This is a genomic window from Salibacterium qingdaonense, assembly GCF_900114715.1.
Classification (GTDB): Bacteria; Bacillota; Bacilli; order Bacillales; family Marinococcaceae; genus Salibacterium; species Salibacterium qingdaonense.
This window is the reverse complement of the sequence record NZ_FOTY01000005.1, coordinates 115,344-168,645: the sequence shown is the minus strand read 5'-3', so window position 1 is coordinate 168,645 and position 53,302 is coordinate 115,344. Positions and strand designations below refer to the sequence as shown.

Sequence of the window (53,302 nt, the reverse complement as noted above, 5' to 3'; positions counted from 1 at the left end):
AAGCGTTTAGATGTCACAGAACTAATAAGGGGCCGAACCAAGCATCATGGCAGATGAATAAAAAAAGGGGGAATTCACCTTATTCTTCATTCGAAACATCGAAAACGCGCATCACTGTTCTTTGACAATGAAATAGAAGCCAAATAGTGTAGTAGCTATCCAAGCTTCAATGAATCGTTGAATCCATTTCATTAAACAAAGTTTATTGATGAAATGAAATTTTTCCTATTGTTTTTCCTATTGTATGTAAAGGTGAAGCGATTCATCTTTGGCTGAAAATTGGATGAACATATGGCTGAAATTTCAGTTGACAATTACACCATTAAGTCAGTAGTAGGTGGGCTTGCTCGTTTCGCCGGGATGATCGGGCGAGGGATAGCGGCTGTTGTCCGCTTTGGATTACGCCTCGGTAAGTTATTTACGCCGATGGGGTGGCTGATCACCCTTGCTATTGATGTAGGATCAACCATTGTGAATAACTGGGATAAAATCACCGCCAGCGCCGGTGAGGCCGATACAGCAATCGGCGGATTCTTCCGAGGTATGTGGACGGCCGCAAAACTCTACATCAACAAAACCATCGGGCGTATCAACTGGCTTATCGGAGCAATAAATAAGATACCGCTGATCGATATACCGGATATCCCCAAAATGAATATCAGCAGCCCTTCCGGCGGTTCATCCGGGGTATTGTCGCAGGATTCAGGCGGCATGACGGATACAACCACACAATTGGTCGGAAAAAGAATGGCTACCGGGGGTCTTGTCACAGATACCACACAAGCGGTTGTTGGTGAAGGTGCTGATGATGAAGCCGTCGTGCCATTGAATGAACGTGTATATAAACGGATTGGTGAAGGCATAAATGGCGCATCTGCGTCAGGGGGAACCTACAACCAACAGTCCTCGGCTCAAACTGTCCAGTACATGCCTCATGTAGAAGTCAAAGCGTATGGACGTGCTACAGATTATGATAAACGCACATTTAAGCAGTGGGTGTTTGAAACGCTTGATGAACACTATGAGAACATGCGTATCATCAATCCGATGCCGATAGAGAGGTGATAAGATGCCAGCAACTCTTGGAACAGTGCGGCTTGATACCGTGGAACAGGATGAACCGGAACGAGAAGCTGAGATAACGGAATACGCCGTAGAGAAACGTGCTGATATGACTGACCATGTGCGCATGAAGCCGCAGACGATAGATATATCCGGTGTGATCGTCGGGCCGGATGCCGCGTCTCGCATGGTGCAGCTGGAAAAGTATCAGAGCTCCGGCGAAATGATTCCATACCGGCATCGAATCAAGCGGCAGCAGGTACTAATTCAACAGTTCAACAGCACCCACGGCACGAAAGTGGGGAACGGCTTGCAGTTTGATATTACCCTCCGGGAAGTCACACTGGCTGAATCCAGCAGCGTGGATCTGTTGTCGGTTGATGTGAGCTCGCAGGTCAAAGATATCGACAATCTAGGTAGACAGCAGACACAGGAGGGATCCTAATGGCGTACCTTCCTTTTTTTCGTGACCAGGTCCCGTTTTCGTATGAAATCGAACTGGCTGGAGCAACATTCGAGCTGGAATATCACTACAACAGCAAGCATGACTTCTACACCGTAGATTTAAGAAGGAATGGAGAGACGCTTGCTGCAGGTCAGAAAATCGTATATGGAAAGCCACTTTTTGAGGACTACGTGAATGAGGATTTCCCGGAAGTAACGATTATTCCCCGTGATCCGTCCGGCAATGATACAGAAGCGAACCGGGAAACGCTGGGGCAAACGGTGTTTTTGATGATTGAGGACGGTGAAGGTGATGCCTAAATACAGCTTTATGCGGAAAACAGAACTGATTGTAAAGGATCGCAGGTTCCATTCGGATGACTTTGCGATCTTTTTTGAGGTTCCGTTTAACGATGGGGAAGAAGCCGAGGTTGCGGAAATCGAGATATACAACCTGTCGGAAAGCACCTTGAATAACATGAGCAAGGGTGATTCCGTTATTCTGAATGCCGGCTATGAAGGAGATGTCGGCGCGATTCTGCTGGGCGTGCTCCAAAAGAAGAACACAGAGTGGGACGGTACCGATAAGCTCACGACGCTCAAATGCACCGATGCCAGCGAGGCGTGGACCAGGCAAACAATCTCTAAGTCGTATAAGAAAGGCATCAGCGGCTCTTATATCTTGCAAGACCTCGCAAATGAATTAGGGGTGGAAATCGGAGCTATATCGCTGCCAAATGACAAGGTATATGCCAGAGGGCGCAGCGTTAGTGGAACTATCACGTATGTTATGCAGAAGGTTGCAATAGATTGCGGCGCTACAGTACGTGTCACGAGAGGAAAAGTTTTTATTCGTGATCCGAGATATGGTGATGAAACATCATTTCTCCTGTCTCCCGAACATGGCCTTGTGGGGACACCGGAACGTTTTGAAGAAGAAAATGATGATGAGGAAACCGTGAAAGGCTGGAATACGAAATGCCTGCTCAATCATCGACTTTCTGAAGGGCTTCATGTACGCGTAGCGTCCAGCACAGCAAATGGCCGGTACCGGATTCGGAAAGGCACACACAAAGCAACAGACTCTGATTTTGTCACGGAAATGGAGGTGGTCTAATGCGTGGAGATTCCTATTTAAAACAGTTTATATCATCTCACCTGCTGGATCTTCATACAGCCATGCCTTGCCGAGTGGAGAGTTTTGCGGCCGGGAAGGCTGAACTGCAGCCGTTGTTCAAGCGCAAAGAGAAGGGGAAGGAAGCTGAAAGTTACCCTCCCATTTTAGAAGCGCACGCACTCTCCCAGCGATTCATCATCAAAGATAAGTACGTGTCGTCGGTTAGTTCAGAGCACGCTCTGTCGTACACCGAAGAAGAGATTGAACGAGAGGTCACACCGGTATATAAAAAAGGGGACATCGTGTATGTCGTCTTTGCAGAGCGCGCCCTGGATAACGTGATATCAGGCAGTGAAGCCGATCCGGAATTCAGCCGGCATCATGCTTTGGAGGACGCTGTGATTGTGGGGCTGATCCAATGAAGGCGTTGAAGATCGACGGAAAAACCGGTGATCTCGTGATGGAGAACGGTGATTTTGTCTGGATTGAAGAGGATGAGGAACTGCTGCAGGATATACGATCCGTACTAAAAACAGCGCTGGATGAATGGTTTCTTGATCCTTCCTTTGGAACAGAGTACGAAGCGATACAAGGGAAGGGCGTCACGGACGATGATGTCACCCAAACGCTTTATGACGCGCTTGAGCAAGTCGAACGAGTGACCACAGTAACAGACATAGAGATTGAGCGGGACGGCGAGCGACAGCTTTCCGTCTTTTTTCGTTGCTATGCGGGAGAAGAAGAAGTAACCGGGACGGAGGTGATGAACCTATGAGTATGCTTGATAAGAATGGTTTCAAGAGGAAGCGATATGCGGATATCGTGGCGTCATTGGAGAACCGCGCGAAGGAGAAGATGGGCGAGAGCACAAACCTGTCACCGAAACAATTCCTCGGTATTTTTCTCCGCGTCATTGCGTGGATTCTGTCTCTTTTCGCGCAAGATCTTGAAGACACGTACAATGCTGCATTCGTTGAAACTTCAGAAGGCATTGCATTGAATCGAAATGCCAAAAGGCAGAGCGCCCGAAGAATGCAACCCCTCCGATCAACTGGATCCATTGAGATAACCGGAGAGGAAGACACAGTTGTTGATTCCGGCTTTGTGGTTGAAACGAGCCGTAGCATACGGTTTCGGACTACAGAAAGCGTAACTATTTCATCGGGCGGTACAGTGACAGCAGACATTGAAGCTGCGGAAAGAGGGCAGCAGGGCAACGTTAATGCCGGCGATATCACAGAAATCGTGAATCCATCCCCAGGCATCGACAGTGTAACCAACCCGGAAGCTACGTCTGGCGGGCGTGATAGGGAAAGCGACGAGGAACTCCGGGAACGACTGGACCGCACTCGATCAGAAGAAAACCGGCTTGTTTTCAACCTGCTTGATGTTACGGGCGTTCGGGACGTCTATTTGGACTCAAATGAGACCAACACTACGTCCGACGGCATTCCACCCAAAAGTATTGAACCGGTCGTCTGGGGCGGCGCGGAACAGGACGTTGTAGAGACGATCATGCGTTACAAGTCAGGCGGCATCCAGTCGTTTGGTGATACTCAGGTGACTGTGCAGGACAGCAAGGGCAGGGATCAAGCGATTGGCTATTCCCGACCGAATATAGTCGATGTCTACGTTAATATAACACTGAGTGGAAGTGCAGATCAGGACGCTATCCGGGCAAATATCATTGAATACATTGGCGGTCAGGACGCAGACGGCACGGAATATGATGGTCTTGGCATCAAAGAAGATGTGATCGCCTTCCAGGCACTCATGTCAGCCGGCAGAGACAGCAGCGCAGAAGATATCACGATCGAGCTCTCGACAGATGGATCCACGTACTCGTATGACAACATCACGATCAATCAGCGTGAGTACGCGCGCACGGACGCGGACAAGGTGGTGTTTCAATGACAATAGCTGACAAGATGCTTTCATGGATTACGGACCGGTACAGCAAGCGTCCGGACTCCAACATCGCCAAGCTGATGGCTGTCGTTGGAGAGGAAATACAGGAGAAACTGTTCGATACCCGCGATTCTATTGTCTATTATCAAGATATCGATAATGCCGAGGGTAAGGTTCTTGATCGCTACGGGCAGGATGTAGGCCAGCAACGGAATGGCATGGATGACCAGTCGTACCGGTACATGATCAAGACGAAAGACAGCGCCAATTTCTCCAATGGCGATATTGAGACCATCAATGAGATCATGGAAAACTTGCTCGGTGACGCGTATAAAGGACTTGCTGAATGCTGGCGGTACGAGAAATACGACAACGAACCGGCAGCGCTCGTCCTTCTATACGAAACGGATATCTTTACGCCGCAGCTGAAGTTTGACGGCACCGCCAAATTCGATGGAACGTATCTGTTTTCCGGAAACAAAGGCGGTCAGTTTGCGACAGCTGCCATAGATAATGTTCGAACATCAATCCGCCGTATCGTGCAGAACGGAATTCGGATATATTTCGGTGTGCCGATTGAAGCGGCATACCAGGACATCATTGCATACAACACCTTGATCGTTCCGAGAATATCCAAGGCTTATACTCTGCCGATCAATTATGAAGCCGGTTTTCACGTACAAAGGGATACGCAAATTACCAAAGCGCTCAAGTTTGACGGGAGCGCTTCTTTTAATGGCGTACATCAATTTGATGGGGAGCGAGCGCCCACGGAGTACGGTCTCCAGATGAGGATTAATGGAGAGGAGGTTGAAGCATGAATGTGAATACCAAACCAACCTATCATGTCGAGATCAAAGAAAGGAAGGTGACGCAGCATGGCGGTAAAGAAAGCCGTAACAATCACCCGAAGAACGAAAAGCGCTGAAGCCTCTGCCGGCGTTGATACATTGACTGCAATCGCTCAAGTCGGCTGGGGAGACGGCGGACACGATTCAAGCACCGGTGATGTGAATGATCCGGATCCGGACGGAACACAGGCAGCAGGTGAGTTCCTGGTCAAAGACATTGAGAATGTAACGGTTAACGGAACCAACGCCGTGATTGAAGTGGTACTTTCAGCAGACGAAGGAAACGGCCGGAATATATCATCGGTTGCTCTCTATGACGAGGACGCGGACCCTGTGGTATTCGTGAACTTTTCACCGAAGGGTAAGGATTCAGACACCATCATTGAGATCGATCTTACCGAAGAACATTAAAGGAGGGATAGCATGGCAGAACACCCTATTAAGGATCCGAAAGCATATAACCAACAGTTGAGAGAGATTGAGACAACGGACGACGTTCATCCCAGTGTAATGAACCCGTTATTTTATCAGCTCATTAACAATGACGCTTACCTAAAAGAACAACTCGGTGACTTGGCCAACCTCTCAACGGAGCAGAAAACAAACCTGGTTGCCTCCATAAACGAGCTTCTGAATAAAATAGGCACCCTGGATAATCTGAACACCGATGAAAAGTCAGATCTGGTTGCTTCCATCAATGAAGTACTGCAGAAATTTAGTACGCATAGTTCCGAAGATGTGACAAACGATAACCCACCGCACGGATTGAAAAAGAACAACTACAGCGCCACAGCAGAACCTACTGCAACAGATGATTCCAGCGCAGGGTATAACGTAGGTAGCATTTGGCATATGGACGACGGAAGTACAAAAATGACATCATACGTTTGCTTGGATGATACAAACGGAAGCGCAATATGGCACGAATATGCGGTAGATCAATCCAAATATCTTGACGATACATCCGGTTCTCCCGGTTCTCGTACTATTTCAGATGGTGATAAAGACGCAGGATACTACGGCGCTGTACCATCATCTGATTTTATTTCTGGCGAGCAGTTGGCAAGCGAGGTTGGTCTTACAGCAGGAACGTCACAATTTTCTAATACAGAGTGGCTCAAATTTTCGATCGCGGGGGCTCCGGCCTTTAGTCCGCAAAAGCCGATTAGGTTTGATTTGAGTTGGGATGATCTAGATAATGCCGGTGCGGTTTTTGGAAACAAAACCGTAACAATCAACGGACTGGAGTATGCCGTGAGGTTGTGGCGCGGTGCCGAAAATGACCCGTGCAATTACCAAGATGTAGACAGAGATGCTATCGGATCTGAATGGAACAAACTGATGTTACCGATCAGCGACAAAGCGCCAGATAACTTTAGTTACTCAGAATATGCGAGTGAACCTACCGAAAATTGGAGTCCTAATTTTACCGACGAAGATTTAATCACGGTGAATGAATACGGAGACGGATCGCGGAGTTGGTGTCAAGAAACAATAAGTGACGATACTGGCTCCCGCGTCGGCCGCGGATACGAGGGAGTGTCATACTTCCAGGCGTATTCGTCTTCCGGTTCGAATACGAGCGCCGGTTGGCGCCCTGTCCTTGAACTAGTTCAATAGAAAGGAGGAAAATACGATGTTACAACGGGTTGGAAGTAAATACCGTCTCTATCCTCACGAAGTAACGTACACCAAAAACGGCGAAGAATATACGAAATGGGCGTTACCTGACAAGCAGTGGTGGACGGAAACGGCCGAAAAACACGATCGTATCAACATCGTAGAATTTACGGAAGTTGAAGTTACGGCGGATATGCAGAAGCGATTTAAAGAAATTGAGCGTATGCCGGAAGGATTCGGGAGTGTGTATCAGCGGTACGTATTGGACGGGACGCTGCCTGATAACTTTCCGATTAACCATCCGTTCCGGCAAGTTATAGCGAAAAACGAAGATGAATCGCAAGGGCAGTCGTTGATTGACGCTGAAATCGAGAACATGTCGCAAGGACAGCAGATGACGGAAATGGATTTAAGAATATCCGAATTGGAGGCGAAGTAAATGTTTGAACGGCTGAAAGACTGGTATAACAAGAATTGGTGCCGAAAAGACCAGTTACAAAGATACGTAGAATTAGGCGCAATAACATCGCAAGATTATGAAAAAATCACCGGCGAAGCGTATCCAACTAGTGCATAGCGTGGCTTATGCGCATTAAATCAAACGCCTTAACTGGCGTTATTTTTATAACAAAAGGAGAGGATTATTTATGTTTAGCAAAATCAAATGGAACCTGAAGCAACTGCTCCCGTTTAAATATCATACAGTACACCGGACCATGTCCGGCCAGAAAAAAGTGACCATATGGCGCATGTGGATGGGGCGCGTCTTCAATTCCGAACAGTATACCGTCAAATAAGCAGCACCCAAAGGGGTGCATTTTTTATGCCGGAAGGAGAGATTAAATGATTAAAGAAAATGATGCGGAACGCCGAAAAGTCAACGCGGACGTTTGGCATAACGCAGGATATATCGGCAATGATGTTAAGGTCGTGCTCCTCGATTCCGGCGGCGATGCAAGGGATAACATGGAAGATTGGTACCACGAGCCTGTCGAGGACTACGACGAGCACGGGCACAGCACCAATGTTGGCTTCGTCTGCCGGGAGTTTGCGCCTGGTGTGCAAATATATGTAATGGAAAACAATGACGAAGGGCACCAGTGGGTACTGGATCACTTGGACGACATCGATCTCATCAACGTCAGCATGGCGGGGTATTCCGGGAGCACGGTCCCGTCTTACGTCGAACGGTACAAAGAACTTGATATACCTCTGATTTGTGGATCAGGAAATGACGGGTATGATGCCCAAGTCAGCTACCCTGCTGCGTATGATTTCACGATTGCAATAGGGGCGTTACACCTTGGAAATGGCGGAGCCGGCGCGTACTACGCCAATCAAGGGGAAGCCTTGGACGCCGTGACGTACAGCAATATCTACGTACAGCGAGACGACGGGCATACATTTGGTGTGACGGGAACAAGCTTCTCAGCACCGATGGCAACAGGCATGCTGGCGTGCTGGATGCAGTGGAGAAAAGAAAATGGACTCGGACGCCCGACACGAGAGGAAACGCGGCAGTTTGTACATGAAAATTGCAGAGATATTCAAGATGAAGGCTTTGACTGGGAGACCGGCCATGGCCTTTTTTGTTTGCCGGCAGAGATTCCGCAGATCGAAGAACCGCAGCCGGAGCCAAAACCGGAAGAAGATGTGAAAGGAGAGGAGGACGAAGAAATGGAGCAGACCTTCAAAGACGTGAGAAAAGGATTCTGGGCATTCCAAGCGATTGGATACCTTGAAAAACACGGATACATTGGCGGCTATTCTGACGGTACGTTCCGTCCAAACGAGGGTATGGAACGAGGACAGTTTGCTGCTGTAGTGTATCCAATGGTCAAAGAGATTGAGAGGTTGAAAGAAGAAGTCAAAACGCTCAGGCAGCAGATAAATTAATAAAACATTTCCAGTGAAAGAGGTGATATAAATGAATATCATGCGCAGAATTTTTCAAAAAAGCCGCCCGAAGAAGGCGGCTCAAACAATAACATTTGATGTGACTATTCATGTACCTCAAAATTATTCTCACGAGGAACTATCGCGCACGATATTATCTGGTCTACAAAAACAAGCATTTGCGGCAAAGTCGCAATAGGATTTAAAAAGGTGTCTTTGTAAATTTCAACGTTTACCAGATTCAATGTACCATCGTCGTTAGTTATTTCGATGTGTTGGTTCTCAGGATCCTTCAAAAAGTCATTTTTCATTTTCACCAAGTAAGAAAGATCTATTCTCATTGCATCGGGATTATCTGGGCTATCAACCATAAAACCATCTTTATCGGTGATATCTTCAATGTCTCCCTTGAGAAAACCAAACGGTGTCATCAATAGAACCTGGAAGTCGTTATCGTCACCAATTTCTTTTAGTTGGTTGATCACTATTTCCAGTTGATTTACCGTGATAAATTTTGCAGACAAATTCATACTTTCACCTCCTTTCCAAACTAATGAATTTCGACAAAAAATATCCTGAGTCCTTCTGGAACATTGAATTGAAACAAATGTTCTCATATTGCCTTCTCAAATCCGGAATGGTATTGTACAATATGAAGCAGGTAGGCCGGACTGATCATCTGGCCGTCAACGCACCGTTGGGCGTGCCTGCTTCTTTTTGATGCAGTTGCCCATAAAGCGAAATATCCTTCCAACGGGGGAATCGAAAGTGAATACTGTAACTGCAGGGGAGCAGATGCTCTCCGACATCGTCGCGTACATCTCGGAACTGGTGCCGGTTAATGTCGAGGAAACGAAGTCGCGGTTGTCACAGATCGTCAGCAAGTACCATGTGACAAAGGTTGAAGAGTACGACAAGCACCCGGACCTGCAGGAAAAGATGGACATGTTCCTTGCAACGAAGAAGCTGGAAGGCTGCAGTCATCACACGCTGGACGGGTACCGTAGACAGCTGAGAATGTTTGCTGATCAGGTGAAGAGAAGGGCCGAGGACATTACTGCTGCAGACATTAGGGCATATCTAGCCAGCTTTGAAGATGCAGCAAGTGCCACAATCAGCACGAAATTATCTGTGCTGCAGTCCTTTTTCAGTTGGTTGACGGGGGAGGAACTCATACCGAGGGACCCGACAATGAAAGTGAAGGCACCTAAGAAGGAAAAACGAGCACCGAAAGCACTCACCATAGAAGAACTCGAAATGCTCCGGGAAAGCTGTGACACGTACCGCCGGCGAGCCATGATAGAAGTATTGTACGCCACGGGGTGCCGGCTCGGAGAAGTGCAGCCGTTGAACCGGTCACAGGTCAACATACAGGATCAGTCAGCGCTTGTGTATGGAAAAGGCGGGAAGGAACGCACCGTCTACTTCTCACCAAAGGCCATATACTACCTCAGAAAATACCTGATGAATCGAACAGACGATGATGAAGCGCTGTTTGTGAGCGAACGAAAACCGCACGGGCGGCTGTCCAGACGTGGGATACAGCAAGAGCTTGCAAAGGTGGCCAGGGCAGCAGGACTTGAAAACAAAGTCAGCCCGCACGTTTTAAGGCATACCATGGCTACACTCACAATTAACAATGGGGCTGAACTTGGGGCCGTACAAGAAATGTTAGGCCACGCCTCGTCTACTACTACATTGCGATATGCCGTTTATTCACAAGATCGAATTAAGCAGCACCATAAGCGTCATCTGGTGCAATAAATAAAGGTTGTAAGGAGTCTCCAATTTTGGAGGCTCCTTTTTAATATCAAAAAGGAGTGATCATATGAAAAAAGTCATTGAAAAGCTGTTTAAAGGCGACAAGGAAAAGACGCAGGTATTCCGGAGTATCTTCACTATATTAGCAGGCATTGCAGCTGCAATAAAGCAGGTTCTGGAAGCCACGTTCGGCCTTGCGATTCCATCAGAAACAGTAGACGCATGGGTTGATCTAGCTTCCTGGGCGGTTATTCTGTTTGCCATGTATCGGAATAACTACTTTGGCGAAAAAGGTCTTAGTCAGCTTAAGCTGCTAATTAATAGCGGACTCGAGTAAACACCTGAGAGGGTGTCTTTTTTATGCAGAATTCACAAGGGGGTCAGGTGTCTATGCTCCTAGATACAAAGAAAGGGGTGTTGGCGAAGGAGTGAGTGAGGAAATGAATCTTTTAGAAAACACTCTGCAAAACTTATCTAGCGAAGTAGAAGAAATCAAAAAGAAGGACGAAGTCCGAGATGAAAAGATTTTCAAGTTGGAAAAGAATGACGCTTTGCAAGACCGGTCCATTCAAAATTTGGAGGTAAGCATCGGGAAAATTGAAGAAAATACAACGTGGCTCCGGCGCACCATTACAAAGGCTCTCTTCACAGGAGGCGTCACCTTTGTTCTTGGGATTGTGTCAAGCCTTTTAGTATGGGCGTTTACATTATAAAGGAGATGGTCATATGCCAATGATCGCACTGGATATCGGGCACGGATCCGATACCTTTCAACGTACAGGCGGTAAAGGTGTAACGAAGAATGGAAAGGTCTACGAAGAACACGAATTTAATTCTGATGTGGCCATGCGGCTCCAACCTATTTTGGAACGGCATGGCTTTTCTGTGTGGCTTCCCCAGCCACCGAATTCGAAAGAGGTGGGCTTGGCTACTCGGACAGATGCTGCAAACAGACGCGGCGTGGATTTGTACTGGTCTGATCACGCCAATGCAGGCGGTAGTTCGGGAGTGTGTGCTTTCTACTGGGGTACTTCAGAAGAGGGGAGAAAGCTCGCTGAATTGTTTGCAAAACGTATGGAAGAAGCAGGTTTTGAAACGCACGGAAATGGTACACACGCCGGTGAGCGTGGGAGCTGGACCAACCTGCATGTCACACGGGAAACTAACATGACAGCCGTACTTACAGAGAACGGGTTTATGGATGATCCCGGTGACTTTGAGGGTATTTTTGGTGAGGACAAGGAATCGTACCGGCAGCGTGTAGCAGAGACGCATGCCAAGATTCTCTGTGAATACTTTGATATACCGTACAAAGACGTGAAATCTGAAACTGATAAGGGAGATGAGATCATGAAACCCACAGGAGTTTTAAACGGTACGTTTGGCGATTATCTCAAGAACGCGGCTGACAGAGGCATCATCGAACAGTCCACGGCAAAGGAATATGAAGACGGCGAAATGACGATATCGAACGCCATTGCTTTGGTGGCATTGATCGAGAGTGAAAAACCAGGAACCGATGTGGCCGAAGTACATCAGCCGGCTTGGGAAAAAGCGCAGGAACAGGGTGTATTCAATGGAGAGCGCCCGAACGATCCGATCACTCGAGTAGAAACGGCCACTGTGCTTAAGAGGACGGGGGCATTCGAATGAATAGGTACATCTATTCCTATCGCATTGTGTCCACTGGGGAACAAAGTAGGTATGGTGTTGCAGCAGGTAGTCAGGAAGATGCCGACACCCGAATCCGTGAGGCGATTGCGGACATCGAGTTTACGGAGACGGAGGACGTGCAGGGTATAGCATTGGACCGGGTTATTAGTGAAGAGGATAATTACTACGAGTGCGAGGGCTGCACCTAATAAAAAAGAGCAGGGGCTTTCCCTGCTCGGTTACATATGCTATCCTTACAACAACAAAACATCCATCATCTTACTTTACGGTCGGATTGAAACTTAGAGTTTGAGAAGGATAGCATCTTACCTATAAGGGTTATAAAAAACTAAAGGATTAATAATAATGAAGTAAGGGGAATACATGGAAATATCTAAAAAAAGATGATACTATAGTTTTATAAATAGAAATGTTCATTTGCATGTATTATTCTTAGGAGAGGATTTTGCAATGCTAATTCAAACAACAACCTTTAATGCTTTTTTCCCGAAGGAGCAGGGTATGCGTCGTAATTTTATAAATATTGAAGATGGGTTGAAAGACCATTTTCAAACCCCGTTGCATTTATTGCCTATACCAGATGATGCTCCACCAGACATACCACGTGCTCAAACGGAATCTCATGAAGGTCACTCAAAACTAAATATTTCTTTAGACCGTTTATCATTGCAAACTAAATACGATCATAGATTTCAAAGTGATTGGTATAAGTGCAAAGAATACCTTGAAAATCGAATATTTCCTTTAATCAATTTAATGAAAGGTTATATCGATAATAATTATTCTTTTTCGGGATTGACTACAGAAATATTTATTCATGATCTTGATGAAGAACCAGTGAAACATTTGTTTGAGAATTTTATAAAGATCGGAAGCAATACAAACCCTTTTGATGTTAATCTAAAGTTAACTTACGTTCTTAGAGAAAGATTTTACATAAATATATCTTTTTCAAATGTTAGACTTTACGAAAAAACGACTAACAGAGAAAAAGAGTTGCCTGCCTATTTACAACAAAAAGATGATGTTTTATCTGTGTTGATTGATATTAACGATCGATACGCTCATAACTTCCAAAAGGATTATCATTCTGATGTTGATGTAATGGATGAGATTTTTACAATTACAAATGATATTTTGACAGGCAAATTAGATCAAATCATATATGAAGGGAGAGTCGAGTTATGAGTGAAAATACACTAAAAGTAGGGCCTGCTGCTACTATGACTGTTGCCGCTGCTATTTTGACTTCTCCTATTTCAAATACAGGAATGGCTTTTGAAGATGAGCAAGATTACAGTATACAAAGCGTTGCATTTGATAATTTTAAAAGCGAAACTTTCAGTAATACAAATGAAAATAATCATGAACGGATGGAAAACATTAACCTTCAACAATTTGCAAATAATATATTTAGCGAATCACGTGAATTCACTGAAAAAGAAGAAGAAATGCATACAAAAATGTTAAACTCAATATCTATAGTAAAAGGAAAAAGATTTAATTTATGAACAAATCCTCAATTGATGAATTTGTTGGAATGGTTAAGGAATTGTTTCCATCTATCGATCCTTATGCTGAAAGTAAGACCAGGGAAGCTGTTAAACACATTCAAGATGACACTAGAGAAAAACTAGAAACTTGTACAAGGACTAATGTTTTTAACTTCTTAGCACAAGGAGATATTTTTTCTGAGATACCATTCACCTTCGTTGACGAAGAAGGGAATGATAGACAATTTAATTCGAAAGCACTTTTGCTTTCAAATACTTGTGATGCTGAAAGAGAGCGACTTTTAGTATTTGTGCCCGTAATCCCAATTGAGACATTTAAAAAAGAAGGTTTTGATGAACAAAATCTTATTAATAACAAATATACTAAGTTGTTTTATCTTCCTTCCTTATCTTTTCAAAGTTATGTGGTAGATTTTAATATAGTCAATTGTGTTTCAAGGCAGTTAATAAACAAACTAATTGAAAGCAATAAGTTAAAAAAAGATGTTACTTTAAATTTAATAGGATATTATTTGTTTCTAGCAAAATTAACTGTCCACTTTATGAGGCCAGAAGATCCTTCTGTAAATAATGATAGAATTTATTTAGAGGTTTAATAGTCGCAGCGAAATTCAGTATGAGCCAGGTTTAAATCCCTGGCTTTTTAATTGCAAACAAGATTGCAAACGACCGATATAAACACATGCGGAGTATTATGAATGAATAGCCTTGTACAAAGCCGTTTGTCCATGTTTGCAATCTTCCTTATGAATGCGTGCGAGCGCCTGCGAAGGGAAAAGGAATCCATGGTAAGGATGAGGTCACCGGTTCGAATCCGGTAGGAAGCTCCATGAGTAAAGCTGATACAGAGCAGGTTCCAACGATTTTGGTTCCTGCTCTTTTTGTATGGATGAGGTCAGTTGCAAACCACGGCTGTTGATTATGCAAATATAGGAAGCGTTTCGTTGGACTCCGCCTTTCCTGCCCGCTTTCACCCTCCGGGCACAAGAGCGACATCTGCTCGAACTCCCTTCGGTCGTTCTCCCAGTGTCTCCTTAGCCGCAGGGCGTCGCCTCAGCTACATACCGGGAGGAAAATCGGCTAAGTCCGGCACGTCCTGCCGGGCGCCGATCTGACTCACCTCGTATGAGCCTCCGGTGATCTTCGGCTGACGCTTCTCCCGCTGGAGTCGGGCAGACGGCTCCGTCCAACGAAAAAGAAGGGGGATACATGCTTTGATCACAGATGCACTCTCCTCATAGAATCCTTTCCCATTCCTTTATATGGTGAATCAACAAGCGTGGTTGCAAACATTCATTTTAAGATCGACCCGATTTTATCTGTGGCTTCTTCTTGAATTCAATGTTATGAATGATCAATATATAATATGTAGATTATGAAAGAATTTTCTGATAATAAGAGTATTCTGTTCCATAATAAAAGTGTTTTTGTGATATAATGTAATTCCAGATATCCGTGATGAAAAGGATATCCCTATTCTTGTTTCGCTGATCATGGCTGAACCGGATATTTTGATAACCGGGGATAAAGATTTTCACACTGATGAAATAAAGGAGTATATTTCAGTTTATACACTATCTGATTTTCTTCGAGATTTTACATAGCAAACTGGTACTATCTTCTCTTCATTACATGTGCGCAGCCTGTCTTTTTTGCAGAAAAAACGAACAAGCGTTCTTTGTAATTTGATTTGAAACATTCGATTCTTTCGGCGCTGTCGATAAATGTTTTGCCTTGATTTTCAGGAATGTTTATCGTTTGCGCTGCTATTTGGGTATTTTTTTATCTCTATGTTGATTTACCTAACATTAAAAGCGGCCAAAATGCGAGTGTACATTTACAATTCAAAGTGATGATAGTTCTATAAAAGGAACAAAAGAAGGTGAAGGAATGAAGGTAAAACGGATTGTTGCCAATGTGGAGATACAGGATACTGTTGAAGCCAAGTACTTCTACGGGGAGCTGCTCGGACTTGATCAGTTGATGGATATGGGATTTATCGCAACGTACGGTTCGCATGAGAAAATGGATACGCAGATTAATTTTCTGTCCGAAGGCGGTTCAGGAACACCGGTGCCTGACCTTTCTATTGAGGTGGACAATCTTGACGAGGCGGTTACCCGCATGAAGGAGGCCGGCATTCCGGTGGAATACGGACCGGTCGAGGAGCCATGGGGCGTACGGCGTTTTTTGTAAAAGATCCATTCGGCAGGCTCGTTAATATTCTTATCCATCTTTAAACCATGATAAAGGTTTAGGGTATTGTCAGGAAAATAATAAATGAAAAAGGTGGCACACATATGAAAGTGTTTTTCCGAACATTATATTCGATAGTTTTGTTTGGGGCTGGTGTCCTGCATTTTGTACACGAGCGGGGATTCCGCCGGATTGTGCCGAAGATCCTGCCTTTCCGGCGGGGTATTGTACTCCTCACCGGTGTGATGGAAATGGTATTTTCCTTATTGCTCTGGGTGAGAAAAGGGCAGCGTATGACAGGAAAGCTCCTGGCTTTCTTCATGATTGCTGTTTTTCCTGCGAATGTATATATGGCTGTGAAAAAAATATCATTCTCACCGGATAGACAGATCAGCCCCTGGCTGCTGTGGCTGCGTCTGCCGCTGCAGATTCCACTGATTATTGGTGCGTTAACGCTGGGGAGAAAAGAAAACGGATAGAATGTCACCATTTAAAGGAATATGGACACGAGGAAAAATGGCTTAAGCGATTCGCAGTAACAAAAGCCTTCTTTCCTTTATACGAAAGAGGTGGAAGAGGAGAGATGCTTTACAATACATAATCTTCGTCGCTGCAGCACAAAAAGCCCTGTTCCATGCCACATATGGCGTGGGACAGGGCTTTGTCAATATAAATGTGTATAATCATCATTGATTGAGATTAACAACAGCGGTGTTGCTGCCAAAGAATCCTTCTTGTAATTCTGCCTGTAGATCTGAAGCTTCAGCGAGTTCAGGAACGACTTCAAAGACTACCTTGCCGCTTGTGCTGGAGCCGGGGTTTACTTCTTCTAAAAAGAAACTGGTGGAGTCATTTTGTGTTGAGTTCGCTGACGTCGTAGCTTCTGAAGAAGGTTCATATGTGGATCCGCCACTCAATAATTTTATATAGTTGCTGTCTACTGTAACTGCTTCATTTCCGTTATTAGTAAATTCAACATCTAAAATGATAAATGTCTCTTCCGTTGTTGTGCTGAGCATATCCGGTCCAACTTCCTGTGCCGTTTCCATACTGTTTATAGTATAAGAAACCTGCCCCACTTCAACAGTATCACCGATGGAATGTGTTGGCGTTTCTTCGTTACTGCTTCCGGATGAACTTTCACTGGATTCATCACCACTGCTGGTTGAAGATTCCTCGGAATCTGATGTTCCGTTGTCATCTGAAGTCTGCGTGGAATCGCCGCTGGTAAAAATAGCAATAATAACTATTAGTACAACTAATCCCCCAATTGCAGCCAGACAACCAATCCCAAATTTTTTCATAATAGACCCCCATTTCAATAAAATACATGCACATTTTACCTACTAAAATTCCATGAGTCTACAATTTTGGTTGATTTATTTCCTTTTTCCAGCCTCTATATTAAAGGAAGTACTAGTTAAAAAGAATGCCCTGCTCTTATAAGAGCAGGGCAGATGATTTTTGTTATTTTTTCTTTTTGATTCCGCCTCGTGTACTCCAGTAGGAGACAAGCATGGGGCCGGAGATGTTGTGCCAGATCGAGAAAATGGCGCTTGGCAGGGCGGCGAGCGGGCTGAAGTGGGCTGTCGCGAGTGTCGCGCCGAGTCCGGAGTTCTGCATGCCTGTTTCAATGGAGACAGCCCGGCGTTTTGTTTCATCAAGACCTGTCCATTTTGCGGCCAGGTAGCCAAGAGCAAGTCCGATGCCGTTATGCACAATGACAGCTGCAAATACAGCGATACCAGAGCTTGCAATGCTCGTCTTGTTTCCGGCGACGACAGCAGCTACGATTAGAATAATGGCTGTAATGGAAACGAGCGGCAGAACAGACTGTCCCTTTTCTGTAAAGCCAGGGAAAAAACTCGCAGTAAGCAGGCCGAGGGCAATGGGAATAATAACGACCTGTATGATGGAAAGGAACATGTCACCGGCGCCTACCGGAAGCCACTGGTTGGCAAGCAGGTAGACAATCAGCGGTGTCAAAAGCGGCGCGAGCATCGTGGATACCGACGTCATTGCAACGGAAACGGGCACATCTCCATTGGATAAGTAAACCATGACGTTGGAGGCGGTACCGCCGGGGCAGGCGCCTACGAGCACTAAGCCTGCTGCAAGTTCCGGAGGGAGTCCCATGACGGTTGCGATGGCAAACGCGGCGAGCGGCATAATGAGAAATTGAGCAAGCAGGCCGATAATCACAGGGATGGGCTGCTTTGCAACAATACGGAAATCACTAAGTTTCATCGTCATACCCATACCGAACATGATAAGGCCCAGCAGCACTGTAATATAGGACCCCAGCCAGACAAATGCATTCGGTGCCAAATAGGCTGCGACGGATACAAGAATAACAATAAGAGCAAAATACCGGCTCATAAACGAGCTGATATGTCGGACGGTGTTCATGGAAAGACTCCTTTTTTTGTAATAATCAGTACCTTTTATATGCTAAGCTATGTCTTTTGGTTTGTGAAGAGGAACCAGCCTATGAAAGAAAAAAGATTATGATACAATAACTATCATCTTCTGTGAAGATTTCTTTGTTATCATAGGCATGAACGTGATTCGAAACATATAGGCAATCACGGCTGCAAGGCTGTGTGATAATACATAAAAGAAAGGATAACAACATGGCACATTTTACAGTGAATCAAGAGGATGCATTCCATGATACACTTCCGTTGTTTTCGCTTACTGTAGAGGATTCCCATGCAGCGGCGGTGCATGGTGATTCGGACACACAGACGGCGGTGCAGCATGTTCTTTGCATCCATAACGGTCTATCTGTTTTTGATCACCAGGAAGGATTCTACACCCGCCTCACGGTCGAAGATAATGTTTCATTTTATCATAAATGGTATGGGTGCCGGGTGCCGCTGCCGGAGATTCTCGTGCAGTTCGACCTGCAGAGCTGTGCCGGACAGACATTGCAGCAGTGCTCGGTATCTGACATGCGCCGGATCTATTTTGCGAAATGTTATATGAGCGGGGGACGGGCGATGGTATTTCGTGAGCCTGTACACGGCGTAGATATCAAAACTATGAATACGTTTCTCAACATGCTTCACAAGTTAAAGGAAGAGGCCGTTCCTGTTCTTGTACTGGTATCCAATATGGAGCACGCCATACTCCTTGGAGATGCGGCGTACAAGCTGAATCCAAACGGGCTGCAGGAGGTGGAGACGCAGGAGGAAACGTCTTCTGAACCAGAACATACCGGTGCTCCTGCTGCAGCCAATCTGTTTAAAATCCCGGCAAAGGTGGGAGACAAAGTGATACTCTTTGACCCGCCGGAGATTGACTACATAGAAAGCCGGGACGGCAAAGCGGTGATTGTTATCAATGAAGAATCCTATACGATGGATTCCACACTGGCGGAAGCCGAGAAAAAGCTGGAGGTATATGGATTCTACCGCTGCCACCGTTCCTATATTGTAAATCTCCAGAAAGTACGCGAAATCATTACATGGTCGAAAAACGCTTACTCGTTAAGAATGGATAATAAAATGCAGTCCACTATTCCTCTTTCCCGCACAAAACTTCAGGACATCCAGGATAAATTCAGCCTCCGGTAAGTACCATTTGGATAAAAGAGGCGGGACGGCTGGTTTTCTCCTGCCGTTTTTCATCCTGCATCCGGTACATTTCACGCTTCCGGCGGTACCATTCACTGCTGTCATGCTGCTTCCTTCCGGTCAAACGCTTAGAATGAAAGCAGTTGGCCAAAGGAGGTTATTTTATGAATCATGCGGTAGATGTAAAAGGACTGCGGAAAGTATTTGGCAGGAGTACAGCCGTTCACCATGTCGATTTTCAGGTGAAACAGGGAGAGATTTTCGGACTTCTCGGTCCGAGTGGGTCCGGTAAAACAACGATAGTAAAAATGTTGACCGGTGAATTATCACCAACCGAAGGTGATGTAACAGTCCTCGGCAGAAGTTCCGAGAGGCTGGGGACTTCCGATTTCAAAACCAAAATCGGCATATTGTCGGATAACAGCGCGTTGTATGAGCGGTTAACCGTTTTCGACAATCTGAAATTATTTTGTAAGTTGTACGACACCCCCGTTCATCAAATCGACGTCATACTGCGCGATATGGATCTGCATGAAGAAGGGGACAAAACCGTTGCCAAGCTTTCCAAAGGAATGAAGCAGCGGGTTCTGCTGGCTAAGGCTCTCATCCATAAACCGGAACTGGTATTTCTGGACGAACCGACGTCTGCGCTGGACCCTGCCAGCATGGCGCGTATTCACCGGGGGCTGCAGAAACTGAATGAAGCTGGAACAACGATTGTTTTGACGACGCACAATATGGAGGAAGCGACGGAATTATGTGATCGTGTGGCGTTTTTGCATCAAGGAGAATTTCAGGAAATAGACAGTCCTGCGGCGCTTCGCTACGCCTATTCCACCCATACTTTTCACGTCGAAACGTTTTCGGGTGAGCAGCTGGTTATTGAGAATGAACCGGAAAATGCCGAGCGCATGAAGCAGTTGATTGAAGACGGCCGCATTAAAACGATGCAGACCGATCATCCCACGCTCGGGCAGATCTTTCTAAAAGTGACGGGAAAGGAACTGGTATAATGCGTATTCAACGAATAAGTGCGATTTTTGAAAAAGATCTGAAAGATTTCATGAAAAATATGATGGTCGCTCTGCTTCCGGTAACTCCGGTTTTGATGACATTGTTTTTCAACCAGTCCGGTAATGGGGGACTTCCCGTTATCATGCATTATCTCATTGTCGGTATTACATTTTCAGTCGTGACGTCAGGTTCTATTATGACCATATTGGCGGAAGAAAACGAGAAACATACGTTGCGGGGATTGATACAATCACCGGCCACATTATGGGACATTATTATAGGGAAAAGTCTGGTTACCGGGCTTGTGACCGTCTTGTCTCTTGCTGTTTCGCTGTTTATTGTCGGCATAGAACCGTTCTTGAACTTTAAAATAATCATGGGGATTATTCTGTTGTTTCTGTTCTTTCTGCTGCTTGGTATTGGTGTTGGTTTATTTGCAAAATCTGTGGCCTCCACTTCTGCTTATTTGATGATAGTGATGATTCTGTTTGGTTTTACACCGATGATTACGCTGCTCGGTATAGGAGAGGGATCGGTCATCATGAACATTATTGATATGTTCCCGCTTATGCAGGTGATCGAAATGCACAGCGCAGGCACATGGGCCCCGCTTGGTGTCCTCACGCTGTGGACGGCGGCCTCGGGAATGTTCACGTTCGTATGCTTCCAAAAAGTCATGACCGACGACTAAATGAATCTATTTCAGGCTGGAATGTCAAAAAGAAAGCAGGAAACACTATACAAAGAGACCGGGACAAAAGATACCGATGCGCAGGAAAACATGAAAGTCTTGAGTCGCTGTTTAGGAGCCACATAGCAGCGAAGCCAAAATGCTTCGACTCTTGCTCAGGGCCCGCGTCCGCACGTGACATACTTCCACAGGATAATAACGTTTACGGAGGCGTTGGTTACCTTATGACTATTCATCCCACATTTCACGCAGCGACGAGGGCTTTTTACTGCATCAGTCCGTTCGTTTCCCCCGATGAACGCAGTCTCGATCCGTTCATGATGACGTTTACCAGGGCTGGAAAACCTCTAAAGTGCCTTATGAATCATTCATAGTGACGTTTATGGGGGCACCGAATACTATAAAGTGCCTCAGGCAATGTCCCCAACGACGTTTACGGGGGATCGTAACCCCCTGAAGTGCCTTAGAACCCATTCCCAACGACGTTCGTCCTCCCAACCTGGACAAAACAAACAAATATACCGGCTGGCACCGTGATCCCATCGCAGAGCAGGTCAGGTGCGGTTTAGATTCCGGCAAACGGGCAACGAAAAATGCCGAACGATTTCCTGAAATCGTTCGGCATTTTTCTATCATATAAACGTTTTGTCCCAGTCTCTTTATTATGCTTTTCCTTTCCAGAGGTTCCAGGGATGTTCCTCCGGCGGGTTGGAATGCACTTTAATTTCTTCTTTTTTCGTTGGATGTTCGACAGCGAGGGTTTGGGACCACAGCGCAATCTGCTGGCCGGGCTTATTAACGCTGCTGCCGTATTTCTGGTCGCCGTACAGCGGACAGCCGCGGGAGGCGAACTGAACGCGTATCTGGTGCGGCCGTCCTGTGTGAAGCTGAATGGAAACGAGGCTTACATCTTTTGCGGTTCCTTCAGTTTCGTATTCCAGCACCGCCTTCTGCGCCTTGTCCCGGCCGGGATCTGTAACGCTCACTTCATTGTTCCGGCGGTCTTTGACCAGATAATCCTCCAGCCTGTCCTCAGGCTTTGGGGGTTGTCCCCGCAGCACAGCCAGGTAATGTTTCTCCATGGCACCGCGCCGGATGCTGTCGGAAAGCCGGGAAGCCGCTTTGGAAGTTTTGGCAAACACCATGACTCCTCCGACAGGACGGTCCAGCCGGTGCACCAGCCCGAGGTATACGTTTCCCGGCTTCTGATGCCGGACTTTTATATCTTCTTTCAAAAACGTCAGCAGATCCTTATCCCCGGAACGATCCTCCTGAACAGGCACGTTCACCGGTTTTTCTACAAAAAGTAAATGATTGTCTTCATAAAGAATCGGAACCTTCATCGTCATTAAAACCCCTTCAGTGTGTACACTCCCTTTTATGATAACACAGCTCCCGGAAATGTACCTGACTGCACCATATAACAAAAGTGTTTGTCTTTTATTATCACATGAGTATAAAAAGATAAGGAAATAATATCTCCACGGGTTTGTAAAGCTTTTTTAAAGATACGGAAAAAGACTTGTCTATTTGCAGACCTGACCATACAATGAAAGCATACGAAGCTGTATGCTATATGCAGCTGATTTTGGGGGAGGTTTTTGTCCATGTTTCACTCGAAGAGGGGTCGAAGAACAAGTCTGTCTTCTTTAGCACTCGCCGCAGCAGCACTGATTGCAGCGCCGCAGATGGAAGTGTCGGCGGCAGCGGGCTACAGTGATGTGGAAGAGAGCGGCACGCATTTCGAAGCGATTCAATCGCTGACAGAACAGGGAATCATTCAGGGGTATGAAGATGGCACATTCAGGCAGTGGCAGGATGTGAAAAGGCAGCATACCGCAGTGATGCTTGCTGAGGCTGCCGATGTACCGGTTCCGGAAGACGTGGAACAGATACTTAATCAGTACGAAGATGTCGACATAGATCACATGTATGCCGAAGAAATTGCAGCTGTAACACAAGCCGGGATTTTCAGCGGAAATGAAGAAGGGGAATTCCATCCTTCTGCGTCCATCACCCGCCAGCAGACCGCTTCGGTTCTCGTGCCTGCGCTGAGTCTTCGTGAGCTGGACGGTGAATCGGACGAGGTGGATGTGAACCTGGACAATGTACACGCGTCCCATGACGAGAATGTTCAGACACTGGCTGATCTGGAGCTTACGACACAACTGGATGATTTCCGTCCGGGAGAATCTGTATCACGCGGAGCATTCTCGACATTTGTCCACCGTGCCCAGGATCTGAAAGAACAGGAGAGCGGAGGCAGCGTTGGTGAAGGTTCGGAAGAGGGTGCAGTAAGCTCCGAATTGACGATCATGCACACGAATGACATCCACGCCCATCTCGACGTGATGCCGAAACTGGCGACTGCCGTGGAAAATTACCGCGTGGAGCATCCTGACTCTCTCCTGCTTGATGCAGGCGATATGTTCTCCGGTACGCTCTATTTCAATGAATTCCAGGGACAGGCCGGACTCGAACTGATGAATCTCATGAACTATGACATGGCGACCTTTGGAAATCATGAGTTTGATTTAGGCTCGAGCTCGGAAGGACACCAGGCGCTTTCGGAATTCGTCAGCGGTGCTGCATTTCCGTTTGTCAGCTCCAACCTGGACTTTTCCCAGGATGCCAATATGAGCGGGTTGTTTCATGATGAGATGACCGAAGAGCCGGAAGATGGTCAGATTTACAACAGCATTGTGAAAGAAGTGAACGGGGAGAAGATAGGCGTATTCGGATTGACGACGTCCGAAACAGCGGATATTTCAAGCCCTGCGGATGTGTCGTTTGAAGACTACATTGAATCATCGCAGGAAGCTGTTAATCAGTTTGAAGATGCGGGTGTTAACAAGGTCATCGCGTTGACCCACATCGGATATGATGACAATCCGGAATACGACAACGACCTGCAGCTTGCCGAGCAGGTGGACGGGATTGATGTCATCGTCGGAAGCCACACGCACACCGAACTGTCGGAGCCCGATGTTGTAGGGGAAGACAGCGGCGAGCCGACTGTCATCGTACAGGCTTCTCAATACGGTGAATTTCTTGGAACGCTTCAGGTCGGATTCAACGATTCTGGTGTAGTCACTGAGCACCAGGGAGAATTAATTGAAATCGGGGAGCAGGCTGAAAATGAAGAAGCAGCCGCTGCTCTGGCGCCGTATGCGGCCCAAATTGACGAAGTGCAGAATGAAGAAAGCGGCGGAGTTGCCGCAGAAGCTCTTCCGAACCCGCGTCTGGAGAACGGGGATGACACCAGTGTGAGAAACAGTGAAACGAAACTGGGGAACCTCATTACTGACGCCATGCTTGCCAAAGCCAAAGAGTACAATGAAGAAACAACTGCCGCTCTCCAAAACGGCGGCGGTATCCGTACATCTATCGATCAGGGGCCGATCACTAATGGAGAGATCATCTCCGTACTGCCGTTTGGAAACACACTCGCGACGATGGAGATCACAGGAGCGGAACTGAAACAGGCTCTTGAACACAGCGTCAGCCAGGTTCCTGCGGAGAATGGAGGTTTCCTGCACGTGAGCGGAATGACGTACACGTACGACAGCTCCAATGAAGCCGGGAACCGTATCCAGACGGTTGAAATAAAGCAGGATGGAGATTTCACACCGGTTGAAGACGACCAGCAGTATGTCGTTGCTACCAACGCGTTTACCGCGAAAGGTGGGGACGGATATGATGTCTTTGCCGATCTTTACGATGAAGGACGCGTGACAGATCTTGGCCTCAGCGACTGGCAGAATCTGCGGGATCATGTTGCCGAATTAGGTACCGTCGATCCTGAAATCGAAGAACGCATCGTGGATGTAAACAATAACTAGGTAACCAAAGAAAGGCCGGGTGCAGCAACGTCTGCACCCGGCCTTTCTTCGTCATCCAGGTTAAGAAAGATCTTATAAATCATCCAATAAAAACACGCTGCCGTCTGCTGCAGGTGATAATGGTTTCACTGTCTGTATGGTCGAACCTGTATCCATCTGCATAGGATTCACCGTGGACAAAGATAATGCTCTGAAAGCGATGCGTATGTATGTTGATATCAACGGAAGCTGTTCCTGCCGGGTTGAGTCCTTCCTCATCGTGCTCTGTCACGTGGGGCGGAAGCCATTCCATGCTTAATGTATAAATCGTTTGATTCAACACATTAACCGATCGGAGGATGTCGTGTGTCAGCAGGTGATACTGCCCGAGGCCGAGCGTCGTTTTCGCATACTCGATCACAGATTCTATTCGTTCATCCAAAGCAGCCACTCCTCTGTCAGATGGGAAATACCCGTCTCTTTATTGAAAATTTTACCACAATTTCATCTGTATAAAAAGATACAGGAAGAAGGTCAAAAGGTCGAACGTTTATTCTTATTTTGCTTGAAATAAAACAATTGTTCGTATATAATGTAAAAAAAGGGGACAGGAGGCATCGATATGAACAGCGTTTTGATGAGAGCGGCAGAAACAAAAGACCCGGTCCAGGTGATTTACGAGCGGAAAGACGGCACTATGACGCAGCGCACTGTGACAGTGTACCAGCTGAACCGGAGAAATGTGCTGGTCTGGTGTCATGAGCGGAATGCGGTACGGTCGCTGAAAACGTGCAATATCCTGTCTGTGATGCCGTTATCTATGCGCCGCCACGCGCAGCCTGCGGGATAAGTACGCTGTTTAACCATATACTTTCTGATGATTCACGGGACGTCTCCGGCGTTTTGAAACGCCGGTTGGAAAGAAGGTCGCTTTTATACGGCTCTATGTTCATTAACACTTCTTTTTCTCCTCGGCCTCCTCTTACCAGTGCGGCTCCTCTCTATGGTTGATAGTACCCTGCTTGTCTGTAACCTGCGTGCCCACAAGATCTCTCTTTTCTACAGCAGATGTTCGCGCAAGAAAGGGCGGACGATCCTGTTACACCTCTGAATAGGAGGGAAAGCTGATGCATATAACTGGACGCTTTGGGCATTTCCTTTTTATGATAGGTAATGGAAGGTTTAAACAACTACCTGAAGGAGGATTCGAATATGGCAGCACAGGAAGGTACGATGCGCTCCATTCGTCTTGAGAAAGAAGGAAGCGCGGATAATCTGTATACAGTGACAGAACCGATTCCCTCCGCCCAGCGCGGAGAAGTGGTCGTTAGAGTCAAAGCGTCCTCTCTGAACTTCCGGGATCTCGCGATGCTGAAGGAAGAGTACCCGGGCGGCATGAAGCCGGACCTCATTCCGTTGTCTGACGGCGCTGGGGAAATCGTGGAAGTCGGCGAAGGCGTACGGCGTTTTCAGGTCGGCGACCGGGTTGCAGGAAACTTCACGAAAGAATGGTTCAGCGGGCGCCGCCCGACCTATACCGAGCCATACGGATCCCACAGCGACGGCTGGCTGACAGAATATAAAGTGATGAATCCGGAGCTCCTCGTTGAAGTTCCTGATCATTTAACGTTTGAGCAGGCCGCGACCCTCCCATGTGCGGGTGTAACGGCATGGAACGCTCTGCACGGGCCGAGTCCATTGATGGCCGGGGATACAATTCTCACACTTGGAAGCGGGGGCGTGTCTGTGTACGCGCTGCAGCTTGCCAAACAACTGGGTATCAACGTTATTTCAACGACTTCCAGCAACGAGAAAGCAAGGAAACTAAAAGAGCTCGGTGCGGATGAGGTTATTAATTACAACGAGACCCCGAACTGGGGAGAAAAAGCAAAAGAACTGACCGGCAGTGTCGGTGTGAACCGCGTGGTGGAAGTTGTCGGGCCTGCCACCATTCAGCAGTCCCTCAAAGCGGTCGCACCCGGTGATGAGCTCTCCCTGATCGGAGTACTCAGCCGTACAGGGGATAAAATTGATTACTTCGATCTCTTCGGCTCCGCCTCCACCCGCACAATCGGCGTGGGAAGCCGTCAGGATTTTGAAAACATGAACCAGGTAATCAACGACAAAAACATGGTACCCGTCGTCGACAGCGTGTTCCCAATGGAGCAGGCAGCCGAGGCATACCGGTACCTGGACAGCCAGAAATTCTTCGGCAAAATCGCCATCTCTCATGACTGATTGATAAGAAGTCCTGAGATACTATCATGCAACGCGGGATAAAAGCTCCCGGCTGTTCCAGCGGACAGCGGGGAGCTTTTCTATATGTTTCTTTATAAGACGCGAAACTGTCCACGGTCGGTTCATCATACAAAGCACAGACGTCTTTCCCGTCGTCCAGGCACTATGAACGATGCGCCCGTGTTACAATAAAGAGAAATGTCACGAAAAGAAAGGAACATACCTATGCCAAAACCGATTATCATGGATTGCGATCCCGGTCATGATGATGCGATTGCGATTTTCCTTGCAGCCGGGTCGCCGGAAGTGGATATTCAGGCGATTACGACAGTGTCCGGGAACGCGCTGATTGGGCATACGACAAGAAATGCCCTGATTATCGCGGAAAAGGCGGGGCTTGATCACGTTCCGGTAGCAGAGGGTGCCGGCGAACCTCTCGTACGAACCGCGGTAACCGCGCCGCATATCCACGGGGAAAGCGGACTGGAAGGACCGGATCTGCCGGAACCGGAGAAAACAGTGGACACCCGGCACGCGGTGGATATGACCGCAGAGATGCTTTTTCAAGCGGACGAACCGATTACGCTTGTCCCGACCGGACCGCTGACAAACATTGCCTGGCTCCTGAAACGTTATCCTGCGGTGAAGAAGAATATTGCAGGTATTGTACTGATGGGCGGGGGTTCTTACGGGAACTGGTCGCCCGCGGCGGAATTTAATATTTACGCCGACCCTGAAGCGGCCCGTATTGTCTTCGAAAGTGGTCTGCCGATTACGATGGCAGGACTTGATCTTACCCATCAGGCGCTTGCGGGGCAGGAAGAGAAAGAATTTCTCCGCGAAGCGGGTACGAATGCTGCAGCCTTCACCGCAGAGCTTCTCGATTATTTCGCCGGTACATATCACAGTCTTTTCGGCTTTTCTGCGGCGCCGATACATGACGCGTGTGCGGTGGCCTTCAGTATTGATGAGAATGTCTTTACCACCGAGCATCTTCCGGTTACTGTAGAAACGCACGGCACCTATACGACAGGCATGACGGTTATTGATGCGCTGCAGACGACCGGAAAAGCACCAAATGTCCATGTCGCGCGGGAACTGAACCAGGACATGTTCTGGACCATGTTAAAAAATGCACTGCAGCGCCTGCCTTGATTACAGGTGAACACAAAAAAGGAGACCGCCGGCTTTCCGGTGGTCTCCTTTTTGGAGAGACATCCTCTGATTCATCAAACGTTTGTTTAAAAAAGTGTGTTGGTTAAGAGTAAGGAAACGCCCGTTTTGTGTGCTGGACGGAAATCCATTTCTTCGTAGTGAAAGCATCCAGGCTTTCGTCTCCGTTTAACCGGCCGATACCAGACATTTTTTCACCGCCGAATGCAACAATCGGCTCGTCGTTAATGGTACCGTCGTTGATATGGATCATGCCTGTTTCCATGCGCTTTGCCAGTTCTGCACCTCGTTCAATGTCCTCGGTATGAATAGCACCGCTTAAACCATAATCCGAGGCATTGGCAATATCGAGTGCCTCTTCATCGGTCCGGAAGGTAAGCACACTGACGGCCGGCCCGAACAATTCTTCGCGGGCTGCTTTCATATCCGGAGTGACCTCTGTCAGGATGGTCGGGGAGACGAGGCTGCCATTGGCTTCGCCTTTTAACAGAGGAACAGCTCCTTCTTCGATCCCATTGTCAATAATATTCATCAGCGTGTCTGCCTGTTTTTTGTTAATAAGCGGTCCGATGATAGTGTCATCCTCACGAGGATCGCCGACTTTAAGGGAAGCTACTGTTTCTTTGTATTTTTCCAGAAAGGTTTCCTTGATGGATTCATGGACGAGAATCCGGTTGGCGGACATGCAGATCTGGCCCTGATGGGTGAAGCGGCTGAACACAGCGGCACTGACGGCATAATCGATATCGGCGTCATCAAGGACAATCAGCGCACTGTTTCCTCCTAATTCAAGGGAGGCTTTTTTTAGATAACGTCCGGCGAGCTCCCCGATTTTCTTCCCGACAGCCGTTGACCCTGTAAAGGATATCACTTTGTTTAACGGATGGGAGACGAACAAGTCTCCGATTTCACTGAGATCCAGCAGAACGGCATTCACCAGTCCTTTAGGAAATCCTGCTTCTTCAAACAGCTGAACAATCATGGTACCGCCGGTAACTGAAGTGTCTTCATGCGGTTTGATGACCACACCGTTTCCAGCTCCGACAGCTGTTACAACGGATTTCATGGATAGAAAGAATGGGAAATTGAATGGGCTGATCACTCCGACCACGCCGACCGGCATCCGGTATACACGGTTTTCCTTTCCGTCTACCGGGGAAGGAAGAATCTGCCCGTTCATCCGCAGCGGGTAGGTCGCCGCTTCTTTAATCATATCTTTCACGAGGCCAATCTCAAATCCGGCTTTTAACCGGGTGCCGCCGAGCTCATCTATGATTAACTCTGTGATCTCCGCTTCCCTTTTTTCCAGCAGCACTGCCAGTTCCAGCAGCATGTCTCTTCTTTTGTACGGGTTGAGTCCGTTCCATTCTTTCTGCACTTGATCAGCGCTCTCATAGGCAGCATGAAGGTCATTAGGTGATGCGGATGAAGCTGTTCCAAGAAGCTCACCGGAGTATGGGTTGTGGTTTTGGATGTAAAGGGTGCCGTTTCCGTCACGCCAGTTCCCGCCGATTGCCTGTGTATGTAAGTCATTGAATGTGTAAGACATGGTTTAGTCTCCTTTTCCTTGATGAATATGGTTCGATGCCATCTCTTGTAATTTCTGCGCTTCGTGATACACGTGCTGCACCGTTTCCGACATATCGTCCATGGCTTTGGCCTGCTCCGTCGATTGTTCATTGACGTTTTTCACCATGTGCTGCAATGATGCTATTTTTTCACTTAATTCATTCGTTGTTCTCTGGATGTCGGCAGCAAACTGTTTCGTCTGGCTCCCCATGTTCTGAACTTCTTTGGAAACCACGGCGAATCCTTTGCCGTATTCCCCGGCTCGTGCTGCTTCAATGGAAGCATTCAGTCCGAGAATATGACTTTTTTCTGAGATGCTGGTCACCTGCTCGGAAAACGATTCGATCTTGCTGACTTTGTTTCCCATCTCTTCGAAAGCTTCTGTGGTTTGGTTTAGATTGCCGGATAATTCATCAATGGAGGACGTAATTTCTTCAATGGAAGCACTCATGTTCTCAAACATATCGGTCAGATCACGGCTCACATCTGCGAGCAGCTGGTTTTTTTCTATGCTGGTTCCAAGGCCGACACCGCCAATGACATTTCGGTTTTCATCGCGGAGTGGAATGGCATTGGCTGCTACCGGCACGCCAAACACCTCTTTTGGCACATTCATGCTTTGGGCCTTGTTTTCAAAAATAGCTTTTGAGATAATGTCGCCTTCCTGTAAGGGATCTCCTACTTTCACGGGAAGCTTGAATGTTTCGCCGGGTATGTTTAGTACGAGTTCTTCTGTATTGTAGATCCCAACGGTTACATCCTCCTGGGACAACTGGTTTAAAAACGGAGCCACTTTTACAAAGGCGTCCAGAATGCTGATGTCTGTATCGGTGCTGGTATGTGTTGTCGTGTTTTTTCCTCCTTACTAAATGAAAAGCCAATGTTAATATCGGCATCTTTGTTATAAAGTGTAAGGAAATATGAAGGATATGGATAGTTGGAATAGAGTGGAAAGGTTTACACACCCTGCAGCGGGGGAATGACTATTTCTAGATGCAAAAAGGAAAGGAGAAAGTTTGATGGAACAAAACGAGCTCAAAAATAAAATCCTGCATATTATTGATGAATACAAAACAGGCGTGCTTGCCACGGTAGAGAAGGGGCGCCCGCATTCAAGGTACATGACGTTTTATCATGATGATATTACGCTGTATACACCGACAAGCAAAGATACGCATAAGGCCGAGGAAATTGAGGAAAACCCGCATGTGCATATTCTGCTTTGATATGAAGGAGAAGGACTGGATGATTTGTACGTCGAGGTATCTGGGAAAGCTGTCATCCGGGAAGACAAAGCCACTAAGCAGCAATTCTGGCATGAAAGCATGGACCGCTGGTTTGACGGAATCGACGATCCTGCATTCATTATGCTGGAAATCCAGCCTGAAGGCATGAGGCTCATGAATAAAGCAGGAGAACCTCCGCAGGAATTGAAAATAGGGTAATATGACAAACCGGTTGACTTTTTACATTCAACCGGTTTTTTTAGTATAAAAATACATTCAAACCTGCCATGACACAAAAAGTTATTCATATAATCATCTTTATAACCAGTTGTGAAGTTTATTCAATAAAACATGCTTTTTCAACATGAGCCAGCTTTACTTCTGGTAATTTCCTGTCTCTGTTCCTCTATATGATAAAATCAACTGGTTGTTATAAAGCTAAAAATTTTCTTTGTCAATATTTCTTTCATCCGCGCGGTCACAAATAATATAAACGACTACAGTCAGAACATATTGAAGCCCTTCCTTCGTCATGCCTCTATTGACACTCCTTTAAAATAAAAAACATTCAACATTTTGTTTCCAGAAAGTACATTTTTATTGGAACATTGTTTATATTTGGGGGATTAATAGTTTTTGCCACCGCGTTAAAGTATTACAACTTGACAATTTTTATAGAGTTTATTAAAGTGATTCATGAACATGTTCATAAAAAGAACACGTTCATGAAATGGTTGGATTCAATTAAATAACAAAGAGTAAGTAGTATTCACCGGTATTATGTATAAATCTGCAAAGGGGGATTCGCTGATTTGATTGAACTCAAAGGTGTTGGAAAAGTTTATGAAGATGGTTTTCAAGCATTAAACAATATCGATTTGGCTTTTGAAAATGGAAAAATCAATGTATTGATAGGGCCGAGTGGCTGTGGAAAAACAACAACTATGAAACTCCTTAACAGACTCGTGGATTACACAGATGGTGAAATTCTGCTGGATGGCAGGAATTTAAAAGAAATTGATCCTATTGAGCTGAGGCGGCAGATGGGGTATGTCATTCAGAACATAGGATTATTTCCACATATGACTATTTATAATAACGTAGCTGCAGTACCAAAATTACTTAAATGGCCTAAAGAAAAAATTAAAAAGAGTGTCATGGAATTGTTGCAGCTTGTTAATCTAGACCCCGATACTTACATGAATCGCTTTCCATCTGAACTCAGTGGGGGTCAGCAGCAGCGAATAGGTGTGATCCGGGCTCTTGCTGCAGACTCATCTATTATTTTAATGGATGAACCATTCAGTGCATTGGATCCTATCAGTCGGGAACAACTGCAAGATGAACTAATAAGTCTGCAAAGTGAAATTAATAAGACTATTATTTTTGTTACGCATGATATGGACGAGGCACTCAAAATAGCGGACCAGATTATTTTAATGAAAAACGGTCATATTATTCAAAAAGACTCACCAAATAATATCATTGCCAATCCAGCAGATGAATTTGTAAAAGATTTTATTGGTAAAAAGCGTTTAACACCCAAACAAAAACTACCGTCTTTAGATAACTTTATCTCAAAATCATTCGTATCAATACAAAGTGATAGTTCGACGGCCGAAGCTATTAAGCAAATGACTGCTTATAAGTTGACTAATATCCCGGTTGTAACCCAAGACGATATGTATTTGGGCTCTATAAACCTTTATGGTGCTTTGGATAACCAGGAAGAAACCATCGAAAATTTGGTTGAATCGGATACCTACACTATTGAGAGTACCACAGAGACGGTGGAAGTAATAAATGAATTAAACAGCATCAATACAACTATTCCTGTGGTTGACGGAAACGGGAAGCTAGTGGGAACACTTGATCCGTATCAGCTTCTTTATGAATGGCGTGTTACGTCGGAGTACGAATGTGGTGAGCAATAAATGATATTTTTCCAAGGATATATGAAATATTGGCGTGAAGATTATTCGTCTATTCTGGCTTATATGTATGAGCATATGATCATTTCTCTGACAGTTATTGCTTTATCAATTACGTTTTCGATACCATTAGCTGTTTACTTGACGAAAATAAAAAGTGACCTAATAAAGACCATTACATTTAATATAGCCAATATTTTTCAAACCATACCTACGATCGCTTTATTGGCGCTTGTTATTCCCTTATTTGGTATCGGATTTGTTCCGGCTGTTGTCGCCTTGTTTTTATATTCATTATTACCGCTGCTTCGAAACACATATGCCGGTATGAATTCGATTGATCCAGGTATAATCGAAGCTGCCAAAGGAATGGGGTATGGAACAATCCAACGTTTATTTAAAATTGAATTACCTGTAGCACTACCTTATATAATGTCCGGTATTAGGGTGACGTCTGTGTACATTATTAGTTGGACAACCTTAGCGGCATTAATCGGTGCCGGAGGGTTGGGTGATCTTGTACTGGCCGGTATTGGCTATAACGATTCTATGATGATTTTTACTGGAACATTTTTAGCGATTATTATAGCAATTTCACTAGATCTTGTTATAAATAAAATTGAAAAAATATTCTCTTATTCCTAATATTCCGAAACTAAATTGGCATTAAGAAGATTGTCTTTCGTCTTATTTTCTTTTTGGGATAATTTTAAAATAACAGATGCTGCTAAAGAACTTTTAAGGGAAAAGGAATGCTGAACTACAGGGGAAGGGGATTTCCATGAATTTTATAACTGAGTTGGCTGTGTATATGGCTGAAAACTCTAATGAGTTGTTGGCGTTAACTATTGAACATATCCTGATGGTTGCTTGCGGTATTGCTCTTTCTCTTGTTATTGGGATACCGCTTGGCATCTTGGCTGCAAGGTTTCAAAAATTGGCCCCGGTTATTATATCGATTACAAATGTTATACAGCTTGTTCCCAGTTTGGCGATGTTGGCTATACTTATGCTGTATCTTGGTTTTGGTTTTAAAACGATTGCTATTGGTTTGTTTCTCTATTCCCTGCTGCCAATCGTTAAAAATACATACGTTGGAATAAAGGAGGTGGATGACGGTATTAAAGAAGCAGGTATAGGTATAGGTATGTCGCCTTTACAACTGCTTGCCAAGATACAATTTCCTTTGTCCATTCCTTACTTAATGGCGGGACTCCGTCTGGCTGCGGTTATCGCTGTTTCTGTAGCGGCAATAGGCCCTTACATCGGAGCTGGCGGACTTGGTAAGGAAATTATATCCGGGATCAGCTTACAGGATGATATAAAAATATACGCCGGCGCCATTCCGGCTACACTCATAGCTATTATTGCTGATTTAGCACTAGGGTTAGTAGAGCGTAAAACAAAAAAGCGGCTAGCCTAACTCTATCAGTTTATGTGTTGCCATTTAGTTAATGAAATATAAAAAGATGATTGGAATGATGAGAAGATGGCTGCAGCAGACGAAAAGAAAAAAATTCAAAATGCTAGAATGTGGCGATATTTTTTGAATGCGGCTGCGGATTTAATCGAAGAAAAGGGCATGAGTAATATTAAAATAAGAGAAATTGCTGATCGCGCGGGGTACACAAGCTCAACTGTTTATAATTATTTTCAAAATTTATCTCATTTGAAGTTTTTTGCGGCGATGCGTTATACTACTGCCTATTTTCAGGATCTGCCAAATTATATGAAGAAAGGTGAAAACACCATAGACGAATGGCTGTACGGGTGGGAATGTTTTTGTCGTCATTCATTTCAGTATCTAGAGGTGTATTCTCTTTTGTACATTGAAAATCTTGGTGTCATTCCGGAAAAAATGAACCAGATGTATTATGAGGTTTATGCCAATGAGCTCATTAATCTGTCAGAAGAGGTGCAATCTATTATTACGCACCACAATATTGCTACACGAAGTACATTATTCATTCAAAAAACCATCGAGGAAGGTTTTATTGACGAAGCAGATCTTGATTATATTGCAAATTTAACGATGCTTATTTGGACAGGAATGATGACAAACCTCCTCAATCTAAGAAAAAATGTCACAAAAGAAGAAGCAGCCAAAAATACGATGCATTATATAAGCAGAAGTATTATAGACGTTGTCATTCCCGAGAAAAAACATTTAATCACATATGAATACGGACGTGGTTAAACAAAAATATTAAAATCAGAAACTCTTACAATATATTATGAGGAGTTGAAGCTATTATGGTGTTTAACGTAGCTGATTCAGTTAATAGAAAAATTAAAAAGGATTTCCCCAGAGAAATCGAAAAACTCGACAACGTATGGATTCCGTTATCAGACGGCAGCTTTCTTGCTGCAACAATTTGGCTGCCAGTCGATGCAAAAACGAATCCGGTTCCGGCTGTTTTGGAATATCTGCCTTACCGAAAGGATGATTTTACTGCCATACGTGATTCTATACGTCACCCCTACTTTGCTGGTCATGGGTATGCAAGCATTCGAGTAGATATTCGAGGCACTGGTAATTCAGATGGCTATCTGCCTGATGAATATTTAAAACAGGAACATGATGATGCCTTGGAGGTATTTGACTGGATCGGCCGCCAGGCATGGGCCACTGGAGATGTCGGTATGATAGGAAAATCGTGGGGAGGTTTTAATGGTCTGCAGATTGCGGGTCGTCAACATCCGTCTTTGAAAGCAGTGATCTCCCTGTGTTCAACGGACGACCGTTATGCTGATGATGTACATTACCGTGGAGGCAATATATTGGCTTCAGACATACTCTGGTGGGCATCAACGATGTTTGCTTACAGTGCCAGACCTCAAGATCCGAATGTTGTAGGAGAAGGTTGGAAAGAAAACTGGCTGCAGCGATTAAATACAACACCTTATGTACATGAATGGCTGCGCCATCAGACACGGGATGACTACTGGAAACATGGTTCTATATGTGAAGATTACTCCAAGGTAGACATTCCAGTCTTTGCAGTGAGCGGCTGGCAGGATGGGTATACAGACAGGGTATTTAGCCTATTGAAAAACCTTCCCTACGCAAAAGGGTTGATTGGCCCGTGGGCTCATGAATTTCCTGAAGTCGCCAGGCCCGAACCGGCAATAGGTTTTTTACAGGAATGTCTGCGATGGTGGGATCAATGGCTGAAAGGCATTGATACAGGAGTGAAAGATGATCCTAAATTAATATCATGGATTCAAAACAGTGAACTGCCACAAGTGGATTACGATGAAAGGCCGGGTAAATGGGTTGCGGATGAGAGTTGGCCATCTAGACAGGTAGCGGAACATAATTATTGGCTGGGCAAAAATCACCAATTACAACAAAACCCATCTGATGAACAAAAGATTATCGTCCCAAGCGTGCAGGAACATGGAATGTACGCAGGCGTCTACTGTCCGTTTGGGGAACCGGGGGATTTGCCGGCAGACCAGCGTTTGGAAAATGGGAAAGCAGTTGTATTTACATCAGAACCAATGGAGGAAAGCATTGACTTGCTTGGTGAGCCAGCTTTCCATATGACGTTCACCTCTGATCAGCCCAATGTGTTTATAGCCGCAAAACTATGTGATAAGGCACCGACAGGCGAGTCCACATTGATAAGTTGGGGGATGTTGAATCTGAACCATCTAAGATCCCATGAATATCCAGAACCGCTTGATACTGGGGAAATTTATAAAGCAGAAGTGAAGCTGGATGCTCTGGGTCAGAATATACCGGTTGGACATCGTTTAGAACTTGCTGTAGCACCAACGTATTGGCCTCAGGCATGGCCTTCACCGAAACAAACAACTCTGACTATTTTAACAAACGAAGAAACCAGGCTGGTGTTACCCGTACGTACGCCAAAACCAGAGTCAGATTCGCACATATCATTTGAAATACCGGAAATAGCTCAACCCATCGACAAGGAAATTTTACGAGCGGAAAAGCGGACGCGCGATGTTGTTCACGATACCATATCAGATACGTGGCAATTGCAGGACTATTCCGATGAAGGAGAACGCCTATTGCCAAACAATGGCATCAGGCACGGAAGCAAAAATAAAAATACATTCACGATCACCTCTGGTGATCCACTTTCTGCTAACATCCGCTGCGAATGGGAGCTGACTGTTGCCCGTGACGACTGGGATACGCAGTTGTTCACTGACAGTATTATGACCAGTGATGATGCATCGTTTTATTTGACCAATACTATGGTAGCCCTGTTAAACGGTGAAGAAATTTTCCGTAAAACATGGGAGGAGACCATACCTCGAAATTACCAATAATAGGGAAACGCGAACAAACAATACCGTATGCACATCTTGCTAGTAAATTCAGATAAAATTCTGAAACTGCGATGTTATGAAAGTCTTTAAAAAAATATGAAGACAACTACATACAGATTAATGGGGGATATAAATCAACATGAAATTAATACCTAAATATCTTGTTTTGGCATGTACCTCAGCAGCAATGTTCGGACTATTTCCAGCTATTCAAACCGAAGCAGAAGATGGATCTGCGCCGGACATCTTAGTTGAAAACGGAATGACACAAGAAGTGTTCTCGCACGAAGAGGCTATCACGGAAACAGTTAATGTAGAAACAACCTTTGACAATGATGGGGACGGGGCAAATGAGCGAATTTCTGTGAAGATTATCCGCCCGGCAGAAACCGAAAAAGGACTTAAAGTCCCGGTTATTTATAATATGAGTCCTTATAACGCAGGTCTGGATTATCCTGACTATCATAATGTGGATAAAGAGTTGTACGATGGGATTCCTTACAATCTGCCTAACTATTATGAAGATTATTTTGTCTCCCGCGGTTACGCAGTTGTGATCGCAGACGGTCTTGGGTCTGCAGAATCAACAGGATGCCCGACAGTTGGAGGGGAGCTCGAAATAAATGCCGCAAAGTCGGTTGTGGATTGGTTGAATAACCGTGCACCAGCCTACAGTAAGGATGGACAAGAGGTCCGGGCTGATTGGACAACTGGAAAGGTAGGTATGGTGGGAAAATCCTATGATGGCACTCTCGCTAATGGCGTGGCTGCTACAGGCGTAGAAGGATTAGAAACCATTGTTCCTATTGGTGCGATTAGTAATTATTATGATTATTACCGTGCAAATGGAGCTGTTGTTGCCCCGGGAGGTTATCAAGGAGACGGCTTAGACTTATTAGCCAAAGGGGTGCTCACACGTGATAATCCAGAAGTGTGTGCAGAGGTTATAGATCAATTAGAAAAGGACCAGGATCGTGAAACTGGAGATTATAGTGAATTTTGGGACGAGCGGAACTATTTGAATAATGCCGATAATATTAATGCAAGTGTGTTCGTCGTTCATGGTTTGAAAGATATGAATGTTAAGCGGAAGCAATATGCGAAGTGGTGGGAAAAGCTTAGACAGAATGACGTTCCGCGCAAACTATGGTTACACCAAGGCGCTCATACCGATCCTAATGATGAACGGAGCGACAAGTGGTTAACCACTTTGAATAAATGGTTTGATTATTGGTTATATGACATCGATAGTGGAATTATGGAGAAGCCAAAGGTAGAAATAGAAAACGTTGCTGGTTCATGGGAATCATTAAAAGCATGGCCCCGTGTTGATGCATCAGATCAGACATTATATTTAAGCAACAGTTCTGATGATTCGGCCGGGTTAACCCTCCAAGAAAAACCGGTGAAAAATGAAACAGAAAGTTTTACAGATAATGCTTCTAAGACCGCAAGAGAGCTAATAAAGGATCCGTCAGTGAAGTCTTCAAATCGTTTGGCTTATCTAAGCCCTGCTTTGACGGAGAACATTAGATTGAGCGGAACTCCCAGCTTATCTATCAATGCAAGTATAAATGGCACTGCAGCTAATTTATCGGCTTGGCTGGTTGACTACGGGCCAAACGGTACAGAAGTTGTTACAAGAGGGTGGATGGATGTTCAAAATGTAGAGTCTATATCAGAATCTAAGGCTCTTGTTCCGGGTCAACGGTATACATTCGATTGGAACATGGAACCACACGACTATGAATTTTCAGCAGGGCATAAAATCGGTTTAGTTATTGTTTCAAGTGACCATGAGTATACAACAAGACCAGAACCGGGAACTACCGTTAATGTGTATCCTGGGGAAAGTCATGTCACCTTACCTTTAACAGAAAAGTTTCCTAAAGAAAATGACAAACAAATTGATACAACACAGGCAATAAACTCAATTCTACATTATTTATTTTAATTGGCGCAGGCATAACAATAATAGAAGATGTGATACAGAGAGCAGAAGAGAGGATTAGCGTTTCAAATATTAAATACAACAGGAGTTGAATAGTGAAAATGAGACATCTAGTAATCACGATTGTAGCAGCTTTTTTATTGTTAATCGCAGGGTGCAGTTCCAACTCGGGGTCCGAAAATTTCACTGTGGCTGCAGCTACCAGTACGGATGCAAAAATTAATGTGCAGATAGTAAAATCACTCATTGAAGATAAAACAGATCATACAGTTGAGATTGTCGAGGATCTGCCGGCCAGCCCCCAAATATTTGCCGGTATTGAACGTAGTGAATTTGATATTGCCAGTCTTTACTCCGGAGAAGTATACAACAATTATTTTGATGATGTTGAATATACTACAGATCAAGAGGAAACATTGAAAAAAGCGCAAACACTCTTTGGAGAAGAATATGACATTAAGTGGTACGATTCGATTGGTTTTATAAACAATTACTCTATTGCGGTTAAAGAGAATTTTGCACAAAAAAACAATGTTGATACTATTACCGACTTGAAAGAATACGCAGGTGAATTAACACTAGGAACTGATAACGCTTGGATTGAACGTGAGAATGATGGCTATGAAGGATTTCAGGAAACGTATGGATTTAAGTTTGCCGATGCCCGCGGTATGGACGTTTCCCTGATGTATGAAGGCATAGCGAGTGGTGAATTGGATGTTGTAACGGCTTATACCGTGGATCCGCAAATAATAGAACGTAATTTGAAAGTCCTTGAAGATGATAAACAATTCTTCCCACCTTATGAATCTTCTTTAGTCGCAACAAATGAAGTTGTCGAAAATTACCCAAAAATTAATGAAATACTGGAATCTCTTGTTGGTACAATCAGTACTGAACAAATGACTGATCTAATGCATAAAGTTAATATTGGCGGGCAGGAAATACAAGACGTTGCAACAGGGTATTTGCAGGAGCAAGGAATGCTGGACTAATCATTAATCGGAGTTCCCTTGCTTATGATAGCGTTGAAGTAAATGTCAAATAAGAGTCTGGGACAATGACATCACTAAATAATAAAATTCCGAACGATTCTTTCATAAATCGTTCGGAATTTTACTGTGACGGCATCTGTTCGCTGGTGCTGATTGTGTCTATGGCCGCTGTATTGCGCGGTAACCGGCTTCTTCGGCCGCTTCGGTACTGCAGAACATTTCTTCGGCTTTGGTCTGCTCGTAATTAGGGCTGGCGGGGGTGTGATAAATATAATCGCCGCTGGAGCTGTGGTTCCCTTTGATATGGGGGTTATCACATGCTGCATGCTGCACAGCTGCCGGCTGAAATCCGTCACCGGTAACATAGCCGTCTTCGCTCCAGATGCCAAGGTTCTGCTGCTGCGCTTGTTGCTCGGCCTTCTGCAGCCGTTCCACGTATCTGGTGTTGGGCTCGATAATGTAAGCCACCCGGGCCAGCCCTTGTTCCACCATCGTTTTATTGACCATTTTCCCGTCGACCCAGAGATACGCCAGAAAACGGTCATAATCATCACGGATGGTCGTGTCTATTTCCACGGTGACATCTTTACCTTCGGGGAGCAGTTCTTTCGCATACTCACTTGCTTTGGGTCCATAAGGCTGCACGGGCTCGTCTGGGTGTACCGTTTCCGGCGTGTCGATTAAAAGCAGCCGGAGCGTTTCTTCTCCTCCTTTTTCCATATCAACGGTCACCGTGTCACCGTCCACGACATCTATCACTTCAGCATCTATTTTTTCCCCTTCTTCATACGCTGGATGGCCGCAGGCATTCAGCAGGACAACAAAGAGCAGGTATACATAATGTTTCATTCACGCGAGCTCCTTTTTACGCTTTTATCGTTGTGATAAAACGGGTATATGCCAAGAAATGCTTTATTCTATCAGGCAATACGTGGTTTTTATAGAACGAAAGAGGTGGTATGGATGCCGGTACAATACGAAAATCAATATGTCACTGTATTTCAAAGCGACCTTTATCAGACAACGTCCACTGTCGTTGTTACAAAAGATATGATTCTAATCGTGGATCCAACCTGGCTTCCAGGTGAAATCGAAGCCATTCGGCAGCACGTCGCCGAAAACGATGGCGGACAGCATAAATATCTGTTTTTTACGCATTCTGATTTTGACCATATTCATGGATGGAAGGCATTTCCGGAAGCTGTGACGATTGCTTCCCGGGGATTTGTGGATAGAACCAACAAGAAGAAGATTCTGCAGGAAGCGCAGGACTTTGATGACTATTATTACATCGAGCGTTCTTATCCCGTGGAGTACCCTCAAATTGATATTATCATTGATCATGATGAACAGACGATAAAAAAAGAAAATACTTCCGTATCTTTTTATCTTGCGCCGGGTCATCAGGCTGACGGGGTATTTGCTGTAATAGATGAATTGGGGATTTTGATTGCCGGAGATTATGCAAGTGATGTGGAATTTCCTTTTATTCATCATGACAGCGAAGCCTACAAACACACAGTGAATAAACTGGAAAAAGTGGTGGATGAAAAAAACATCAAGCTGCTTATCCCTGGTCACGGTAAGTGCACGACAGACCGCGATGAGATGAGAGACCGTATCGGAGATTCGCGCTGGTATATCGAAACACTCCGGGACGAAATCAGGCAGCAGAAACGCTTGGATGTACTGGAGGCGTTCGTGGACAGCTTCCGGTTTTCACGTTATCTTAGAGAGGAACATGAAAACAACAAAGCTCAGATACAAAAGGAATATAGAGGGTAGAGAGTAGGACATACGATGGGAGTAATCCAGGATATTGTGATTTGGACCCTGGCGGTTTTTGTGATAATTGGGGGGCTGGACAAAGCCTTTGGCAGCCGGTTTGGTTACGGGGAAGCTTTTGACCGGGGTTTTGCTGCGATGGGGCCTGTTGCTGTGGTGATTGTGGGAATGATTTCGCTTGCCCCTGTATTGGCTGACGTTCTCCGCCCTGTGGTCGCACCGGTATATCAATGGCTGGGAGCGGACCCGGCGATGTTTGCCACCACGATTCTGGCACTGGATATGGGCGGATGGGCCTTGGCCGGGGAACTGGCGGGAACGGAAGAATCCGCCCGGTTTGCCGGTATTCTTCTTGGCAGTATGCTGGGAGCAACGCTGACCTTTACGGTGCCTGTCGCCTTAAGTATCCTGAAAAAAGAAGATCACGCCTTGTTTGCAAAAGGAATACTGGCTGGTATTACGACTATCCCCGTCGGCATGCTGGCAGGAGGAGCAGCTGCAGGATTTTCCATGCAGCAGATGGTGTTAAATCTGGTGCCCATTTTTCTTGTATCCGGTTTGATTCTGTTTGGGATATGGTGGAAAATGGAAACTATGGTGAAGGGGTTCCGGATGTTCGGCAGGCTGGTGACAGTGGTAACAACATTGGCTACGGTGGTCGTTGTGCTGCAGTCGCTGACCGGCTGGACTATTATTGATGGTATGGCCCCGTCCCGGGAAGGCATACTGACCGTTGGGACGCTTGCGTTTACGCTGGCAGGAGCCTTTCCGCTGGTTCATTTTTTCCAGAAGTTGATTTCCGGGAACGGCCGGCGGAAACAATTTATTATGAGCCCCGTGGCCTGGTCCGGCTGGTGTGCTTCGTTGGCGCATATCATTCCAATGTTTACGCTCAGCAGGGATATGGACGAGGATGGAAAATTGATGAATTATGCTTTTGCGGTGAGCGGAGCATTCCTTCTCGGTGGTCACCTCGGTTACACTGCTGCTGTGGATGAGGCGATGATTATACCGCTTCTTGTAGGGAAACTGGCAGGAGGCTTGAGCGCTATGGGTGTTGCTTATGGAATGATTCAAAAATCCAGAACATCCATTTCTGATACTGTTCCATCATGGTATGATGAGAAAGAATTTCAACATAAAGGATAGGATTCCTCATGAATAAAACGATCATCAGTTTCGGAGCTGCGGTGCTGCTTGCTCTCGGAGGGTGTTCGGCTTCCGGACAGTCGGAAGGAGAAGAGCAGAACAACAGCGGGGATGCATCCCAGCAGGAAGAACAGGCCGAACAGGAGAATGAAGCAGAAAAAGAATCCGAGCCTGTTTTTGAGGGAGAGGAAGAACAGGCGGAAACGACTGAACCAAAGGCTGGAGAACAGGAGCAGACAACGACCCTTCCGTCTGTGAATGAAGACGGGGTGCTGCAGAATCCTGAGGCGCTGAATGCCCTTGTGAATCGGGAATACCATCTACCTTCGGATTATGTGCCGGAAGATCTGACGGTTCCGGATGTGCGCTTCCCGTATGAAGAAGACGTGCCGAAAAAACAGGTGCGTGAACCGGCAGCCAAAGCACTGGAATCGCTGTTCAGCGGGGCAGAAGAGGAAGGACTATATCTATTTGCTGTATCAGGATACCGCTCCTATGACCGCCAGGAGTCTATTTTTGCCGCTAATGCAGAAGAAGACGGAGTAGAAGCTGCCAATCAATACAGCGCTCAGGCAGGAGAAAGTGAGCATCAGAGCGGTCTGGCAATGGATGTCAGCTCTCAGTCAGCGGATTTTACTTTGACCAATGCATTCGGAGAGACTCCGGAAGGCATGTGGCTGAAGGAAAACGCGCATGAATACGGCTTTGTTATACGTTATCCGGAGGATAAAACGGATATTACTGGTTATCAGTACGAACCATGGCACCTCCGCTACGTTGGAAAAGAGCTTGCAGCCGCCCTTCATGATACAAATCAGACGCTCGAAGAATATTACGGTACTGCCGAATAAAAAAAGAGTCTGGGACAAAACCTGTATAAGATAGAAAATGCCGAACGATTTTTTAAAATCGTTCGGCATTTTTCGTTGCTGAGACAAACCGCTGCGCCAAAATGCTTCGCTTTTACTCCAGAGCACAAGGGCGACATCGGTTCGCTGGGGCTCACCGTGTCTTCTTTGCCGCGGGCACGGCTCAAGCCTCCTCGGAAGAAAACCGCTTCCTGCGGGGTCCCCGAGACTCGTGCTGTTCCCGCAGGAGTCGAAGCATTTTGGCTCCGCTGCCACTAAACTATTGAGCAACGATGCAAGACATTCGTGTTGTCCTCCACCTATTTTACTTTTGTCCCAGACTCGCTTTTCTTGTTTATTGATACGTGTATCGGTATGTCGGTGCTCTTGAGGCCCGGCGCCCGGTCATCCTTACGTTTTGGACCGGGAAATGGCGGAAAACGTTACATAGAACCATTTATGACGCGCTTTTGCTGTTTCGAAGTTTCACAAACGTAATCATGAATGAACCATAGTTACGTTTGTGCGGGTCCGATGTTCGTAAACGTAACCATGAACCGTTTATAACTACGATGGCTCCGGGTGGGACCGCTCAAACGTCACCAACCCCAACAAGGTCCACTTCCTCCTCAGTCATTGTGAAAATAATCGCTCCGCCGTCCGCCCCATAAAAAAACGGCCAGCACACAAGCAGCGAGAACAAGATGGGGGGCGATCATAAGCAGGAAAAACTCCATAGCACACCGCTCCTTTCCTTAACGATTCCCGCGGACATAATCAGCATCAAACAAAAACAGCCTCATTAACAGAACGAGGGACGGGATCAACAGCAGCAGTCCTGCAATAAAAGCGGCAATCAGTGCCGCTGCCATCGTTTCGTTCACGAACCCGTCGTAGATCGTGAGGTGCGGATATAACAAGTACGGGAGGTGGGAGGCTCCGTAGCCGAACCACGCACTGAAAAATTGGAGCATCACCAGTACGAAGGCCAGTCCGAGACGGCGTTCACGGTAAATCAGCATGACAGCCCCCAGGAAAAACAGGAAGGACAACATGAACATCCAGCTTATATCCAGCATGTTTTGGAAATGTTCAGGATTGTGCCGGCTGATCGTATAGAAGATCAGCAGACTGGCAAGAATGGCCGGCCCCGCCCATAACAATGTATAGCGGCGGAATACCTGGTGGGACGCTCTATCCCCCGCCTGATACGAGTAGTACGTCAAAAACGCGGCCGAAATATAAAGAACACTCACCACGGCCAGCACTACCACGCTCCAGGAATACGTACTAGTCAGCAATTCGCGGAGCAGCAGTGTTACACTGCCTTCCGACACATCCAGATAACCTCCTTCTGAAATCGTAAGCACGATCGTGAATGAAGCAGGGATCAACAGTCCGCTTATCCCGTAGAGAAATGAGTATACCCGGCTGTCTTTGGAGCCATACGTGTTGAAAGCATAGTAGGAGCCGCGTATGGCGATCAGGACAATAGAGATGCTTCCCGGAACAAGAAGCGCCGTTCCGTAATAATACGCGGTGTCGGGGAAGAAACCGACAATCCCGACAAAGAAAAAAACAAGGAACACATTCGTCACTTCCCACACAGGGGACAGATAGCGCTGGATCAGTTTGTTCACCTGGTAATTCTTGCGGGAGAGTTTGTTGTAAAAGTGAAAGAATCCGGCTCCGAAATCGATAGAGCCGACAATCAGGTAACCGTAAAGGAACAGCCACAATACGGTGATGCCGAGTATTTCGTAAGTCATGACGACCCTCCCCGTCTGTCAATGCCGCGGCTCTCGAGTTCATGAGCAACGGGATTGTTCTTGAACATTTTTCGCAGAACGACGGCGCTTGAAATCCCGAGGACAGCGTAAAGTCCGATAAACAGATACAGCATGGCATCGACATGTTCGGAAGTCGTCGCGCCTTCCGGTGTCCGCATGATGTCATGCAGAATCCACGGCTGGCGGCCTACTTCCGCATACACCCATCCCAATTCTGTCGCAAGAATGGACAACGGTCCGCCGGCGGCAATACCCCAAAGCAGAACCTTATGATGCAGCCAGCCCGGTTTTTTCCACCTGAATACCAGGTAGAGCAGGGGGATAAAAACAAGATACATCCCGATTGCTACCATGCTGTCAAAAAAGTAATGCACAATGAGCGGCGGCCGGTCTTCCTGTGCAAATTCCTCCAGACCAGTCACTTCCGCCGACGGCGTGCCGTGCGCCAGAATGCTGAGAGCATAGGGAACTTCAAGCGCATACTGAACGTTATTACCTTCCTTCAGCACTCCTCCTACGACAAGTGGAGCTTCTGTCTGCGTTTTAAAATGCCATTCCGCGGCAGCCAGTTTTTCAGGTTGGTACTCGGCCAGGTATTTTCCCGACAGATCACCGATACCTACCGTACCGATAGAGAAAACAAACGCGGCTGTCATCGTCAGCTGCAATGCTTTTTTGTGATACACATGCCGGTCGCCTTTCAGCATTTTGACGGCGCCGATCATGCCGAGCACAAAAGCGGACGTGAGGTAGCAGGTGACAAGCACGTGGGCGGTTTTGGTCGGAGCCGCCGGATTGAACATCGCAGCAAGTGGGTGTATATTGGTGATCACACCGTTTGTCAGCTCGAAACCCCGAGGCGCATTCATGAAAGAGTTGACCGAGGTGATAAAGAAAGCGGAAAACGAAGCCCCGATGACAATCGGTATCATGAGAAGGAAATGGCGGGTTCTGTTTTTAAACCGGTCCCACGTGTAAAGATATATACCAAGAAAAATTGCCTCGAAAAAGAAAGCAAATACTTCCATGAAAAGGGGGAGGGAAATCGTCTGTCCGGCGAGCTGCATAAAATTCGGCCAGAGCAGGTTCAGCTGCAACCCGATGGAAGTGCCGGTCACCACACCCACCGCCACCGTGACAACAAACCCGCGGGCCCACCTCCGGGCGAGAAGCCGGTAATGTTCATCATGTTTGCGCAGCCCCATCCACTCGGCAAAGGCAATCATCAACGGCACGCCGACACCAATCGTAGCGAAGATGATATGAAATCCGAGTGTCAGGCCGGTCAGCATCCGGCTGAATACAGCCGCGTCATATTCCAGAAACATACCAAACCCTCCTCTTTCTGCTTAGTTATATCCTGCTCTGTGCAAAAATAATATGAAGATTTTTATTCTGTAGATAACATTACAAGTTTGCTTGGAGAGAAAGGGCTGCAAGTGACAAACCGAATGAAAGATACGATTCTCGTTTTGTTTTAGATATGATAAGATATAGTGGCGGCTATGTGTTTTATGGAAAAGAACATAAACAGCGTAGCAGGTGATTATATATACAATATAGATATAAGTCAGCGAAGAATAGGGGCGTTATAGCTGTGAACATAGATATAGACGGAGTGAAGGTGGGCTACCACGTCTCCGGAGAAGGAGCGGATGTGGTGCTTCTTCACGGGTGGGGGGCGGAGCGGAAAGCTTTTGCTCCGGTTCATCAATCCCTGGAGAAACATTTCAGAGTATGGTCCCTTGATTTCCCTGGTTTTGGAGAAAGTGAAGAACCGCCGGAACCCTGGGACGTTGCAGCCTATACCAAAATGCTCGGGACCTTTCTTGAAACGATGCATATCGACCAGCCGATTCTCGTGGGTCATTCCTTCGGTGGCAGGGTATCGATCAAATACGCTGCCGGCAGTCCGGTACATAAAGTGATTCTTGTAGACAGTGCCGGAATCAAGCCGAAACGCAAATGGCAGTATTATGTTAAAGTCTACACGTATAAAGCATTTAAAAATATATTGAACCTGCCGGTATTGAACCGGTATAAAGAAACGATTCTTACAAAAGTAAAAGGAAAGCTCGGTTCCACAGATTATAAAAATGTTTCCGGAACGATGCAGCAGACGTTTGTTAAAGTCGTGAATGAGGACCTCCGCCATCATCTTCCCGACATACAGGTGCCGACACTGCTTGTATGGGGGGAGCATGATGAGGCAACGCCCGTCGCAGATGCCCGTTTGATGGAAGACATGATTCCGGATGCGGGTCTTGTCGTTCTGGAAAATGCGGGTCATTATTCGTATCTTGATAAGCGGCAGCAGTTTTTGTTGGTAATCGATTCTTTCCTTCAAAAAGATAAAGGGGAGAGGAAGTAATGACAGGCATACTTATACTATTATTCCTGGCAGCCTGGGGCTGGCACACGGCCCGAATCGTGAAAACCAGCACTCATATGCTGCAGTTAAATGCCTATCGGACAGAACGATACTGGAACTGGGTGGTTTCACACACGTCCAAAGCTTTTCCGGCACAGAGCTTTCTTCCGTTTCTTTCCTTTCTTCCATTGATTTTTGGAAACGAAACGGCAGCGTTAACCGCGGGAACGCTTATTTTTGCGCTTTTGGCCTATTTCACGGCGGAAGAACAAGAAAAGAAGAAGCTGGTCTTTACTTCCAGAGTGAAGAGGCTTCTTGTTACAACCGGGGTATTATTTGCGGTGACTGCTCTGCTGGGCATTATTTTCGGCACAGGGCTTGAAAGCAGTATTGGATGGTTTCTGCTGCTTATGGCAGGTTCCTCCGTTCTCACGTATTTTTATACCCTTGCTGCCAATGTTATCAACTGGCCGGTGGAAAAACAGATCAGCCAGTACTACTACCATGATGCGGAGAAGATAATTAAACAGATGAACAACCTTGAAGTAATTGGTGTGACGGGCAGTTACGGAAAGACAAGTACGAAACACATTCTCGAAACCGTCCTGTCGTCTGAGTTTAATGTATTGATGACTCCCGAGAGCTATAACACAAAAATGGGAGTAACCAAGACCATCCGGACGATGCTGAAACCCTATCACAATATTTTTATTGCGGAAATGGGAGCAAAACAGGAATATGATATTCAGGACATAAGTGAACTCGTTCATCAGAAATACGGAATACTGACCGCTATCGGGGAGCAGCATCTGGAGACATTCAAGACACTTGATAATATCAAGAAGACAAAATTTGAATTAATTGAGACACTCCCGCATGAGGGGACGGCTTTTCTGAATAAAGATGATCAGAATATCATGTCTTACCAGCAGCGTAATCAGTGCCGGACGATGTATTACGGGATTGATTCAGTGGATCTTCATTACCGGGCTGCTGATATTTCCTATTCTTCCAAAGGGTCGGAGTTCACCGTTTATAAATACGATGGAACGTCGGTAAAGATTCAGACGAAACTGCTCGGTCGTCATAACATCTACAATATTCTTGCCGCGATAGCGATGGCATCGGAAAAAGGCATTTCTTTTGAAAAGATTGCCCGTTCTGTAAAGCAGGTCGCGCCGGTGGAACACCGTCTGGAACTGAAAAAATCATCCGGCAATATTACTATTGTAGACGACAGTTTCAACTCGAATCCGGTCGGATCGAGAATGGCGCTTGAAGTGCTGGGACAGATGCCGGAATACAAGATGCTTGTCACACCCGGAATGATAGAGCTGGGAGAAAAAGAGTATGAACTGAACAAGAGGTTTGCCGAATATGCTGCAGATGTCTGTGACTTTGTCATATTAGTCGGGAAGAAACAAACGGAACCGATGCAGCAGGGACTGGCAGACAAAGGATATCCCAAAAATCAATATTATGTAGCGGAGAACCTGCAGGACGCCCTTCAGAAAATGAACGAGCAGGCGGTTCAGAAGTCAGTAGTTCTGCTGGAAAATGATCTCCCGGATACATTTAACGAGTAATCAAACGAAGGAGAGCTGTACATGAAAACAAGGGTAGGGGTATTTTTCGGCGGTGTGTCGGTGGAACATGAAGTATCCGTTATTACCGCTCTGCAGGCTGTGCAGGCGATGGACGACTCGAAATACGAAGCGGTCCCTGTGTATATCAGCAAAGACCGCTCCTTTTACACCGGTGAACAGCTGCTGGATATAGAAAACTACAAAGACATGGACAATCTGCTGGAGAATGCACAGAAAGTCACACTCACGACTTCAGAAGATGAAAGCGTTCTGCTTCAGAAAGACCCGATTCCTCGTTTTGGAAAGAAAACCATTACAGAAATAGACCTTGCTTTCCCTATTTTCCACGGTACATTCGGAGAAGATGGAGTAATGCAGGGATACTTTGAACTGCTTCATCTTCCTTACGTAGGATGCGATGTGCTGTCTTCAGCAGGCGGCATGGATAAAGTGGTAATGAAACAGATTCTGCGGGATTCTGGTGTTCCGGTTCTCGATTATGTCTGGTTTTACAGCAGCCACTGGATCGAAAACAGCCGGGAAATGACCAAAATGATACATGAAAAACTTGGTTTTCCGGTCATTGTGAAGCCGGCCAATCTTGGCTCCAGTGTCGGTATCAATAAGGCGGAAAATGAGCGGGAACTCGAGGAAGCGGTGGAAGAAGCTATGGAGTTTTCCTCCAAACTCCTCGTTGAAACAATGGTTGAAGACATGAAAGAAGTGAACTGTTCGGTTCTTGGAGATTATGAAGAGGTGGAAGCGTCTGTTATCGAAGAAGTGCTGAAATCTGAAGATATCTTGAGTTATGAAGATAAATATCAAGGCGGCAGCGGCAAAGACGGCGACGGTGCTAAAGGAATGGAAAGTACAGACCGTATCATTCCTGCGGAGCTTGAGGAAAGCAGGGCAAAGGAAATCCAGGAACTTGCCAAGGACACCTTTCAGATTCTCGGGTGCAGCGGCGTGTCCCGTATTGATTTTCTTATCGATCAGAACAAGGACCGGGTATATGTAAATGAAATCAACACGATACCAGGCTCTCTCTCGTATTATCTGTGGGAGCCGGCCGGCAAAGATTATACGACATTAACGGATCAGCTTATTCAGCTCGCGTTGAAACGTAAGAGAGAACGGGATAAACTCGTTTTTTCCATCGATTCCAATTTGTTTTCCATGCAGAAGGCAGGCGGAGGAAAAGGAACCAAGAGCGGAACAAAAAGTTCCTCCTGATTTAAAAAAAGTATTGCAATAACCTAAGTACTTAAGATACAATGTCTTGTGTCAGCAGACAAGGTTTTGATTCTGCTGGAGAAATGGCCCGTTGGTCAAGTGGTTAAGACACCGCCCTTTCACGGCGGTAACACGGGTTCGAATCCCGTACGGGTCACCATTCTCCTTTTTTCATTGACATTATGCGCTTTTTTGGTATAATGGGTAAGTGTCTTTTGAAGATGGAGGGGTAGCGAAGTTGGCCAAACGCGGCGGACTGTAAATCCGCTCCTTCGGGTTCGGCGGTTCGAATCCGTCCCCCTCCACCATTTGTTTAAGACGTTGTTTTTTCGGTTACAATGGAGTACAATGAAAATCAGTTCTTTTTACATACAGTAGTGAAGATCTGTCGTGTACGGAGACCATTTATTAAAGAAGAGCCATTAGCTCAGTTGGCAGAGCATCTGACTTTTAATCAGAGGGTCGGAGGTTCGAATCCTCCATGGCTCACCAATTTTCAAAGGAACGCGGAAGTAGTTCAGTGGTAGAACACCACCTTGCCAAGGTGGGGGTCGCGGGTTCGAATCCCGTCTTCCGCTCCATGATGCGGGTGTAGTTTAGTGGTAAAACCTCAGCCTTCCAAGCTGATGTCGTGGGTTCGATTCCCATCACCCGCTCCATTATACATACGTACGGGGCCTTAGCTCAGCCGGGAGAGCGCCTGCTTTGCACGCAGGAGGTCAGCGGTTCGATCCCGCTAGGCTCCACCATTTAATCAAGCAAACCCAAAGCTCAGCTCCTTCAGCTGAGCTTTTTAAGGTATGAGTGCTTTTAAAAGCACAAAAAATCCGCCTTATAGAAACCTGGCGGAAAAAAGGGTAAATGATAAATTAGTTGGCGGGAGCAGCAGGCTGGTTGTCACGGCACCATCCGTTATACATATTCAGCAGGTGGTCGAGTTCTTTGCTGAGGCGGATAACCTCTTCCGAAAAAAGGGACTGTCTGCAGGCCTGTCTGTTCAATTTCTCTCTTTTTATTTCAATCTCCCGCAAAAGAAGTTGTTCTGACAAGATTGTCACTCCTCATTCAGAATATCCTGTATATTATCGCTCATTTCCATTGTATTGAAAACAAGGAAACATATCTTTTCACAAAATTGTCATTTTTATACCTTTCCTTCTAAAACGTGATACAATCGTATCGTCTGAAACGAAAAACGCTGTGATACGTAGATGAAGATACCCTGAGAAAATGGGTGGAGGTCGAGAACATGGATGCGGTAGTGAAACGACTGATAAAAGAGATTAAAAAAGAAGGAGATCAGGATGCTTTTGCTGAACTGGTAGACCTGTATAAAGATAAAGTGTACCAGATCGCCTACCGGATGACCGGGAATGGATATGAGGCACAGGATATGGCTCAAGAGGCGTTTTTACGGGCGTATGCCAATATTGAGAGCTATGATGAAAGCCGGAAGTTCTCGACATGGCTGTTTCGTATCACGACGAACCTGTGCATCGACCGGATCCGAAAGAAGAAACCTGATTATTCCCTGGATGCTGAGATTCAGGGAACGGATGGATTGACCGGCTACTCGCAGTTAGCCGCTTCACAGAATCTACCGGAAGACCAGGTGGTTACGCTGGAACTGCAGGAATGGGTGCAGCAGGAAATATCCCTTCTTCCGGAAAAATACCGGGCTGCTGTTATACTGCGTTACATAGAAGATTTGTCCATCACAGAAATCAGCGATGTGCTGGATCTGCCGGAAAACACGGTGAAAACCCATATTCACCGCGGCCGGGAAGCCTTGCGCAAGAGGCTGGGCAATGCGTGAGGAGGGAGGAATGACGATGAGCTGCGAAAATCGATATGAAATTCTGCTGGATAAATATCTGGATGGAGAAATTAATCAGGAAGATCGTTTAGAGCTGTTTGAACATATGGAGACGTGTGAAGACTGCGCGGCCCGCTTACGCGAATTGAAAAAAGCAGTGATGCTTGTGCAGAGTTCCTCCCATATATCGGC

The 53,302-nt window shown here is 45.9% G+C and carries 59 protein-coding genes, 7 tRNA genes and 2 pseudogenes (1 of these 68 running past the window's edge); 54 read left to right on the top strand and 14 right to left on the bottom strand.

Translation table 11 applies throughout. From position 1 onward, the window contains the following. The first annotated feature begins 291 nt into the window (after positions 1 to 291). The 14 genes from BM058_RS06735 (at position 292) to BM058_RS06675 (ending at position 8,898) form a co-directional block, all read left to right on the top strand. Positions 292 to 1,065 carry a phage tail tape measure protein gene (locus BM058_RS06735; RefSeq protein WP_143082985.1) on the top strand — a complete coding sequence of 258 codons (774 nt, stop codon included), beginning with the start codon at positions 292 to 294 and terminating at the stop codon, positions 1,063 to 1,065. Between the two features lie 4 nt (positions 1,066 to 1,069). Then, positions 1,070 to 1,507: a phage baseplate protein gene (locus BM058_RS06730; RefSeq protein WP_090926261.1), complete on the top strand. Its 438-nt coding sequence runs from the start codon at positions 1,070 to 1,072 to the stop codon at positions 1,505 to 1,507. Then, positions 1,507 to 1,827 carry a phage baseplate plug family protein gene (locus BM058_RS06725; RefSeq protein ID WP_177195457.1) on the top strand — a complete coding sequence of 107 codons (321 nt, stop codon included), beginning with the start codon at positions 1,507 to 1,509 and terminating at the stop codon, positions 1,825 to 1,827. Before BM058_RS06730 ends, BM058_RS06725 begins: the two co-directional genes overlap by 1 nt. Beyond that, entirely contained in the window at positions 1,820 to 2,623 is an 804-nt protein-coding gene (locus BM058_RS06720) for a phage protein (RefSeq protein WP_090926260.1), read from the top strand. The genes BM058_RS06725 and BM058_RS06720 overlap by 8 nt, the downstream gene beginning before the upstream one ends. Beyond that, entirely contained in the window at positions 2,623 to 3,045 is a 423-nt protein-coding gene (locus BM058_RS06715) for a Gp138 family membrane-puncturing spike protein (RefSeq protein WP_090926259.1), read from the top strand. Before BM058_RS06720 ends, BM058_RS06715 begins: the two co-directional genes overlap by 1 nt. Further along, the gene (locus BM058_RS06710) at positions 3,042 to 3,398 is read left to right on the top strand and encodes a DUF2634 domain-containing protein (protein WP_090926258.1); all 357 of its coding nucleotides are present in this window, start codon (positions 3,042 to 3,044) and stop codon (positions 3,396 to 3,398) included. The genes BM058_RS06715 and BM058_RS06710 overlap by 4 nt, the downstream gene beginning before the upstream one ends. Next, a complete protein-coding gene (locus tag BM058_RS06705) occupies positions 3,395 to 4,537 on the top strand; it encodes a baseplate J/gp47 family protein (protein ID WP_090926257.1) in 1,143 nt (380 codons plus the stop codon). Before BM058_RS06710 ends, BM058_RS06705 begins: the two co-directional genes overlap by 4 nt. After that, on the top strand, positions 4,534 to 5,352 hold the full coding sequence (locus tag BM058_RS06700) for a hypothetical protein (RefSeq protein ID WP_090926256.1): 819 nt from the start codon (positions 4,534 to 4,536) through the stop codon (positions 5,350 to 5,352). Before BM058_RS06705 ends, BM058_RS06700 begins: the two co-directional genes overlap by 4 nt. A gap of 57 nt (positions 5,353 to 5,409) precedes the next feature. Continuing rightward, entirely contained in the window at positions 5,410 to 5,793 is a 384-nt protein-coding gene (locus tag BM058_RS06695; RefSeq protein WP_090926255.1) for a hypothetical protein, read from the top strand. 12 nt (positions 5,794 to 5,805) lie between these two features. Further along, positions 5,806 to 7,002 carry a hypothetical protein gene (locus BM058_RS06690; RefSeq protein WP_090926254.1) on the top strand — a complete coding sequence of 399 codons (1,197 nt, stop codon included), beginning with the start codon at positions 5,806 to 5,808 and terminating at the stop codon, positions 7,000 to 7,002. 16 nt (positions 7,003 to 7,018) lie between these two features. After that, positions 7,019 to 7,441: a hypothetical protein gene (locus BM058_RS06685; RefSeq protein ID WP_090926253.1), complete on the top strand. Its 423-nt coding sequence runs from the start codon at positions 7,019 to 7,021 to the stop codon at positions 7,439 to 7,441. Then, positions 7,442 to 7,579 (top strand): XkdX family protein, encoded by a 138-nt coding sequence (locus BM058_RS06680; RefSeq protein WP_090926252.1) that lies wholly within the window; start codon positions 7,442 to 7,444, stop codon positions 7,577 to 7,579. A gap of 70 nt (positions 7,580 to 7,649) precedes the next feature. Further along, positions 7,650 to 7,799: a hypothetical protein gene (locus BM058_RS18165; protein WP_177195456.1), complete on the top strand. Its 150-nt coding sequence runs from the start codon at positions 7,650 to 7,652 to the stop codon at positions 7,797 to 7,799. Between the two features lie 46 nt (positions 7,800 to 7,845). After that, positions 7,846 to 8,898: a S8 family peptidase gene (locus BM058_RS06675; protein ID WP_090926251.1), complete on the top strand. Its 1,053-nt coding sequence runs from the start codon at positions 7,846 to 7,848 to the stop codon at positions 8,896 to 8,898. A gap of 104 nt (positions 8,899 to 9,002) precedes the next feature. On the opposite strand, the gene BM058_RS06670 is transcribed toward BM058_RS06675, so the two are convergent. After that, positions 9,003 to 9,428, bottom strand: a complete 426-nt coding sequence (locus BM058_RS06670) for a hypothetical protein (protein WP_090926250.1) — start codon at positions 9,426 to 9,428, stop codon at positions 9,003 to 9,005. Positions 9,429 to 9,666: 238 nt separating this feature from the next. Here BM058_RS06670 and xerA point away from each other — a divergent pair, with 238 nt between their 5' ends. From xerA to BM058_RS18160, 9 genes are all read left to right on the top strand, one after another. Further along, a complete protein-coding gene (gene xerA / locus BM058_RS06665) occupies positions 9,667 to 10,662 on the top strand; it encodes a site-specific tyrosine recombinase/integron integrase (RefSeq protein ID WP_218151892.1) in 996 nt (331 codons plus the stop codon). Positions 10,663 to 10,726: 64 nt separating this feature from the next. Next, positions 10,727 to 10,996, top strand: a complete 270-nt coding sequence (locus BM058_RS06660) for a hypothetical protein (RefSeq protein ID WP_090926248.1) — start codon at positions 10,727 to 10,729, stop codon at positions 10,994 to 10,996. A gap of 103 nt (positions 10,997 to 11,099) precedes the next feature. Continuing rightward, positions 11,100 to 11,372, top strand: a complete 273-nt coding sequence (locus BM058_RS06655; protein ID WP_090926247.1) for a hemolysin XhlA family protein — start codon at positions 11,100 to 11,102, stop codon at positions 11,370 to 11,372. Positions 11,373 to 11,385: 13 nt separating this feature from the next. Continuing rightward, positions 11,386 to 12,312, top strand: coding sequence for an N-acetylmuramoyl-L-alanine amidase family protein (locus BM058_RS06650; RefSeq protein WP_090926246.1), 927 nt, complete (start codon positions 11,386 to 11,388; stop codon positions 12,310 to 12,312). Then, on the top strand, positions 12,309 to 12,521 hold the full coding sequence (locus BM058_RS06645; RefSeq protein WP_090926245.1) for a hypothetical protein: 213 nt from the start codon (positions 12,309 to 12,311) through the stop codon (positions 12,519 to 12,521). The genes BM058_RS06650 and BM058_RS06645 overlap by 4 nt, the downstream gene beginning before the upstream one ends. Positions 12,522 to 12,783: 262 nt before the next feature. Then, a complete protein-coding gene (locus tag BM058_RS06640) occupies positions 12,784 to 13,521 on the top strand; it encodes a hypothetical protein (RefSeq protein ID WP_090926244.1) in 738 nt (245 codons plus the stop codon). Next, entirely contained in the window at positions 13,518 to 13,844 is a 327-nt protein-coding gene (locus BM058_RS06635; RefSeq protein ID WP_090926243.1) for a hypothetical protein, read from the top strand. Before BM058_RS06640 ends, BM058_RS06635 begins: the two co-directional genes overlap by 4 nt. Beyond that, positions 13,841 to 14,443 (top strand): hypothetical protein, encoded by a 603-nt coding sequence (locus BM058_RS06630; protein WP_090926242.1) that lies wholly within the window; start codon positions 13,841 to 13,843, stop codon positions 14,441 to 14,443. Before BM058_RS06635 ends, BM058_RS06630 begins: the two co-directional genes overlap by 4 nt. A 166-nt stretch (positions 14,444 to 14,609) precedes the next feature. Next, a tRNA-Thr gene (locus BM058_RS18160) sits at positions 14,610 to 14,677 on the top strand. Positions 14,678 to 14,904: 227 nt separating this feature from the next. On the opposite strand, the gene BM058_RS18155 is transcribed toward BM058_RS18160, so the two are convergent. Then, positions 14,905 to 15,069: a hypothetical protein gene (locus BM058_RS18155; protein ID WP_177195455.1), complete on the bottom strand. Its 165-nt coding sequence runs from the start codon at positions 15,067 to 15,069 to the stop codon at positions 14,905 to 14,907. 668 nt (positions 15,070 to 15,737) lie between these two features. On the opposite strand from BM058_RS18155, the pseudogene BM058_RS06620 reads away from it, so the two are divergent. Together BM058_RS06620 and BM058_RS06615 are read left to right on the top strand one after the other, a co-directional pair. Next, a pseudogene (locus tag BM058_RS06620) lies at positions 15,738 to 16,087 on the top strand (VOC family protein). A 60-nt stretch (positions 16,088 to 16,147) separates the two neighbouring features. Then, on the top strand, positions 16,148 to 16,522 hold the full coding sequence (locus BM058_RS06615; RefSeq protein ID WP_090926241.1) for a DoxX family protein: 375 nt from the start codon (positions 16,148 to 16,150) through the stop codon (positions 16,520 to 16,522). Between the two features lie 207 nt (positions 16,523 to 16,729). Here the strand turns inward: BM058_RS06615 and BM058_RS06610 are convergent, their stop codons facing one another. After that, entirely contained in the window at positions 16,730 to 17,347 is a 618-nt protein-coding gene (locus tag BM058_RS06610; protein WP_090926240.1) for a DUF4352 domain-containing protein, read from the bottom strand. 163 nt (positions 17,348 to 17,510) lie between these two features. Continuing rightward, complete coding sequence (locus BM058_RS06605; RefSeq protein ID WP_090926239.1) at positions 17,511 to 18,452, bottom strand: bile acid:sodium symporter family protein; 942 nt, start codon at positions 18,450 to 18,452, stop codon at positions 17,511 to 17,513. Between the two features lie 224 nt (positions 18,453 to 18,676). Between BM058_RS06605 and BM058_RS06600 the strand changes: the two genes are divergently transcribed. The 3 genes from BM058_RS06600 to BM058_RS06590 all read left to right on the top strand — a co-directional run bounded on the left by BM058_RS06600 (position 18,677) and on the right by BM058_RS06590 (position 21,326). After that, positions 18,677 to 19,621: a response regulator transcription factor gene (locus tag BM058_RS06600; RefSeq protein ID WP_090926238.1), complete on the top strand. Its 945-nt coding sequence runs from the start codon at positions 18,677 to 18,679 to the stop codon at positions 19,619 to 19,621. 164 nt (positions 19,622 to 19,785) lie between these two features. Next, positions 19,786 to 20,634, top strand: a complete 849-nt coding sequence (locus BM058_RS06595) for an ABC transporter ATP-binding protein (RefSeq protein WP_090926237.1) — start codon at positions 19,786 to 19,788, stop codon at positions 20,632 to 20,634. After that, positions 20,634 to 21,326: an ABC transporter permease gene (locus BM058_RS06590; RefSeq protein WP_090926236.1), complete on the top strand. Its 693-nt coding sequence runs from the start codon at positions 20,634 to 20,636 to the stop codon at positions 21,324 to 21,326. Before BM058_RS06595 ends, BM058_RS06590 begins: the two co-directional genes overlap by 1 nt. A gap of 662 nt (positions 21,327 to 21,988) precedes the next feature. On the opposite strand, the gene BM058_RS06585 is transcribed toward BM058_RS06590, so the two are convergent. After that, the gene (locus BM058_RS06585; protein WP_090926269.1) at positions 21,989 to 22,669 is read right to left on the bottom strand and encodes an RluA family pseudouridine synthase; all 681 of its coding nucleotides are present in this window, start codon (positions 22,667 to 22,669) and stop codon (positions 21,989 to 21,991) included. 264 nt (positions 22,670 to 22,933) lie between these two features. Between BM058_RS06585 and BM058_RS06580 the strand changes: the two genes are divergently transcribed. After that, entirely contained in the window at positions 22,934 to 25,168 is a 2,235-nt protein-coding gene (locus BM058_RS06580) for a 5'-nucleotidase C-terminal domain-containing protein (RefSeq protein ID WP_090926235.1), read from the top strand. 79 nt (positions 25,169 to 25,247) lie between these two features. Here BM058_RS06580 and BM058_RS06575 read toward each other — a convergent pair whose 3' ends face one another. Next, positions 25,248 to 25,589 carry a hypothetical protein gene (locus BM058_RS06575; RefSeq protein WP_090926234.1) on the bottom strand — a complete coding sequence of 114 codons (342 nt, stop codon included), beginning with the start codon at positions 25,587 to 25,589 and terminating at the stop codon, positions 25,248 to 25,250. Between the two features lie 180 nt (positions 25,590 to 25,769). Between BM058_RS06575 and BM058_RS06570 the strand changes: the two genes are divergently transcribed. Then, positions 25,770 to 25,997: a WYL domain-containing protein gene (locus tag BM058_RS06570; RefSeq protein WP_090926233.1), complete on the top strand. Its 228-nt coding sequence runs from the start codon at positions 25,770 to 25,772 to the stop codon at positions 25,995 to 25,997. On the opposite strand, the gene BM058_RS06565 is transcribed toward BM058_RS06570, so the two are convergent. Next, positions 25,966 to 26,136: a DUF4385 family protein gene (locus BM058_RS06565; RefSeq protein ID WP_281244679.1), complete on the bottom strand. Its 171-nt coding sequence runs from the start codon at positions 26,134 to 26,136 to the stop codon at positions 25,966 to 25,968. The genes BM058_RS06570 and BM058_RS06565 overlap by 32 nt on opposite strands. A gap of 223 nt (positions 26,137 to 26,359) precedes the next feature. Here BM058_RS06565 and BM058_RS06560 point away from each other — a divergent pair, with 223 nt between their 5' ends. After that, complete coding sequence (locus BM058_RS06560) at positions 26,360 to 27,385, top strand: zinc-dependent alcohol dehydrogenase family protein (protein WP_218151891.1); 1,026 nt, start codon at positions 26,360 to 26,362, stop codon at positions 27,383 to 27,385. A 225-nt stretch (positions 27,386 to 27,610) separates the two neighbouring features. Next, positions 27,611 to 28,540, top strand: a complete 930-nt coding sequence (locus tag BM058_RS06555) for a nucleoside hydrolase (protein WP_218151890.1) — start codon at positions 27,611 to 27,613, stop codon at positions 28,538 to 28,540. A gap of 103 nt (positions 28,541 to 28,643) precedes the next feature. Here the strand turns inward: BM058_RS06555 and BM058_RS06550 are convergent, their stop codons facing one another. Next, a complete protein-coding gene (locus BM058_RS06550; RefSeq protein ID WP_090926230.1) occupies positions 28,644 to 30,107 on the bottom strand; it encodes an aldehyde dehydrogenase family protein in 1,464 nt (487 codons plus the stop codon). A 3-nt stretch (positions 30,108 to 30,110) separates the two neighbouring features. After that, the gene (locus BM058_RS06545; RefSeq protein ID WP_090926229.1) at positions 30,111 to 30,920 is read right to left on the bottom strand and encodes a methyl-accepting chemotaxis protein; all 810 of its coding nucleotides are present in this window, start codon (positions 30,918 to 30,920) and stop codon (positions 30,111 to 30,113) included. 226 nt (positions 30,921 to 31,146) lie between these two features. Between BM058_RS06545 and BM058_RS06540 the strand changes: the two are divergent. From BM058_RS06540 to BM058_RS06505, 8 genes and pseudogenes are all read left to right on the top strand, one after another. Further along, positions 31,147 to 31,572, top strand: a pseudogene (locus tag BM058_RS06540) (pyridoxamine 5'-phosphate oxidase family protein). Positions 31,573 to 32,165: 593 nt separating this feature from the next. Then, positions 32,166 to 33,287 (top strand): betaine/proline/choline family ABC transporter ATP-binding protein, encoded by a 1,122-nt coding sequence (locus tag BM058_RS06535; protein WP_090926228.1) that lies wholly within the window; start codon positions 32,166 to 32,168, stop codon positions 33,285 to 33,287. Further along, positions 33,288 to 33,929 (top strand): ABC transporter permease, encoded by a 642-nt coding sequence (locus BM058_RS06530; protein WP_090926227.1) that lies wholly within the window; start codon positions 33,288 to 33,290, stop codon positions 33,927 to 33,929. Positions 33,930 to 34,065: 136 nt separating this feature from the next. Continuing rightward, positions 34,066 to 34,707 carry an ABC transporter permease gene (locus BM058_RS06525; RefSeq protein WP_090926226.1) on the top strand — a complete coding sequence of 214 codons (642 nt, stop codon included), beginning with the start codon at positions 34,066 to 34,068 and terminating at the stop codon, positions 34,705 to 34,707. A gap of 66 nt (positions 34,708 to 34,773) precedes the next feature. Next, the gene (locus BM058_RS06520) at positions 34,774 to 35,481 is read left to right on the top strand and encodes a TetR/AcrR family transcriptional regulator (protein ID WP_090926225.1); all 708 of its coding nucleotides are present in this window, start codon (positions 34,774 to 34,776) and stop codon (positions 35,479 to 35,481) included. A 56-nt stretch (positions 35,482 to 35,537) separates the two neighbouring features. After that, positions 35,538 to 37,586, top strand: a complete 2,049-nt coding sequence (locus tag BM058_RS06515) for a CocE/NonD family hydrolase (RefSeq protein ID WP_090926224.1) — start codon at positions 35,538 to 35,540, stop codon at positions 37,584 to 37,586. Between the two features lie 139 nt (positions 37,587 to 37,725). Further along, positions 37,726 to 39,540, top strand: a complete 1,815-nt coding sequence (locus tag BM058_RS06510) for a Xaa-Pro dipeptidyl-peptidase (RefSeq protein WP_090926223.1) — start codon at positions 37,726 to 37,728, stop codon at positions 39,538 to 39,540. A 98-nt stretch (positions 39,541 to 39,638) separates the two neighbouring features. Beyond that, positions 39,639 to 40,532: a glycine betaine ABC transporter substrate-binding protein gene (locus tag BM058_RS06505; protein WP_090926267.1), complete on the top strand. Its 894-nt coding sequence runs from the start codon at positions 39,639 to 39,641 to the stop codon at positions 40,530 to 40,532. Positions 40,533 to 40,691: 159 nt separating this feature from the next. On the opposite strand, the gene BM058_RS06500 is transcribed toward BM058_RS06505, so the two are convergent. Further along, positions 40,692 to 41,381 (bottom strand): thermonuclease family protein, encoded by a 690-nt coding sequence (locus tag BM058_RS06500; RefSeq protein ID WP_090926222.1) that lies wholly within the window; start codon positions 41,379 to 41,381, stop codon positions 40,692 to 40,694. Between the two features lie 114 nt (positions 41,382 to 41,495). Between BM058_RS06500 and BM058_RS06495 the strand changes: the two genes are divergently transcribed. The 3 genes from BM058_RS06495 to BM058_RS06485 are packed head-to-tail and all read left to right on the top strand — an operon-like array spanning position 41,496 to position 44,317. Next, complete coding sequence (locus BM058_RS06495) at positions 41,496 to 42,317, top strand: MBL fold metallo-hydrolase (RefSeq protein WP_177195454.1); 822 nt, start codon at positions 41,496 to 41,498, stop codon at positions 42,315 to 42,317. A 15-nt stretch (positions 42,318 to 42,332) separates the two neighbouring features. Next, positions 42,333 to 43,466, top strand: a complete 1,134-nt coding sequence (locus BM058_RS06490; protein WP_090926220.1) for an ethanolamine utilization protein EutH — start codon at positions 42,333 to 42,335, stop codon at positions 43,464 to 43,466. A gap of 8 nt (positions 43,467 to 43,474) precedes the next feature. Further along, positions 43,475 to 44,317 (top strand): M15 family metallopeptidase, encoded by an 843-nt coding sequence (locus BM058_RS06485; protein ID WP_090926219.1) that lies wholly within the window; start codon positions 43,475 to 43,477, stop codon positions 44,315 to 44,317. A gap of 626 nt (positions 44,318 to 44,943) precedes the next feature. On the opposite strand, the gene cydS is transcribed toward BM058_RS06485, so the two are convergent. The 3 genes from cydS to BM058_RS06475 are packed head-to-tail and all read right to left on the bottom strand — an operon-like array spanning position 44,944 to position 47,432. Next, positions 44,944 to 45,051, bottom strand: a complete 108-nt coding sequence (gene cydS / locus BM058_RS18840) for a cytochrome bd oxidase small subunit CydS (protein ID WP_407690163.1) — start codon at positions 45,049 to 45,051, stop codon at positions 44,944 to 44,946. An 18-nt stretch (positions 45,052 to 45,069) separates the two neighbouring features. Continuing rightward, the gene (locus BM058_RS06480) at positions 45,070 to 46,083 is read right to left on the bottom strand and encodes a cytochrome d ubiquinol oxidase subunit II (RefSeq protein WP_090926218.1); all 1,014 of its coding nucleotides are present in this window, start codon (positions 46,081 to 46,083) and stop codon (positions 45,070 to 45,072) included. Further along, a complete protein-coding gene (locus tag BM058_RS06475; RefSeq protein WP_090926217.1) occupies positions 46,080 to 47,432 on the bottom strand; it encodes a cytochrome ubiquinol oxidase subunit I in 1,353 nt (450 codons plus the stop codon). Before BM058_RS06475 ends, BM058_RS06480 begins: the two co-directional genes overlap by 4 nt. Positions 47,433 to 47,701: 269 nt before the next feature. On the opposite strand from BM058_RS06475, the gene BM058_RS06470 reads away from it, so the two are divergent. From BM058_RS06470 to BM058_RS06430, 9 genes are all read left to right on the top strand, one after another. Further along, on the top strand, positions 47,702 to 48,475 hold the full coding sequence (locus tag BM058_RS06470) for an alpha/beta fold hydrolase (RefSeq protein ID WP_090926216.1): 774 nt from the start codon (positions 47,702 to 47,704) through the stop codon (positions 48,473 to 48,475). Continuing rightward, on the top strand, positions 48,475 to 50,061 hold the full coding sequence (locus BM058_RS06465) for a Mur ligase family protein (RefSeq protein ID WP_090926215.1): 1,587 nt from the start codon (positions 48,475 to 48,477) through the stop codon (positions 50,059 to 50,061). The genes BM058_RS06470 and BM058_RS06465 overlap by 1 nt, the downstream gene beginning before the upstream one ends. A gap of 21 nt (positions 50,062 to 50,082) precedes the next feature. After that, the gene (locus BM058_RS06460) at positions 50,083 to 51,294 is read left to right on the top strand and encodes a D-alanine--D-alanine ligase family protein (RefSeq protein WP_090926214.1); all 1,212 of its coding nucleotides are present in this window, start codon (positions 50,083 to 50,085) and stop codon (positions 51,292 to 51,294) included. Positions 51,295 to 51,379: 85 nt separating this feature from the next. After that, positions 51,380 to 51,454: transfer RNA gene (locus tag BM058_RS06455), tRNA-Glu, on the top strand. 63 nt (positions 51,455 to 51,517) lie between these two features. Continuing rightward, a tRNA-Tyr gene (locus BM058_RS06450) sits at positions 51,518 to 51,602 on the top strand. Positions 51,603 to 51,710: 108 nt separating this feature from the next. Beyond that, positions 51,711 to 51,786 (top strand) — tRNA-Lys (locus BM058_RS06445). 14 nt (positions 51,787 to 51,800) lie between these two features. Then, positions 51,801 to 51,875 (top strand) — tRNA-Gly (locus tag BM058_RS06440). 4 nt (positions 51,876 to 51,879) lie between these two features. After that, positions 51,880 to 51,953 (top strand) — tRNA-Gly (locus tag BM058_RS06435). Positions 51,954 to 51,967: 14 nt separating this feature from the next. Continuing rightward, positions 51,968 to 52,043, top strand: a tRNA-Ala gene (locus tag BM058_RS06430). Positions 52,044 to 52,163: 120 nt separating this feature from the next. On the opposite strand, the gene BM058_RS06425 is transcribed toward BM058_RS06430, so the two are convergent. After that, the gene (locus tag BM058_RS06425) at positions 52,164 to 52,343 is read right to left on the bottom strand and encodes an aspartyl-phosphate phosphatase Spo0E family protein (RefSeq protein ID WP_143082984.1); all 180 of its coding nucleotides are present in this window, start codon (positions 52,341 to 52,343) and stop codon (positions 52,164 to 52,166) included. Between the two features lie 200 nt (positions 52,344 to 52,543). Between BM058_RS06425 and sigW the strand changes: the two genes are divergently transcribed. Both sigW and BM058_RS06415 read left to right on the top strand, forming a co-directional pair. Then, positions 52,544 to 53,110, top strand: coding sequence for an RNA polymerase sigma factor SigW (gene sigW / locus BM058_RS06420; protein ID WP_090926212.1), 567 nt, complete (start codon positions 52,544 to 52,546; stop codon positions 53,108 to 53,110). 16 nt (positions 53,111 to 53,126) lie between these two features. Then, on the top strand, positions 53,127 to 53,302 hold the 5' end (the start) of the coding sequence (locus tag BM058_RS06415; RefSeq protein ID WP_090926266.1) for an anti-sigma factor family protein. It continues 460 nt past the right edge of the window; only the first 176 of its 636 coding nucleotides appear in the window; its start codon is at positions 53,127 to 53,129; the stop codon falls past the right edge of the window.

What these genes read in the sequence shown, in the direction of transcription:
- BM058_RS06735 (WP_143082985.1), top strand. Translation starts at nt 292, where the DNA reads ATGGCTGAAATTTCAGTTGACAATTACACCATTAAGTCAGTAGTAGGT.
- BM058_RS06730 (WP_090926261.1), top strand. Translation starts at nt 1,070, where the DNA reads ATGCCAGCAACTCTTGGAACAGTGCGGCTTGATACCGTGGAACAGGAT.
- BM058_RS06725 (WP_177195457.1), top strand. Translation starts at nt 1,507, where the DNA reads ATGGCGTACCTTCCTTTTTTTCGTGACCAGGTCCCGTTTTCGTATGAA.
- BM058_RS06720 (WP_090926260.1), top strand. Translation starts at nt 1,820, where the DNA reads ATGCCTAAATACAGCTTTATGCGGAAAACAGAACTGATTGTAAAGGAT.
- BM058_RS06715 (WP_090926259.1), top strand. Translation starts at nt 2,623, where the DNA reads ATGCGTGGAGATTCCTATTTAAAACAGTTTATATCATCTCACCTGCTG.
- BM058_RS06710 (WP_090926258.1), top strand. Translation starts at nt 3,042, where the DNA reads ATGAAGGCGTTGAAGATCGACGGAAAAACCGGTGATCTCGTGATGGAG.
- BM058_RS06705 (WP_090926257.1), top strand. Translation starts at nt 3,395, where the DNA reads ATGAGTATGCTTGATAAGAATGGTTTCAAGAGGAAGCGATATGCGGAT.
- BM058_RS06700 (WP_090926256.1), top strand. Translation starts at nt 4,534, where the DNA reads ATGACAATAGCTGACAAGATGCTTTCATGGATTACGGACCGGTACAGC.
- BM058_RS06695 (WP_090926255.1), top strand. Translation starts at nt 5,410, where the DNA reads ATGGCGGTAAAGAAAGCCGTAACAATCACCCGAAGAACGAAAAGCGCT.
- BM058_RS06690 (WP_090926254.1), top strand. Translation starts at nt 5,806, where the DNA reads ATGGCAGAACACCCTATTAAGGATCCGAAAGCATATAACCAACAGTTG.
- BM058_RS06685 (WP_090926253.1), top strand. Translation starts at nt 7,019, where the DNA reads ATGTTACAACGGGTTGGAAGTAAATACCGTCTCTATCCTCACGAAGTA.
- BM058_RS06680 (WP_090926252.1), top strand. Translation starts at nt 7,442, where the DNA reads ATGTTTGAACGGCTGAAAGACTGGTATAACAAGAATTGGTGCCGAAAA.
- BM058_RS18165 (WP_177195456.1), top strand. Translation starts at nt 7,650, where the DNA reads ATGTTTAGCAAAATCAAATGGAACCTGAAGCAACTGCTCCCGTTTAAA.
- BM058_RS06675 (WP_090926251.1), top strand. Translation starts at nt 7,846, where the DNA reads ATGATTAAAGAAAATGATGCGGAACGCCGAAAAGTCAACGCGGACGTT.
- BM058_RS06670 (WP_090926250.1), bottom strand. Translation starts at nt 9,428, where the DNA reads ATGAATTTGTCTGCAAAATTTATCACGGTAAATCAACTGGAAATAGTG.
- BM058_RS06660 (WP_090926248.1), top strand. Translation starts at nt 10,727, where the DNA reads ATGAAAAAAGTCATTGAAAAGCTGTTTAAAGGCGACAAGGAAAAGACG.
- BM058_RS06655 (WP_090926247.1), top strand. Translation starts at nt 11,100, where the DNA reads ATGAATCTTTTAGAAAACACTCTGCAAAACTTATCTAGCGAAGTAGAA.
- BM058_RS06650 (WP_090926246.1), top strand. Translation starts at nt 11,386, where the DNA reads ATGCCAATGATCGCACTGGATATCGGGCACGGATCCGATACCTTTCAA.
- BM058_RS06645 (WP_090926245.1), top strand. Translation starts at nt 12,309, where the DNA reads ATGAATAGGTACATCTATTCCTATCGCATTGTGTCCACTGGGGAACAA.
- BM058_RS06640 (WP_090926244.1), top strand. Translation starts at nt 12,784, where the DNA reads ATGCTAATTCAAACAACAACCTTTAATGCTTTTTTCCCGAAGGAGCAG.
- BM058_RS06635 (WP_090926243.1), top strand. Translation starts at nt 13,518, where the DNA reads ATGAGTGAAAATACACTAAAAGTAGGGCCTGCTGCTACTATGACTGTT.
- BM058_RS06630 (WP_090926242.1), top strand. Translation starts at nt 13,841, where the DNA reads ATGAACAAATCCTCAATTGATGAATTTGTTGGAATGGTTAAGGAATTG.
- BM058_RS06615 (WP_090926241.1), top strand. Translation starts at nt 16,148, where the DNA reads ATGAAAGTGTTTTTCCGAACATTATATTCGATAGTTTTGTTTGGGGCT.
- BM058_RS06610 (WP_090926240.1), bottom strand. Translation starts at nt 17,347, where the DNA reads ATGAAAAAATTTGGGATTGGTTGTCTGGCTGCAATTGGGGGATTAGTT.
- BM058_RS06605 (WP_090926239.1), bottom strand. Translation starts at nt 18,452, where the DNA reads ATGAACACCGTCCGACATATCAGCTCGTTTATGAGCCGGTATTTTGCT.
- BM058_RS06600 (WP_090926238.1), top strand. Translation starts at nt 18,677, where the DNA reads ATGGCACATTTTACAGTGAATCAAGAGGATGCATTCCATGATACACTT.
- BM058_RS06595 (WP_090926237.1), top strand. Translation starts at nt 19,786, where the DNA reads ATGAATCATGCGGTAGATGTAAAAGGACTGCGGAAAGTATTTGGCAGG.
- BM058_RS06590 (WP_090926236.1), top strand. Translation starts at nt 20,634, where the DNA reads ATGCGTATTCAACGAATAAGTGCGATTTTTGAAAAAGATCTGAAAGAT.
- BM058_RS06585 (WP_090926269.1), bottom strand. Translation starts at nt 22,669, where the DNA reads ATGAAGGTTCCGATTCTTTATGAAGACAATCATTTACTTTTTGTAGAA.
- BM058_RS06580 (WP_090926235.1), top strand. Translation starts at nt 22,934, where the DNA reads ATGTTTCACTCGAAGAGGGGTCGAAGAACAAGTCTGTCTTCTTTAGCA.
- BM058_RS06570 (WP_090926233.1), top strand. Translation starts at nt 25,770, where the DNA reads ATGAACAGCGTTTTGATGAGAGCGGCAGAAACAAAAGACCCGGTCCAG.
- BM058_RS06560 (WP_218151891.1), top strand. Translation starts at nt 26,360, where the DNA reads ATGGCAGCACAGGAAGGTACGATGCGCTCCATTCGTCTTGAGAAAGAA.
- BM058_RS06555 (WP_218151890.1), top strand. Translation starts at nt 27,611, where the DNA reads ATGCCAAAACCGATTATCATGGATTGCGATCCCGGTCATGATGATGCG.
- BM058_RS06550 (WP_090926230.1), bottom strand. Translation starts at nt 30,107, where the DNA reads ATGTCTTACACATTCAATGACTTACATACACAGGCAATCGGCGGGAAC.
- BM058_RS06530 (WP_090926227.1), top strand. Translation starts at nt 33,288, where the DNA reads ATGATATTTTTCCAAGGATATATGAAATATTGGCGTGAAGATTATTCG.
- BM058_RS06525 (WP_090926226.1), top strand. Translation starts at nt 34,066, where the DNA reads ATGAATTTTATAACTGAGTTGGCTGTGTATATGGCTGAAAACTCTAAT.
- BM058_RS06520 (WP_090926225.1), top strand. Translation starts at nt 34,774, where the DNA reads ATGGCTGCAGCAGACGAAAAGAAAAAAATTCAAAATGCTAGAATGTGG.
- BM058_RS06515 (WP_090926224.1), top strand. Translation starts at nt 35,538, where the DNA reads ATGGTGTTTAACGTAGCTGATTCAGTTAATAGAAAAATTAAAAAGGAT.
- BM058_RS06510 (WP_090926223.1), top strand. Translation starts at nt 37,726, where the DNA reads ATGAAATTAATACCTAAATATCTTGTTTTGGCATGTACCTCAGCAGCA.
- BM058_RS06505 (WP_090926267.1), top strand. Translation starts at nt 39,639, where the DNA reads ATGAGACATCTAGTAATCACGATTGTAGCAGCTTTTTTATTGTTAATC.
- BM058_RS06500 (WP_090926222.1), bottom strand. Translation starts at nt 41,381, where the DNA reads ATGAAACATTATGTATACCTGCTCTTTGTTGTCCTGCTGAATGCCTGC.
- BM058_RS06495 (WP_177195454.1), top strand. Translation starts at nt 41,496, where the DNA reads ATGCCGGTACAATACGAAAATCAATATGTCACTGTATTTCAAAGCGAC.
- BM058_RS06490 (WP_090926220.1), top strand. Translation starts at nt 42,333, where the DNA reads ATGGGAGTAATCCAGGATATTGTGATTTGGACCCTGGCGGTTTTTGTG.
- BM058_RS06485 (WP_090926219.1), top strand. Translation starts at nt 43,475, where the DNA reads ATGAATAAAACGATCATCAGTTTCGGAGCTGCGGTGCTGCTTGCTCTC.
- cydS (WP_407690163.1), bottom strand. Translation starts at nt 45,051, where the DNA reads ATGGAGTTTTTCCTGCTTATGATCGCCCCCCATCTTGTTCTCGCTGCT.
- BM058_RS06480 (WP_090926218.1), bottom strand. Translation starts at nt 46,083, where the DNA reads ATGACTTACGAAATACTCGGCATCACCGTATTGTGGCTGTTCCTTTAC.
- BM058_RS06475 (WP_090926217.1), bottom strand. Translation starts at nt 47,432, where the DNA reads ATGTTTCTGGAATATGACGCGGCTGTATTCAGCCGGATGCTGACCGGC.
- BM058_RS06465 (WP_090926215.1), top strand. Translation starts at nt 48,475, where the DNA reads ATGACAGGCATACTTATACTATTATTCCTGGCAGCCTGGGGCTGGCAC.
- BM058_RS06460 (WP_090926214.1), top strand. Translation starts at nt 50,083, where the DNA reads ATGAAAACAAGGGTAGGGGTATTTTTCGGCGGTGTGTCGGTGGAACAT.
- sigW (WP_090926212.1), top strand. Translation starts at nt 52,544, where the DNA reads ATGGATGCGGTAGTGAAACGACTGATAAAAGAGATTAAAAAAGAAGGA.